This is a genomic window from Chitinophaga sp. XS-30 (assembly GCF_008086345.1).
Lineage (GTDB): Bacteria > Bacteroidota > Bacteroidia > Chitinophagales > Chitinophagaceae > Chitinophaga.
On record NZ_CP043006.1, the window covers coordinates 2,883,575 to 2,941,245 of the forward strand.

49 protein-coding genes and 2 tRNA genes (2 of these 51 running past the window's edge) are annotated in these 57,671 nt (G+C 50.8%); 32 read left to right on the forward strand and 19 right to left on the reverse strand.

Going from position 1 to position 57,671, the window contains the following annotated elements:
- Positions 1-54, forward strand: partial view of a YigZ family protein gene (locus FW415_RS11865; RefSeq protein ID WP_148385119.1) — the 3' end only. It extends 543 nt beyond the left edge of the window; only the last 54 of its 597 coding nucleotides appear in the window; its start codon lies off the left edge, out of view; the stop codon is at positions 52-54.
- Positions 55-179: 125 nt separating this feature from the next.
- On the opposite strand, the gene FW415_RS11870 is transcribed toward FW415_RS11865, so the two are convergent.
- Positions 180-1,412: a DUF6786 family protein gene (locus tag FW415_RS11870; RefSeq protein ID WP_148385121.1), complete on the reverse strand. Its 1,233-nt coding sequence runs from the start codon at positions 1,410-1,412 to the stop codon at positions 180-182.
- A 120-nt stretch (positions 1,413-1,532) separates the two neighbouring features.
- On the opposite strand from FW415_RS11870, the gene FW415_RS11875 reads away from it, so the two are divergent.
- Positions 1,533-1,605: transfer RNA gene (locus FW415_RS11875), tRNA-Gly, on the forward strand.
- A gap of 240 nt (positions 1,606-1,845) precedes the next feature.
- On the opposite strand, the gene FW415_RS11880 is transcribed toward FW415_RS11875, so the two are convergent.
- Positions 1,846-2,043, reverse strand: coding sequence for a hypothetical protein (locus FW415_RS11880; RefSeq protein WP_148385124.1), 198 nt, complete (start codon positions 2,041-2,043; stop codon positions 1,846-1,848).
- A gap of 105 nt (positions 2,044-2,148) precedes the next feature.
- Positions 2,149-3,198 carry a glycosyltransferase family 2 protein gene (locus tag FW415_RS11885; RefSeq protein WP_148385126.1) on the reverse strand — a complete coding sequence of 350 codons (1,050 nt, stop codon included), beginning with the start codon at positions 3,196-3,198 and terminating at the stop codon, positions 2,149-2,151.
- Between the two features lie 121 nt (positions 3,199-3,319).
- Here FW415_RS11885 and FW415_RS11890 point away from each other — a divergent pair, with 121 nt between their 5' ends.
- Together FW415_RS11890 and FW415_RS11895 are read left to right on the forward strand one after the other, a co-directional pair.
- Complete coding sequence (locus FW415_RS11890) at positions 3,320-4,462, forward strand: HAMP domain-containing sensor histidine kinase (RefSeq protein WP_148385129.1); 1,143 nt, start codon at positions 3,320-3,322, stop codon at positions 4,460-4,462.
- A gap of 49 nt (positions 4,463-4,511) precedes the next feature.
- A tRNA-Leu gene (locus tag FW415_RS11895) sits at positions 4,512-4,595 on the forward strand.
- A 77-nt stretch (positions 4,596-4,672) separates the two neighbouring features.
- Here FW415_RS11895 and FW415_RS11900 read toward each other — a convergent pair.
- The 3 genes from FW415_RS11900 to FW415_RS11910 all read right to left on the reverse strand — a co-directional run bounded on the left by FW415_RS11900 (position 4,673) and on the right by FW415_RS11910 (position 7,953).
- A complete protein-coding gene (locus FW415_RS11900) occupies positions 4,673-4,873 on the reverse strand; it encodes a hypothetical protein (protein WP_148385131.1) in 201 nt (66 codons plus the stop codon).
- Positions 4,874-4,909: 36 nt separating this feature from the next.
- Positions 4,910-5,101 (reverse strand): hypothetical protein, encoded by a 192-nt coding sequence (locus tag FW415_RS11905; RefSeq protein ID WP_148385134.1) that lies wholly within the window; start codon positions 5,099-5,101, stop codon positions 4,910-4,912.
- A 401-nt stretch (positions 5,102-5,502) separates the two neighbouring features.
- Positions 5,503-7,953 (reverse strand): outer membrane beta-barrel family protein, encoded by a 2,451-nt coding sequence (locus tag FW415_RS11910; protein WP_168208784.1) that lies wholly within the window; start codon positions 7,951-7,953, stop codon positions 5,503-5,505.
- Between the two features lie 268 nt (positions 7,954-8,221).
- On the opposite strand from FW415_RS11910, the gene FW415_RS11915 reads away from it, so the two are divergent.
- Together FW415_RS11915 and FW415_RS11920 are read left to right on the forward strand one after the other, a co-directional pair.
- Positions 8,222-9,361 carry a sensor histidine kinase gene (locus FW415_RS11915; RefSeq protein ID WP_148385138.1) on the forward strand — a complete coding sequence of 380 codons (1,140 nt, stop codon included), beginning with the start codon at positions 8,222-8,224 and terminating at the stop codon, positions 9,359-9,361.
- Positions 9,358-10,095 (forward strand): LytTR family DNA-binding domain-containing protein, encoded by a 738-nt coding sequence (locus FW415_RS11920; RefSeq protein WP_148385141.1) that lies wholly within the window; start codon positions 9,358-9,360, stop codon positions 10,093-10,095. The genes FW415_RS11915 and FW415_RS11920 overlap by 4 nt, the downstream gene beginning before the upstream one ends.
- Before the next feature lie 95 nt (positions 10,096-10,190).
- Here the strand turns inward: FW415_RS11920 and FW415_RS11925 are convergent, their stop codons facing one another.
- The gene (locus FW415_RS11925; RefSeq protein ID WP_148385144.1) at positions 10,191-11,333 is read right to left on the reverse strand and encodes a FecR family protein; all 1,143 of its coding nucleotides are present in this window, start codon (positions 11,331-11,333) and stop codon (positions 10,191-10,193) included.
- 43 nt (positions 11,334-11,376) lie between these two features.
- The gene (locus tag FW415_RS11930; RefSeq protein WP_148385146.1) at positions 11,377-11,931 is read right to left on the reverse strand and encodes an RNA polymerase sigma-70 factor; all 555 of its coding nucleotides are present in this window, start codon (positions 11,929-11,931) and stop codon (positions 11,377-11,379) included.
- Positions 11,932-12,292: 361 nt separating this feature from the next.
- On the opposite strand from FW415_RS11930, the gene FW415_RS11935 reads away from it, so the two are divergent.
- The 5 genes from FW415_RS11935 to FW415_RS11955 all read left to right on the forward strand — a co-directional run bounded on the left by FW415_RS11935 (position 12,293) and on the right by FW415_RS11955 (position 21,006).
- Positions 12,293-15,706, forward strand: a complete 3,414-nt coding sequence (locus FW415_RS11935) for a SusC/RagA family TonB-linked outer membrane protein (RefSeq protein WP_210420869.1) — start codon at positions 12,293-12,295, stop codon at positions 15,704-15,706.
- Positions 15,707-15,816: 110 nt separating this feature from the next.
- Positions 15,817-17,283 (forward strand): RagB/SusD family nutrient uptake outer membrane protein, encoded by a 1,467-nt coding sequence (locus tag FW415_RS11940; RefSeq protein ID WP_148385148.1) that lies wholly within the window; start codon positions 15,817-15,819, stop codon positions 17,281-17,283.
- Between the two features lie 26 nt (positions 17,284-17,309).
- Entirely contained in the window at positions 17,310-18,167 is an 858-nt protein-coding gene (locus tag FW415_RS11945; protein ID WP_148385150.1) for a DUF4843 domain-containing protein, read from the forward strand.
- Positions 18,168-18,264: 97 nt separating this feature from the next.
- A complete protein-coding gene (locus tag FW415_RS11950) occupies positions 18,265-19,821 on the forward strand; it encodes a PKD-like family lipoprotein (protein ID WP_148385152.1) in 1,557 nt (518 codons plus the stop codon).
- 30 nt (positions 19,822-19,851) lie between these two features.
- The gene (locus FW415_RS11955) at positions 19,852-21,006 is read left to right on the forward strand and encodes a TlpA disulfide reductase family protein (protein ID WP_148385155.1); all 1,155 of its coding nucleotides are present in this window, start codon (positions 19,852-19,854) and stop codon (positions 21,004-21,006) included.
- Positions 21,007-21,166: 160 nt separating this feature from the next.
- On the opposite strand, the gene FW415_RS11960 is transcribed toward FW415_RS11955, so the two are convergent.
- Both FW415_RS11960 and FW415_RS25760 read right to left on the reverse strand, forming a co-directional pair.
- Positions 21,167-21,553: a helix-turn-helix domain-containing protein gene (locus FW415_RS11960; RefSeq protein WP_148385157.1), complete on the reverse strand. Its 387-nt coding sequence runs from the start codon at positions 21,551-21,553 to the stop codon at positions 21,167-21,169.
- Positions 21,554-21,568: 15 nt separating this feature from the next.
- On the reverse strand, positions 21,569-21,778 hold the full coding sequence (locus tag FW415_RS25760; RefSeq protein ID WP_148385159.1) for a type II toxin-antitoxin system HicA family toxin: 210 nt from the start codon (positions 21,776-21,778) through the stop codon (positions 21,569-21,571).
- A 237-nt stretch (positions 21,779-22,015) separates the two neighbouring features.
- Here FW415_RS25760 and FW415_RS25535 point away from each other — a divergent pair, with 237 nt between their 5' ends.
- The 5 genes from FW415_RS25535 (at position 22,016) to FW415_RS11985 (ending at position 26,979) form a co-directional block, all read left to right on the forward strand.
- On the forward strand, positions 22,016-22,147 hold the full coding sequence (locus FW415_RS25535; protein ID WP_256378910.1) for a hypothetical protein: 132 nt from the start codon (positions 22,016-22,018) through the stop codon (positions 22,145-22,147).
- Between the two features lie 1,164 nt (positions 22,148-23,311).
- A complete protein-coding gene (locus FW415_RS11970) occupies positions 23,312-24,643 on the forward strand; it encodes a DUF2130 domain-containing protein (RefSeq protein WP_148385162.1) in 1,332 nt (443 codons plus the stop codon).
- A 50-nt stretch (positions 24,644-24,693) separates the two neighbouring features.
- Positions 24,694-25,320: an HAD family phosphatase gene (locus tag FW415_RS11975; protein WP_210420870.1), complete on the forward strand. Its 627-nt coding sequence runs from the start codon at positions 24,694-24,696 to the stop codon at positions 25,318-25,320.
- A gap of 370 nt (positions 25,321-25,690) precedes the next feature.
- Entirely contained in the window at positions 25,691-26,329 is a 639-nt protein-coding gene (locus FW415_RS11980; protein WP_168208785.1) for a DUF4136 domain-containing protein, read from the forward strand.
- A 26-nt stretch (positions 26,330-26,355) separates the two neighbouring features.
- Positions 26,356-26,979 (forward strand): outer membrane beta-barrel protein, encoded by a 624-nt coding sequence (locus FW415_RS11985; RefSeq protein ID WP_148385167.1) that lies wholly within the window; start codon positions 26,356-26,358, stop codon positions 26,977-26,979.
- Between the two features lie 63 nt (positions 26,980-27,042).
- Here FW415_RS11985 and FW415_RS11990 read toward each other — a convergent pair whose 3' ends face one another.
- On the reverse strand, positions 27,043-28,017 hold the full coding sequence (locus tag FW415_RS11990; protein ID WP_246859036.1) for an FAD:protein FMN transferase: 975 nt from the start codon (positions 28,015-28,017) through the stop codon (positions 27,043-27,045).
- Between the two features lie 45 nt (positions 28,018-28,062).
- Positions 28,063-29,241 carry an acyl-CoA dehydrogenase family protein gene (locus FW415_RS11995; RefSeq protein ID WP_148385171.1) on the reverse strand — a complete coding sequence of 393 codons (1,179 nt, stop codon included), beginning with the start codon at positions 29,239-29,241 and terminating at the stop codon, positions 28,063-28,065.
- Between the two features lie 93 nt (positions 29,242-29,334).
- On the opposite strand from FW415_RS11995, the gene FW415_RS12000 reads away from it, so the two are divergent.
- Positions 29,335-29,760, forward strand: a complete 426-nt coding sequence (locus tag FW415_RS12000; RefSeq protein WP_148385173.1) for a YciI family protein — start codon at positions 29,335-29,337, stop codon at positions 29,758-29,760.
- A 9-nt stretch (positions 29,761-29,769) separates the two neighbouring features.
- On the opposite strand, the gene pyrF is transcribed toward FW415_RS12000, so the two are convergent.
- On the reverse strand, positions 29,770-30,576 hold the full coding sequence (gene pyrF, locus FW415_RS12005) for an orotidine-5'-phosphate decarboxylase (protein ID WP_148385175.1): 807 nt from the start codon (positions 30,574-30,576) through the stop codon (positions 29,770-29,772).
- Positions 30,577-30,693: 117 nt separating this feature from the next.
- On the opposite strand from pyrF, the gene FW415_RS12010 reads away from it, so the two are divergent.
- Entirely contained in the window at positions 30,694-31,563 is an 870-nt protein-coding gene (locus FW415_RS12010) for a sugar phosphate isomerase/epimerase (protein ID WP_148385177.1), read from the forward strand.
- A gap of 49 nt (positions 31,564-31,612) precedes the next feature.
- Entirely contained in the window at positions 31,613-32,980 is a 1,368-nt protein-coding gene (locus tag FW415_RS12015; RefSeq protein WP_148385180.1) for a Gfo/Idh/MocA family protein, read from the forward strand.
- Positions 32,981-33,019: 39 nt separating this feature from the next.
- Here FW415_RS12015 and FW415_RS12020 read toward each other — a convergent pair whose 3' ends face one another.
- Positions 33,020-33,769 (reverse strand): DeoR/GlpR family DNA-binding transcription regulator, encoded by a 750-nt coding sequence (locus FW415_RS12020; protein WP_148385182.1) that lies wholly within the window; start codon positions 33,767-33,769, stop codon positions 33,020-33,022.
- Positions 33,770-34,259: 490 nt separating this feature from the next.
- Here FW415_RS12020 and FW415_RS12025 point away from each other — a divergent pair, with 490 nt between their 5' ends.
- Genes FW415_RS12025 through FW415_RS12045 form a run of 5 tightly spaced genes read left to right on the forward strand, consistent with a single transcriptional unit; the run spans position 34,260 to position 42,987 of the window.
- Positions 34,260-37,505 (forward strand): TonB-dependent receptor, encoded by a 3,246-nt coding sequence (locus FW415_RS12025; RefSeq protein WP_246859015.1) that lies wholly within the window; start codon positions 34,260-34,262, stop codon positions 37,503-37,505.
- Positions 37,506-37,515: 10 nt separating this feature from the next.
- Positions 37,516-39,255 carry a RagB/SusD family nutrient uptake outer membrane protein gene (locus FW415_RS12030; protein ID WP_148385184.1) on the forward strand — a complete coding sequence of 580 codons (1,740 nt, stop codon included), beginning with the start codon at positions 37,516-37,518 and terminating at the stop codon, positions 39,253-39,255.
- Positions 39,256-39,266: 11 nt separating this feature from the next.
- A complete protein-coding gene (locus FW415_RS12035) occupies positions 39,267-40,484 on the forward strand; it encodes a YdcF family protein (protein ID WP_148385186.1) in 1,218 nt (405 codons plus the stop codon).
- Positions 40,485-40,530: 46 nt separating this feature from the next.
- Positions 40,531-42,117: an endonuclease/exonuclease/phosphatase family protein gene (locus FW415_RS12040; RefSeq protein WP_168208787.1), complete on the forward strand. Its 1,587-nt coding sequence runs from the start codon at positions 40,531-40,533 to the stop codon at positions 42,115-42,117.
- A 54-nt stretch (positions 42,118-42,171) separates the two neighbouring features.
- The gene (locus FW415_RS12045) at positions 42,172-42,987 is read left to right on the forward strand and encodes an N-acetylmuramic acid 6-phosphate etherase (protein WP_148385190.1); all 816 of its coding nucleotides are present in this window, start codon (positions 42,172-42,174) and stop codon (positions 42,985-42,987) included.
- On the opposite strand, the gene FW415_RS25765 is transcribed toward FW415_RS12045, so the two are convergent.
- The gene (locus FW415_RS25765; protein WP_371417049.1) at positions 42,939-43,451 is read right to left on the reverse strand and encodes a hypothetical protein; all 513 of its coding nucleotides are present in this window, start codon (positions 43,449-43,451) and stop codon (positions 42,939-42,941) included. The genes FW415_RS12045 and FW415_RS25765 overlap by 49 nt on opposite strands.
- Before the next feature lie 246 nt (positions 43,452-43,697).
- Between FW415_RS25765 and FW415_RS25770 the strand changes: the two genes are divergently transcribed.
- Together FW415_RS25770 and FW415_RS12055 are read left to right on the forward strand one after the other, a co-directional pair.
- A complete protein-coding gene (locus FW415_RS25770) occupies positions 43,698-44,924 on the forward strand; it encodes a hypothetical protein (protein ID WP_371417051.1) in 1,227 nt (408 codons plus the stop codon).
- A gap of 99 nt (positions 44,925-45,023) precedes the next feature.
- The gene (locus FW415_RS12055; protein WP_148385195.1) at positions 45,024-45,905 is read left to right on the forward strand and encodes an N-acetylglucosamine kinase; all 882 of its coding nucleotides are present in this window, start codon (positions 45,024-45,026) and stop codon (positions 45,903-45,905) included.
- Here the strand turns inward: FW415_RS12055 and FW415_RS12060 are convergent.
- Positions 45,814-46,473 carry an FMN-binding negative transcriptional regulator gene (locus FW415_RS12060; protein ID WP_148385197.1) on the reverse strand — a complete coding sequence of 220 codons (660 nt, stop codon included), beginning with the start codon at positions 46,471-46,473 and terminating at the stop codon, positions 45,814-45,816. The genes FW415_RS12055 and FW415_RS12060 overlap by 92 nt on opposite strands.
- 105 nt (positions 46,474-46,578) lie before the next feature.
- On the reverse strand, positions 46,579-47,676 hold the full coding sequence (locus FW415_RS12065; protein WP_148385199.1) for an Mrp/NBP35 family ATP-binding protein: 1,098 nt from the start codon (positions 47,674-47,676) through the stop codon (positions 46,579-46,581).
- Positions 47,677-47,785: 109 nt separating this feature from the next.
- Here FW415_RS12065 and FW415_RS12070 point away from each other — a divergent pair, with 109 nt between their 5' ends.
- Complete coding sequence (locus FW415_RS12070; RefSeq protein WP_246859016.1) at positions 47,786-48,424, forward strand: carboxypeptidase-like regulatory domain-containing protein; 639 nt, start codon at positions 47,786-47,788, stop codon at positions 48,422-48,424.
- 31 nt (positions 48,425-48,455) lie between these two features.
- A complete protein-coding gene (locus FW415_RS12075) occupies positions 48,456-49,340 on the forward strand; it encodes a 3-hydroxyacyl-CoA dehydrogenase family protein (RefSeq protein WP_148385203.1) in 885 nt (294 codons plus the stop codon).
- On the opposite strand, the gene FW415_RS12080 is transcribed toward FW415_RS12075, so the two are convergent.
- A complete protein-coding gene (locus FW415_RS12080) occupies positions 49,337-50,302 on the reverse strand; it encodes a GlxA family transcriptional regulator (protein ID WP_148385206.1) in 966 nt (321 codons plus the stop codon). The two genes, FW415_RS12075 and FW415_RS12080, sit on opposite strands and share 4 nt — an antisense overlap.
- 186 nt (positions 50,303-50,488) lie before the next feature.
- Positions 50,489-50,698 carry a hypothetical protein gene (locus FW415_RS12085; protein ID WP_148385208.1) on the reverse strand — a complete coding sequence of 70 codons (210 nt, stop codon included), beginning with the start codon at positions 50,696-50,698 and terminating at the stop codon, positions 50,489-50,491.
- A gap of 255 nt (positions 50,699-50,953) precedes the next feature.
- On the opposite strand from FW415_RS12085, the gene FW415_RS12090 reads away from it, so the two are divergent.
- From FW415_RS12090 to FW415_RS12105, 4 genes are all read left to right on the forward strand, one after another.
- Complete coding sequence (locus FW415_RS12090) at positions 50,954-52,171, forward strand: ROK family protein (protein WP_148385210.1); 1,218 nt, start codon at positions 50,954-50,956, stop codon at positions 52,169-52,171.
- Between the two features lie 231 nt (positions 52,172-52,402).
- Positions 52,403-55,522 carry a SusC/RagA family TonB-linked outer membrane protein gene (locus FW415_RS12095; RefSeq protein ID WP_148385213.1) on the forward strand — a complete coding sequence of 1,040 codons (3,120 nt, stop codon included), beginning with the start codon at positions 52,403-52,405 and terminating at the stop codon, positions 55,520-55,522.
- A gap of 19 nt (positions 55,523-55,541) precedes the next feature.
- Positions 55,542-57,449, forward strand: coding sequence for a SusD/RagB family nutrient-binding outer membrane lipoprotein (locus FW415_RS12100; RefSeq protein WP_148385216.1), 1,908 nt, complete (start codon positions 55,542-55,544; stop codon positions 57,447-57,449).
- Positions 57,450-57,555: 106 nt separating this feature from the next.
- Positions 57,556-57,671: the beginning of an aldo/keto reductase gene (locus FW415_RS12105; protein ID WP_148385219.1), read on the forward strand. 775 nt of this gene lie beyond the right edge of the window; only the first 116 of its 891 coding nucleotides appear in the window; it begins with the start codon at positions 57,556-57,558; the stop codon falls past the right edge of the window.

A 57,671-nucleotide genomic window follows, 5' to 3' on the forward strand; every position in this document is an offset into this window, starting at 1 on the left:
CTTTGCCTGCTGCGGCTGAAAGATATCTATAACCTGGAGATCAGGGCATTATAGCCCCGCAGGGCCTTTTACCTCGGCGGCGCCTCGGGAATTGAGCAACAATGCTGTCGTTGGCCTGCAGGGCCTTTTTTGATCCCGGCGGCGCCTCGGGAGTTGAACAACAATGGCCCTCCTTGGCCCTACAAGGCCTTTTTGATCTCGGCCAGCGATACCCCGAACAGCTGTTGCACCACAGGGGCCAGCCGTTTTTCCTCTCCTTGCAGGTGAATGGTGCGGTGATAATGTTCCAGCCGCCCTCCGGGCTTTAGTCCAGCCGCCGGTGAGGAGCTTTCCAGTTCAAAGAACTGGCCCAGCTGCGGCAGGCCTTCGCCGGGAATGCCATCGTTATAGGCGTTGATCACATCGCCGCCAAAAGGCGGGGAAAGGGTGTCCCACGATGAATTTACATACAGGTTCCTGCCCAGCGGCAAGGTAAACTGCACAATGGTGAGCAGCCGGTTGGCCGCGTCATAACTGCCCAGGTAGTTGTAACAGGCGTTCGGCTGCAGTCCTATCTTGCTGCGGTATTTCGCATCAGCCTTGAAATAAGCGATCTTCTCACCCGTTTTCAGCCGTTCCGGCGGAATGGCCCCGAAATAATTGGTGTTCACTTTTCCCTTGTTGCGTATCGGTATAACGACCGTGTTCTGTCCCGATGCCGCGAACATGCCCAGTATCCAGACGGAAGGCATGCCGTATGCCGTGTCCCATTTTTGCGTGCCGGCATTGCTGATGGTGTTGGCGGAATGAAAGGCCACCGCCTGAACGCTTCTGTGCAGGTCCGTCCCGATGTAATTGCGGACATCCCTCCGCGCGATGAGCGTTATGGTACGGTTGACCTTTATATGGAATGTATTGCCCTTGTAATTGGTGAGCTGCATGGTCCGCTCAAAGGAAACCGTGTGTGGGGACCGGCCTGCCACGGTGAAAGGTTCCGTATCGATGGGAGCGGGCACCTGCCAGTGTGCGAAGTCAAACGTATCTCCCGGTTCGAAATAAAAGCTGTTGCGGCTGCCTTCCGGTCCCAGCCAGAAGCGGTCTTCCCCTCCATAGGCGTTCATATGGGGTTGCAGTTCGCCGCTTTCGATCAGGGCATGGTTCACCCAGCCGAGACTGCGGCCGGTATCCCCGGCAGCAGTGCTGGTCATCACCCGGCCCTGCCAGGCCGGCACAATGGCTATAGCGGCATTGCTGGTGCTGTCTTTCAGTATGATCGTTTCCACATGTCTTTTAAGGAATGCAACATCCGCACCGAAGTGTTCCGCGCTCCTGATAGCAGGCTGGTTTGCGGATGATCCTTTATTTTCCTGCTGTTGCCGGCCGGGTCCACAGGCTGCCAACAGCAGTGCGCCATAGAGAAGGTATTGCTTCATGATATGGTGTAATATGTCTGGCTGAATGAATGTACAATGATAAAGTTTTACGGCAGTATTTGAAATTTTATTTGCTGATTTCAAACTCTTTCCTATTTTTGCAATCCCAAAACGGCAAATGCGGAAGTAGCTCATTTGGTAGAGCACGACCTTGCCAAGGTCGGGGTGGCCGGTTCGAGCCCGGTCTTCCGCTCAGAAAAGTAAAAAAGGTGTGTCAGCAGATGGCGCACCTTTTTTTGTTGCTGTGTGCCGTTACCTGTAAGGCAATTTATCGGATCAAGTTAAATTCTTGAGGGATTTTAGAATCAAGCATAAAGCGGATCAACTACTTCAGTGGTAAGGTTTTTTCAGGACGGGGCAATCCCTATTGCTTTCCGGAATAAAAAAAGCCGCACCTTCAAGGTGCGGCACTATATACCAAGTAATATTAATATTATTTATACTTCGGCTCGTACAGGCTGCTTTCAGGCACAGCTACTTTCGGCGCCCCTTTATAACGATGCTCATAAAGTTTGTAGCAACCGCCCAATACAAATGCCAGAATACAGGCAAGTTTTATGTAAAACAGGAAACGGGAGGAAGACACCCAATCACGGGTAAAATCATTCTTATTTTCAACTGTATGCTCCATATGTATTTTTTTCGCAACGCAAACTTACAAAGTAAATCCGCAAAGTCCAAATATTCCGGCCGTGTTTTAGGGAGTGTCCTGGGTGGATATTTACGTTGAAAGGGCTTAGTTCCGCTGTTTTTTCCATTGCGTCAGTGAGCTGAACGTCCGTTTGTTCAGGAAATAGTAACGCCAGATCATAATGCCCCGGAAAACGCCTTTGAGGTCGTATAGTTTTTTGCGGGGAAAAGTATCGTTGTAGCTCTTTTCTTTCGTTCTGCGCCAGCGGTAATAATCCCGGTAAGCGCGGAAGATCGCGGCCATGTCCCGGGGCTTGCCGGAGACGAGGCTTTTGAATGCCGCCAGCAGGTCCAGCACATGCCGTTGGGACAGGATGATCCATTGTTCATCGAAATGCAGGTTCTTGCATAACATGATCAGGTTGTTCCGGAAATTGAGGTACAGCTTGCGGGGATTACCCTGCGGCAGGCTGCCCCCGCCAACGTGATAGACAACGGATCCCGGGCAATAGGTAATGCGGTACCCCGCGCGTTGCAGGCGCCAGCAAAGGTCTACTTCCTCCATATGAGCGAAGAAATACGGATCAAATCCGCCTACTTCAAAAAAACGGTCGGAACGGATGAACAGGGCCGCACCGGTGGCCCAGAAAATGTCCTGCTCCGTATCGTACTGACCCTTGTCCTTTTCGATCGTATAAAGTATCCTGCCGCGGCAGAAGGTGTACCCCAGGATATCCATCCATCCCCCGGCCGCACCGGCATATTCAAAGCTGTCCCGCTCGCTGAAAGCCCTGAGTTTGGGTTGGCAGGCCGCGATGGACGGGTCTTCCATCATTTTGCTGATCACCGGGTTGATCCAGTCCGGTTCCACTTCCACATCCTGGTTCAGCAACACAAAGATATCGGCCTTTACATGCTCCAGCGCTTCATTGTACCCACCGGCAAAGCCGCTGTTGCTGCTGTTGCGGATGATCTTTACGGCCGGGAAGTGCGTTTCCACAAAAGCAACGCTGTCGTCCGTAGAAGCATTGTCGGCCACATAGATATCCAGACTGCCATCATACACGGAAGCGCAAACGGAAGGAAGGAAGCTTTCGAGGAAAGCCCTGCCGTTCCAGTTCAATATAACAACCGCTACCGAAGGCAATTTTGACAAAAGAGTTTCGTTTTAGTCCGTGACGAATTTTAGCGTTGCAAATATGCAACAAAGCCTCCGAATATTACTAATTTAGTTGATAGTTAACAGTCAGGTTGATTGTAGCTTTATTATCAGGCAGATGTTTAGACAATATATAGGCTGGAAATTTTCCCTTGTGGCTGTGGCCGTAGTTATTATTGTAACTACCATATGGTTTGTGAACAACTTGTCCGAAAAGATCCAGCAGGAAGAAACGAAAAAGGTAGCCACCTGGGTGGAAGCCAACCAGGAGCTGCTGAAAGCTTCGCCGGATGCAAACCTTAACCTGGCTGTGGAGATCATCCGCACGAATACCACCATCCCCATTATCCTCACCGATGATCATGGCAACATCATCGACCATCGTAACCTGGATTCAGCCGCCGTTGCGGATAATAACTATTATCTGCAAAACGAGCTGGAAGATTTCAGGAAGCAGCACCCGCCCTTCATTATGGCGGTGGATGCCAAGACCAATTACTACATCTATTACGGGGATTCGCTGATCCTGAGACAGGTGAGGTATTATCCGTATATACAATTGCTGGTGGTGGCGCTATTCATCGGGGTCGTGCTGTTTGCACTGTCCTCCACCAACCGGGCCACCCAGAACCTGGTTTGGGTGGGGATGGCCAAGGAAACGGCGCACCAGTTGGGAACGCCTTTGTCATCTATGGAAGCCTGGCTGGAAATATTGAAAGAGCGGGAGGAGATCGTGCCGATGGTAACGGAAATGGCCAAGGATGTAGACCGTTTGAAGCTGATCACCGACCGTTTTTCGAAGATCGGCAGTGTGCCCAGCCTGGAGGAACGGAATATCGTGGAGCAGGTGGCCACTATGGTGGCGTACATCCGGAAACGGGCGCCGCAGAAAGTGCAGTTCCGGCTGGAATCGGAGGAGCAGGATGTGGCAGCCATGATCTCGCCGCCATTGTTCGACTGGGTGGTGGAAAACCTGCTGAAAAATGCCCTGGATGCCATGGAAGGGACGGGGGAGATCACGGTACAGATTGAAAATCACCCCACCCATATCACCATTGATGTGACGGATACCGGCAAAGGTATTCCCAAAGCGTACCACGACAAGATCTTCCATCCCGGTTTCAGCACCAAGAAGAGAGGGTGGGGGCTGGGGCTCTCCCTGGCCAAGCGGATCATCCGGGATTATCATAAGGGACGGCTGTCCGTAAAATGGTCGGAAGTCAACAAAGGCACGACGTTCCGGATATGGCTCCGGAAATAAAATTTGCTTATTCTTAAAAAGAATTTATTTTTGCACTCCTTAATCACCCGCGGAGGTGGCGAAATTGGTAGACGCGCTACTTTGAGGTGGTAGTGCCTGAAAGGGCTTGGGAGTTCGAATCTCCTCTTCCGCACACACTGAAATTGAAGGAGTTATTTCTTAGAGAAATAGCTCCTTTGTGTTTTAGGGATGCTTAATTAGTTGAAAATTTCAATCCTCCACGATCTCCACTTTCGGTTTGTCACTGCTTTTAGCATGGCTCTTTCCCCACGCATATCCTCCACCGCCGCTGATTATTGCTATCGCTACGAGTTCCAGAATACGCAATGCAATTTCCTCCTTCCCGAGATAAACGCAATACAACAATACCCCGGAAACAATAAGCAGAACAACGGTCAGGAAAATTGCCAATAAAATCCTGTTGTGAAGGCCGTATTTTGGCGCACTCTAAATGTATTCGCCTTGTTGTTTCAAGCCTTCTTTCGATAGCTCGTAGTTTTGCAGCAGATCAATCTTTCGGATTTCGTTTTCCTGCTGACGAAGCTTTAACTCCTCTCTTTGCAGGTCCAGGAAATCCTTTATTGATTGCTCACTTAAATTAGCGGGTTGATTATTTCGTTGCGGGGAATTTTGGGCCATACTTGAATCCGGGTTTTAAAACAACCCGAACATGCCCGCCAACTTCATTACTTCCCAAGCGGGGAGGTATGAATTTAGCGGATACTATCGATGCTCTTTCTCGCTCAAACAGCTTCACAAATGCTCCAGGCGAGAATATCATCTCATTGTGGGATTTTAGCCGCATGTGCATAGTTCATAGATTTACGGGTGTAATTTATGAAAATTTGTAACAAAAGCTAAAAAGGGGATTTAAAAACCGGTTGTCTATTTTAGATTGACATTACGAATAACAAACATCAAACAGACCAGTACTTCACAGATCAGATTTACGAGGCTACGACACCGCGTGGCGGAATTATTGTCTTACAGGTATTGGAAAAAATGCACTGCAATTTAAGGGATTTTTGCCATTCATATATTCAATGCACAATCCGCTCCCTCTCCTCCCGCAAACCGCTACGCTCGCCTCTCCCTTTCCCGCCACCGGTACCAAAAGAACGGGTATAGGTAATTTTAAAGATAGGAAACCTGGTAGATTCCGCACTGAACGGCACACGGCTTCTTAAATCAAAAACCTCTTCGGTCACCGTACCGAAATAACTGGTGATACGCATGGTGCGGAATATATCCTGCACGGTCAGCTGAAGCACTCCCATATTTTTATCCAATACTTTTTTAATGCCGCCGTTTATGGCGCCAAACCCGTCTACTTTCTTTGATCCGTTATACATCTGCGAATTGTACCAGCCGGATACTTCCAGGGAAAAGCTTTTCGGGAGCATGAAGGTCTCACTAAAATTAACCGAGTATGCGAAGTAGCTTTTTTCAGCGGGTTGAGGCGTATGCTCCAGCCTGAATTTTCGCCAGGCGCCGGAAAAATCATAATGCATGCTCCACCAGTTGCCGATCTTGAACGGAAGGTTTGTTTGTACAGCAAGATTGTTTTGATACCGGACGTTTTGCGGCGACAGCACCAGCAGATCACCGGCGGCATTCGATACCATCTGGGTGCGTGCAATGGGATAGTCATCCCGACTGAATAAAACAGCAAACGAATACCCCGCATAATTGTAACCCAGCTTCAGGTTATTGGTGATCGTTGGCCTTAGCAGGCTGTTGCCTGTTTCCACCGATGTAGGATCGGTATATACCACAAACGAAGCAAGATCGTTATAGGATGGGCGACTGATGCGTTTGGTGTACGACAGTTGCAATGCCGACCGTTCTTTCATTTTCCAGGAAACAAAAAGCGTTGGAAAAAGTTTCCCCAGCTTCCGTTCGGTCACCAGCTGTTTGGTATCAGGTTCATCTATCCGGGTATGCGAGTATTCATACCTGGCACCTACGTTTACGCTCAGGGAAGGTTTCAATTGCATGGAGAGCGATACATAACCTGCCGCTATGCTTTCTTTCATCATGATATTATTCACTGTGGTCGGCCTGCTGACCCAATCGCCGTTAACCAGGCTTTCAACACCGGATAAACTCACATTCCGGGTGTAAGTGCCCTTAAGGCCCGATTCCAGTTTCAGCAAAGGACTCAACTGCCTTGTATAATCGAATTTGGCAACGCCTATCTTTATTGTCGAATTGGAAGAGGCCCTTTGATAGGGAGAAAACAGGGTATCATTAGTTCCCGGCCTGTTGCCGTTCTCATCGCCAAAAACGCTGTACGCATTGGTGGGCTTTTTATTCTCATAGAGGAGATAATCCATGTCGAAGTTGATCTGTTCCTTGTCGTTTATCTTCTTTTCAATATACACCGAGTTGAGCAGGTTGTTCCAATTGCCTGATCCGTTGATATCAGCGTCCAGCACATACTGTTTATCTGGTTCCACACTATATTCCGCATGGTTTGTGATGTTTTCGGCCGTATGATTGTTATTGAACGTAAGGCTGCCCCCTGCTGTTAATTTGGGAGTAAAACGGGTATCAAAACCCAGGGTAGCATGATGACTATTGCGGATGGGTTTTATTTCGCTTGAAAAAGCAGACGAAGTTTGCCCGCCCAATACCGGTACGTAATCTGTGGCAGTAGCAAACCAGTCCACAAAGGTCCTGTCGTGCGAATAAGCATAAGCTGCATACAAGGTGGAATTGCCAATGCCTCGGGCAATGTTAAAGCTGGCCGTTTCTTTTTCTCCCCATCCGTAACCGCCGGTTAGGGAAAAAGAACCCTGGTTCCTGTTCTTCTTTAAAACGATGTTGATCAGGCCGGCGCTTCCTTCTGCGTCATACCGCGCAGGCGGTGTTGTCATCAGTTCAATTTTTTCGATATCGTTTGCACTCATACCGTTTAACATTGTAATTACCTGGTCAACGGATACGCGCATCATCTTGCCATTGATCATAACCATGACGCCATTTTTTCCGTTCAGCACAATATTGTTATCCCGGCGATCGATAAACACTCCGGGAGACCGCTCCAGTAATTCAAGTGCGGAGCTGCCTTTGGATAACACACTGCTTTCCACATTTACCACGGTCCCGTACACCTGCTGTTGAAACAATGGTTTTTCCGCCCGTATTACTACTTCTTTCAATTCCCTGGATACCTCCTTCATTACCAGTACACCTAAATCCATGCTTTTTTCGGCGGCGCTCAGCTGAAAGCCGGAAGAATGCGAGGTTTCATATCCGATACCGCTAAAGCGAAGTAAATAGCCACCCGGCCGCACGTTCCCGATGAAGTAAGTGCCATTTTCATTTGTCACCACGGCTTTTACGAGGGTGGAATCGGCTCCGTCCAGCAACAGTACATTTACATAAGGGGCAGGCTGACCGTCTGATCGGACGAGTTTTCCGGCTACCTGGCCAAAAGCAGGGTGAAAAAAGCAGCAGCATAGCAAACTATAGCGTAAAGCCCTCATACTATTGTTTTTCCTGTGATCAAAAATGCCGGTACAGCGCAGCATACCATGCAAAGCAATCAACACCCGGCTATGTATAAAAATCTTACTGACCACCGGTATCACATAATTGATGAAACGCAGCATTGCAGGGTATAGCCGGGAAATACATGATTTGCTCCCGTTTATATACATAAGTTGGTCGATGGTCAATTATTTGAGCCGTTCAGGGAGGCGTCCGTTTTAATAATAGGGAATCAATGTATCTTTAAGAGAAGGGACTTTTCATATGTCACTGGGAAAAACAGGCCAGCATTGGCTGATAAAATATAAACTTCACCATTTACCTTTCTGGTGCCTGTATCACTATCTGTGGGCTGTGATCGCAGTGGGAAATCCATTAAAGGCCGCCAGCGCCATGCTTTTGTTGCCGTATGCGATCAAATTTGCCGGGTATGTGCTCTTCCAGGCCATAGCGGTTTATTTCAACCTGTACTACCTGATTCCCCGGTTTCTTGAAAAAGGGAGATTTGCCCTGTATATCGCTTATCTGCTCATTACCATACTTTGTGCCGCTTCCCTTATTGTAGGAGGGTACTACCTGAGTGCCCTGATCACCGGCAAAAGCTTCGAAGCCATCTACGGCCCGGGCATTTACTGCCTCTATTATTTTTATAGTGTGGCTTTGCCCTCTACTTTAGCCAGTATGACCCTGGCGATGAGTATAAAGCTGACGAAAAACTGGATACAGACAAAGAGAAGACAACAAATGCTGGAAAAGGAAAAACTGGAAACAGAACTGAATTTTTTGAAGAACCAGTTCAACCCGCATTTCCTGTTCAATACCATCAATTCCATATTTTTCCTGATCCATAAAAACCCGGATAAAGCCTCTGTTTCACTGGCCAAGTTCTCGGAACTTTTGCGGTATCAATTGTATGAATGTAATGACAGGCAAATACCGCTAAGCAGGGAGGTCATTTACCTCGAAAATTCGATTGAACTGGAAAGGCTGCGCTTGAATAACAGTATTAAAGTTGATTTTCAGGTGAGCGATACACCGGCAGATCATTTGGGCATTGCCCCTTTTATATTGATGACCTTTGTGGAGAACGCGTTTAAACATGTTTCAAAACATCCTGGTCAGCCCAACTGGATCACCATTAAACTGGATATCTATCAGGAACAACTGGACTTTTTTGTGGAGAACAGTACTTCATACGATACCTATACACCCATGACCGCGAGCAACGGTATCGGTTTGAAAAATGTACAAAGGCGCCTGGACCTAGTCTATCCGGAAAAATATGAACTGGATATACAACGCCGGCAATACAGTTATGCTGTCAGATTGCGGTTGCAGCTTTCCGAACTGGCTGTAGTCCCGATGAACACCCGGCTATCTCAACCTGAAAATATTTATACATGATCAACTGTGCAATAATAGACGATGAGCCTTTAGCCAGGGATGGCATGGCCGGCTATGTACGTGATATCAGCTTTTTAACGCTTGCAGCTACCTGTGAAAGCGCGGTTGAATATAGTACGCTGCCGCCGCAGCAGACCGTTGACCTGATCTTCCTCGATATCCAGATGCCGAAGATAAATGGGCTTAACTTTCTGAAAACGATGCAGCATCCGCCTATGGTCATTGTTGTCACCGCCTACCCTGAATATGCCCTGGAGGGATTTCAGTTGAATGTGCTGGATTATTTACTGAAGCCGGTTACGTTTGACAGGTTCTTTCAATCTGCCACCAAAGCCAGGGACTACTACCATTTGCTGAAGAAAAACCATACTTCAGATGTTTCCCCCGCGGGCGGGACAGCGGATTACTTCTTTGTAAAATGCGGTACGAAGTATGAAAAGGTTTATTTCGATGATGTTTTGTATGTAGAAGGAATGCAAAATTATATTACCATTCATACCAGAAGAGGTAAATATATAACGATGCATTATCTGAAAACGCTGGAGGAAAACTATTTAAATAATCAGTTATTCATCCGGGTGCACAAGTCCTACATTGTATCCGTGAACAAGATAGAAAGCATCCAGGGCAATGAGATCGTTATCGGCACACACCGCATCCCCGTCAGCCGCAGTTACCGGGAGCAGGTGATGCAGCAGGTAGTCATGAATAAGCTCTGGGATAAATCGAAATAAGTACTCCTCCTGGTTAGCTTATCCTTTTTTAGCAGGCGGCGGCAGCGCCTGAAGCCATGTTCCTGGCACGATTTACAGCGGATGGCTTCAGGGGACTATCTGAAATGCAGCACATTATCCTTATCCACATAAGAATCAATGCCGGCAATGAGCTTCAAATCGTCCTGGAAAGCGGAAATAGGTTGGTTCCGGTCCAGCACGCCCACAAATTTTTTATCGCTGATAGCCGGATCATCGATGATCACCTGCATGCCAAACCAGCGCGGCACTACCTTCGCAATTTCCTTCAGCGGCATTTCATCGAAAAAGAACAGTCCTTTTTGCCAGCCCAATACAACCTTCGCATCAAAAGTTCGTTGCTGAATGGCTTGTCCGTCCTGGTAAATCGCTTGCCTGCCCGGAGCCAGCGTACTTTCCCCGGAAAGCGACCGCATGTTGACAGCGCCTTCAATGAGCGCTACTTTTGCCGTTCCGGGATCATAAGTATTGACATTGAATTCGGTACCAAGCACCTGTACCGTGCTGTTGGGCAAATGAACAATAAAGGGCTTGGCTGGATCTTTGGCCACCTTCAGGTATGCTTCCCCGTTTATACTTACCTCGCGGGTAGCATCTGGAAAAGCCAGCGGGAATTTCAGCTCGGTGGCGGAATTCATCCATACCTCCGTTCCATCGGCCAGACTGATCTTGTAATCCAGCCCTACCGGAACAGTCAGGATATTGATGACGGAAGCGTCTGCATCGCTGGAGGAATAAGTCAGGCGTTTATTGGTATTGTTGAGTTGCGTGGCACCGGTCTGGATGTTTCCCTGTTGCCGCGAAAGGTTGACCACGCTGCCATCGGCCAACCGCAATTCTACACCGGGTTTGGCAGTGGCGGCCATATTCGTTGCCGTATCCTGTTTCCGTAGATTGTTCCACAGCAGCGCTGAGCCGGCAAGCACACCGATTGCGATAGCGGCAGCCACCCAACGGCGGCGCCCGAAAGGCAAACGCCGGATCCTGGCCGGTTCTTTGAAAGACGCCGTAAGGTCGTCCCAGTAACCCGGCTCGTCCACATAGCTGAAACGACCGGCTACGTCACCGGCAGGCAACTGTTGCATGAACTGTTCGTAGGCGATGGCAACTTCCGGTACATGCTGTACCATTTGTTCCCATTCCTCCGATTCCTGTTCACTCAGTGTATTACTCACTTTGCCGAGCAGTAAATATTCCTGATGCGCTGTTAAGTTTTTCATACTATCTATACAAGACCCATTTTTATGGTTCCTTCACTAGTCCCTATCTCAAATTTTCAATATTCTTTTTTAAAACCGTTCTCAACTCCCTCAATGCCCGGTCCATATGACTGCTTACCGTGGATTTGCTGATGCCCAGCTGTTCGGCGATCTGCGCATGGGGCAAATGTTCAATGTAATGCAATTGAAATACTTTGCCGGCCATTGGCGGCAGTTGCCGGATGGCCCTGTCCATTTCCTGTTTCAACTCGGCCTGTTCCAGGTGATGAAGTGTGGTGGTGGCTGAATTTTGGGGCAGCAGCTGCGTTTTCTCAGCCAGGGAGGCCTGATGGCGGTTGTGTTTCAGCGACCGGTTGCGGACCGCATATAACATATAATGTTCCAGAGAGCGTTCAATGTGCTCGTACCGCCGGTTTGTCCAGAAATCAATAAAGAACTCCTGTACAATATCCTTGGCGGCCTCAGCGTCCTGTGTGATCGCATAGGCCAGGACATACAAGCGTTTGCGCGCATGATGGAACAGGTGGTCAAACGCAGCCAGATCATGCTGTTGAAGCTGCGTTAATAATATGGTATAGGCCGTATGATCAGTTGCCATATAAATTCCTGTAATTATCTCCCCGGGAAGGCCCTAAACAACACCAAATATATCTAAAAACCGGAAACTGTGCACTTTAGCCTCCCGGACATGGCCTGTAGACGCCGGTGCCGGCCGGAATTTTCCGTCTATTTTGATAAAATTTTAAAAAATCCGGATTTGGACTAGTGAGGCGGTTACCGTTTCGGGTCTTGTATAGTTGTAATCAACCAAAAATCAGCATGACCAATCACATTAAAACGCACAATATGTGTTGCCGCAACGTGCCGTAAAATCACCGTTAAAAAACCCCTCCGCCAGTCAAGCAAGAAGGGGCTTTGTTCGAAACATCATTGTCTAATATTTCAAACTGCTGCAATTTATGCAAAAAAGAGGTATTATCTATACCCCGCCGTACCCGGCATTCCGTCACCGAAACTGGAACTTTATTATGAGAGTGACCGCTTTAGTATGTACAGGGATCCTGCTGTCAGCCCAATTGCTGCTGGCTGCCCCTGTTTTTTCACAAGATCATGAGCAGAAAGTTATTTCACTCAACTATGTGCAGGCGCCGATCAAAGAGATCTTTAGCGCTATCGAGAAAAAGGCCGATGTGATCATTATGTACATGGCCACAGAGGACCTCAAAAAGGAGAAAGCAAGCATTTCCACCAGCGGCAAAAGGGTGGCCGAAGTGCTGGATGAGCTGTTAAAGCCCCGGGGCATCAGGTGGGCCGTGCGCGGAAACATCATCCGGCTTTACCCGGAAAAAGCGGAGGGCGATGACGCCGCTGTTTCCTCCGCCAGGGATACTACTATCTCCGTTACCGGCAAAGTGACCGATGCGGCGGGTTCCCCCATACCCGGCGCTACTGTGCTGGTAAAGGGAACCCGGTTGGGTGCCAAAACGGATGAGAACGGCAATTTTTCGCTGTCCGGTGTGCCGCCCAATTCCGTTTTACAGCTTACTTCTGTGGGTTACGAGCCCATGGAAGTGCGCGCAAAAGCGGGTCTGCAGCTTTCCGTCAGGATGCAGCCTGCCGTTTTGACGATGAAAGACCAGGTGGTGACGGGGATATACCAGCGTAAAAAGGAAAGCTTTACCGGTTCTTCCGCCACCTTTACGGTCGAGGAACTGAAAATGGTGGGTAACCAGAACCCTTTGCAGGCATTGAAAACGCTTGATCCCTCTTTTGCGATCATCGAAAACAATACCTTTGGTTCGGACCCCAACCGCTTGCCGGATATCGAGATCAGGGGAAAGAGCAGTGTGATCGGTTTGACGGAACAGTATGGTACCGATCCCAATCAGCCGTTATTTATCCTGGATGGTTTTGAAACTACCCTGGCGGTCATCAGTGATTTCAGTATGGACCGTATCGAAAGCATTACTTTGCTGAAAGATGCCGCCGCAACGGCCATCTACGGCTCAAAAGCCGCCAACGGCGTGGTGGTGGTAGAAACCAAACGCCCTGCTGCCGGCCGTCTGCGCCTTAATTATAACCTCAACACCACCTTCAGTTTTGCGGACCTGTCTGACTACAACCTGATGAATGCAGAAGAGAAACTGGAGTTTGAGCGCCTGTCGGGTTTCCTGGGGTCTATTGATGCGAATGGCAATTTCGTTACCGATGTAGGGGACGCAAAATACAATCAAAGGCTGGCAGAGGTCAGGCGTGGTGTGAACAGCTACTGGATGAACGAGCCCTTGCGTTTTGCCGCTACCCACCGGCATACTTTGTTTGCCGAAGGCGGAGATGCCAACCTGCGTTACGGTGCATCGCTGAGTTATGGCGAGAACCAGGGTGTCATGAACGAATCCGGGCGAAAACTGACTAACGGGAATATCCGCCTTATCTACCGCAAAGGACGCATTGCTGTCACCAACTCGCTCAGCATCGATATTGTGAATGCGACCCGGGAAAGCGTGCCGTTCTCGGATTTTTCCAGGGCCAATCCCTATTTTCGGAAATACAATGCTGAAGGGGGGATTGACAAAGTGCTGGAGTCGTTTTCGTATGCCAACATTGCTACCGGGCAGCCCGTGACCACCGAGACATACTACAATCCGCTGTATGATCTGCACAATAAGAATGTGAACAGGTCCGAATCGCAGGGGTTCACCAACAACTTCGAGATCGAATGGCGGATGCTGGATGAACTGAGGGCGCGCGCCCGTGTCGGCATTAACCGCATCGCTATCCGCAATGAAGTATTCAGATCGCCTTTCAACACGGAATTCGCCGGTGTCGACCCGCTGCGGCAGGGGACCTTCTACGAATCGAACGACCGTCAGATGAACTATGACGGCGACCTTAGCCTCACCTACGGAAAGTTGCTGGCAGAAAAACATATGCTGAATGTAGTGGCGGGCATGCGCCTCAACCAGATCGCCTCAACAGGCAGCGGATATGAAGTGCGCGGGTTTGTAGGCGAGGATTTCCCCAATGCTGCATTTGCTTTCGGTTATTCGGACAGCAGGCGTGCCAGCTACCAGGAGTCCATCCGCCGCAGCGCCAGCTTCTTCCTGAATACGGGATATGCTTTTGATCAGCGTTTCCTGCTGGATGCCACCCTGCGCTCGGACGGAGCTTCCGTATTCGGGTCCAACAGGCAATTCACGACCATCTGGTCAACCGGACTGGCATGGAACATTCACAATGAAGCGTTTTTCAAAGATGCTTCGTACGACTGGCTGAACAGCTTGCGCATAAGAGCCTCCATCGGGAACCCGGGCAACCAGAACTTTTCCGATTATGTATCGGCGAGAGTGTACCGTTACAACAATGAGAACCGTAACCCCTTCGGGCCAAGTGTGATCGTATCCAACCACGGCAATCCTTTGCTGAAATGGCAAAAGACGCTGGACCGGAATATCGGGCTGGACTTCCAGACGGCGAAAAACCGCCTGCGGATCAACGCGGACTATTTTGTAAAAACAACCGATCCGTTGCTGGTGTTCGTTTCGGTGCCTTCCTCCTCGGGCGCCACCAGTATTACGGATAACCTGGGCGGCCAGGAGCAGACGGGGTTCACGTTTACCGCCTCCTATACGGCAATCCAGCGCAAGGCATTTACCTGGATGTTCAATGTGAACGGCCGCAGGCTCCGTTCCAGGTACACGAACTTCGGCAACGCCCTTTCCAACTTCAATGAAAATAATAAAGGGGTAAATATGACCCGTTACTATGATGGGGCAAGCCCCTCCGACCTCTGGGCCGTCCGCTCCATGGGCATCGACCCGGCCACCGGCAGGGAAGTGTTCCTGACCAAAGAAGGCAACCATACGTTCGTGCACAATTACAACGATGAAGTGGTGGTAGGCAACAGTGATCCTGACCTGGAGGGCATCCTGGGCACTTTCCTCTCCTACAAGGGCTTTACGGCGAATGTAGCCCTTCGTTACCGGTTCGGCGGGCAGATATTCATGCAGACGCTGTACGATAAAGTGGAGAATATCCCTTATCAGAATATAGGGCTGAACCAGGACAGAAGGGCCCTCTCCGAACGCTGGCAGCAACCGGGCGATAATGCCAAATTCAAAGCCATTGCTGAAACAAGATCAACACCCATGTCCTCACGCTTTGTAGAGGACAACAACATCCTGTCAGGGGAATCCATTTCCATAGGATATGAAACGTCTGCTGCCCGGTGGCTGAAAGCAATAAGGGCCTCCTCGGTAACATTCCGGGCCTATATGAACGATATTTTCAGGGTATCTACCGTCATGAACGAACGCGGGATCGATTATCCTTTTGCCCGGTCAGTTTCCTTATCCATGGGAGTACGGTTTTAATCAATAACAGCCAAAATTCAATATATGAAACCGAGCATGATACATTTTACCGCACAGGGTCATGTTAATGTGAGGTTCCATCTGACCCGTAAAAAATAAAATATTAACAGATGAAAATCAAGATAGTTTCCATTTGCATGATGCTGACATTCCTGCTGGGGGCATGCAGCAAATGGATAGACGTAAAACCGAGCGACAGGCTTGCAGAAGATCAGCTGTTCACTACCAGGCAGGGTTACCTGACAGCGTTGAACGGTGTGTATGCTGAACTTACCCATGCAGCCATTTACGGTGAACAGATGACCGTATCGGGCCTTGATGTGCTGGCCCAGTATTATTATATGACGGCTTCAACACACCGGTTTTATGACTTCGCCACTTTTGCCTATGCATCGGACAGAACGAAGCCGGTATTCGATAACATGTGGAAAAAAGCGTATGAACTGATCGTTAACTGCAATGTTGTCATCGACAAGTGCGGCGAAGGCGGCAACCCTCTTTTACCGGCGCCTTATTTCGGTTTGGTGAAAGGCGAAGCGCTTGCACTCCGGGCGATGCTGCATTTGGATATGCTGCGGCTGTTTGGCCCCATCTGGTCAGAAGCGGATAAGGACCTGCCCTGTATTCCCTATAATACTTCCTCCAAACCTGAATCCTCCGATCTGCTTGGTTCCGCGGAGATCATGCAGCACATCATCGATGATCTGACAGCGGCGGTTGATTTGCTGGAAGATGCAGATCCGGTTATCACGGAAGGCGTTCGTCATGCAGCCAATCCCAACGGCGCCAACGACCTGTACTTCCGGCAGTACCGCCTGAACTATTACGCCGCAAAAGCCTTATTGGCCAGGGCTTATCTCTGGATGCAGGATAAGGAAAGCGCCCTGCGGGAAGCACAGGAAATACTCGCAGCTGTGCTTGACCCCGGCAAACCGGTCTTCAAAATAGGCGTAGCGAACCCCGCCGCCATACCGGCGGACTTTGACCATATGATCGTATCGGAAGTGATGTTCTCTTTGTACACCATCAACCGGCAGAACATCTATACCACTTTCTTCTCACCGGATATTCAGCGGGAAGTCCGGTTGAGCTTTAATAACAATGACGATAACCAGTCACGGAAAAATGGGATGTATGATGATCAGAACGATTACCGCCTCAAAGCATGGATGACCCAAAACAATACCAATGGCTCCTTTCTCACCCATGTGAAGTTTGATGTGACCACCAACGCACCCGGCCCCAATATGATGCCGCTGATAAGGCTGGGCGAGGTGATTTTAATTGCCGCGGAATGCAGCAATACGCTGGATGAAGGAACGGCCTACCTGAATATGCTGCGGACCGGACGGAACTGTGTAAGCCTGGCCCCCTCGTCAGCAGACCAGCTCAAAGATTACATCACCCGTGAGTTCAGGAAAGAGGTAATTGGCGAAGGGCAGATGTTCTTTTACTATAAGCGGAATAGCATGGACAGGGTGCCTAATCACGCCAGCCTTGCCGGAACAAAACAAATGCTCCCGGGCAACTATGTGGTACCGCTGCCCGTCAGTGAAATTGCGGTAAGAGGTAATTGATCTTAATCATTTTAAATAGTTACACCATGAAAAGAATGATATATGGCTTGCTGCTGGCGCTGGTATTGCCGCTGGCATCCTGCAAAAAGGAAATGATGGGATATGAAGGGATGGAAGGTGTTTATTTTGCGGTGCAGAGCGGGCCTTCTTACGCGCTTCCTTCATCGTGGCCTTACCGCCCCTATACGAACATCGAGTTTGTAAAATATACAGCTGACGTACAGGAACTGACAGTCAATATAAAAGTGATGATCACCGGTCCTGTCAGGGACTATGACCGGCCATTCAAAGTGGCTGTCAATCCTGATTCCACCACCGCCGAATCCGGTGTGCACTATCAGCCGGTCGGTGAAACATTTACGATCCCGGCCAATGAGATTGCCGGCTATATACCGGTTACAGTAAAACGTACGCCTGATATGGCGTTCGGAAACAAAAAGATAGGTCTCCGGTTGATCGCCAACGAACATTTTGGCCTTGCCTTCCCCGATTGGAAAGCTATTCCCGGACTGGGCGAAAGCAGCCTCGGTACCGATACCGCCTTCGATGCTACCCTGCATGTGATCAATGTAAACGACCTGATGGTGCAGCCCGCCGTCTGGCGCGGTTCGGTTGTAGCGGCAACCAACAGGGAAACCGGCTCATGGGGCGCGTTTACCCGCAAGAAGATGGAATTGATGTTCCAGCTGTTTAACCTCACCTATGAGGATTTCAGCTCCGAAACCACAATGACGCTGGTACTGTCCAATCTGATCACAACAGAGCTGGCGCGTTATCTCGTTGATCAGTTCAATGCCGGAACACCCGTAAAGGAGGATGACGGAAGGCTGATGTGGGCGGGTAATGTTCCCTGGACCTCCATCATCGGCGTACCGTATGAATGACTTTTAACAGCCGGTTAATTAACATGATAAAGCCGGCAACTGAGCCAGATGACACCCGTTATCAAAAGCTCCATCAGATCCGTAAAATTATGAACAGATGAAAAGATCCATAATAATCATTCTTGCAGCTTATATAACTCTCCTGTCCGCCTGTTACAAAGACACCGGGAATTATGATTACAAGGAAATCAATGAAGTTAGAATAACCGGTATGGCATCCAGCTATGCGGCAACCTTCGCTTTGGATGTACTGCATATTGAGCCGCAGATAGAGACAACCCAAGAAATGACCGATCCCTCCCGTTTGTCGTACTACTGGATACTGTACAAGGGCACTACCGCGGTGGATACGCTGGGCCACTCGCCCGTACTCGATTACCCCGTGAATGTGAGTCCGGATAACTATACGCTCTTTCTCCGGATCGTGGACAATGTTACCGGTATAGCCTGGAAATCCGGTACTACGCTGACGGTGGGGACGGCCTATTCAACCGGTATCATGCTTATGGGAACAGGTGAGAACGGTAATGCTGAAGTAGATATGATAACAATGGTGGGCGATACCGTGGTGGTGCGCGGCATTCTCTCCGGCAGCGGATTGCCCGCATTGCAGGACCCTGTGACCATATTGCACAACGGCAACAAGGATACGTCCTCCAACTACGGCCGGTTATGGGTAATGACAAAGAGCGGATCGTACTATATCGACCGCAAGACCATGCAGGGCAATACGTCGAGAAACTTCGGAAGCATCGTTGTTACGACCGACAACCTGAACAAGGAAAGCCTTACCCCCATTCTGTACATTCCGCAGATCAGGGACAGGGCAGGCAACGTAGGAAATGCGTATGCCCGTGCCATTATGACGAGCGACGGCAATATCTTCCCCACACATAGCTGGCTCGTAGGCGGTGATTTCTACACGAATCCGGTTAACCGGGAGCAGACCAATTTCGGCAAGCTCATCAAAACAGCGCCCTTCCTGTTTTATGCCATTGGAAACATGAATGCCATGATGTGGTATGATACCGAAGGCCAGCGCTTTATGAATTACGCCACATTCGGCACCGGTACTTTTTCCACAGTGCCTACGGACAATGCAGCGGACGCTTTCCCCTGGAACCAGTCAGCCACAGGCCGCACCCTTGTGTACGGAGAGAATACGCGCAATACAGATGGAGGTGCCACCAACGGTAACTCTTTTGCCATCATGAAAGACAACAGCAACCAATATTTTATATATAAATTCTACGCCAGCGGCGCCACGCCGATCAAGCGGGATGCTTATACCGTGAACGCCATCGCCACCGATTTTGACAAAGCCGATTTTTATGCATTCTCATCCCGGCGTTCTGTGGTATTTTATTCCGTAGGCAACAGGCTGTACGCATACGACTACAACAAGGGCTTTGAAAAACTTTATCAATTTTCGGATCTGGGGTCGGACGAAATAACGATGCTCAAGTTCGATACGCAGATAGATTTCTCCTCCAATACCTTGTACATCGGCACTTATAACGCATCCACAAAAGGAAGGCTGCGCCGGTTTACGGTAGGTACGGACCCTAATACTGTAACGATTTCCCCGGTGGAGAATGCAGACTGGGATGGTCTGATCAAAATCAGGAGCATGAGTTGGAGAGCCGTTAATTAGGGTAATTCCATATAAACAAAACAAGAAAAAATGTATAAAACAGTAAAGACCGTCATTACAGGAAGTTTGATGACCTTGGCGTCCCTTTCCCTTTCCGCGCAAACCGCGTTTCAGGTAAAAGGGATGCTGAAAGACACCTCCCGGAACGGAGACAAGATTACGCTCGCTTATTTTAATGGCGTTAAAAAAGTGTACACCGGAGCTGTCATAAATGGAAACGCATTTACGATCGACGGGACCATAACAGACCCGGCCAGGGCAACGCTCTCCATCAGTACAACAAAAGAGATGCGGAAGATCAATCCCTGGGTAATGTCTGAAAAATGCGAGTTCTTTATTGAAGGAGGAACAGTGACGGTAGAAGGGATGCCGCTTCCCCAGGCGGTGATCACGGCCCCGGGGCAGTCACAGAAGGACCTCCTGGCGTTGAAGGCGAAACTGAAACCGTTCCATGAAATGGAAACGGCGTCGAATGATGCCATGCTGCAGGCGATCATCGCCCGGGACACAGTAGCCCGGGATAAGCACCGTGCAACCAATGACCGCAGCAAGCAACAGATCGATAGCGTTGAAGTGGCTTTCATGGTGGCGAATCCTTCCTCACATGTGTCGCTGGACCTGCTTCAGGAAAGGGTTAATGCAAAATCACTTGCAGAAGAAAAGGAAAAGCTGGCCGCATGGTACGGTAACCTCGCCGGCCCTTTGAAGAAAACAGTGGTGGGCAAACAATTGTCCGAACAGATTGAAACGGCTTTTAAATTAGGACCGGGCAAACCCGCTGAAGATTTTGCACTGAATGACACACTGGGCAAACCGGTTCATTTATCTTCTTTCCGGGGAAAATATGTACTGCTTGATTTCTGGGCATCCTGGTGCATACCCTGCCGCTATGAAAATAAGACGGTCGTAAAAGCGTACGAACGTTTTAAGGATAAGAATTTTACCGTCCTTAGCGTGTCCCTGGAAAAGCCGGGCGACCGTAAGGCCTGGGTGGAAGCTATTCAAAAAGATGGGCTTACCTGGACGCAGGTGGCGACGCTGACCAGTGAAGAGAGCAGTGAAGTGAGAAAACGCTATGGCATTCGAAGCATCCCGATGAATTTCCTGATCGACCCGCAGGGAGAGATCGTGGCGGTTCATTTACGAGGAGAGGCCCTGGCGCAGAAATTGGAAGAGGTGCTGTAAAAGCGCTGAAACATAATCCGCTTTGGCTGGAAGTATGTCATCAAATCCCGGAAGTCTGCTGCTTCCGGGATTTGATCGTTTGGCCCTGATTGTTTTCTGTCAAAGAACCGGGGGGCTTTTACGGCTGTGTTTGAAAACAGGAACATGGCTCCGGACGGTTTCAGATCAGTTCCAGGTAGGTGAGTTCCTGCCCCAGTGCTTTAATTCCTGTAAGTATCCTGTTCACCTGTTTGTCAGAGGGATTTTTGATCCCGTTCGCATACTGGGATAAAAGCGACTGGCTGATCCCTATCCGTTCAGCCAATGCCGATGAGTTGATGACTTTGTAATATTCAAAGAACTGCGCGAGATCCAGCCTTATGATCAGTTCTTTTTCCACTGCGGGCTTCATGTGTTTTATATCCAGCCAGGTGTTGAGCGCGTCCAGGATATTTTTTCGCAGTTGCGGCATATCGGCTCCGGTGGTAACTACAGGAACTTTGTCATCCGCGGCGAATGCGGAGTATCCTGTATCTGTTTTTTCGACGATGAAGGTGTACCTTTTCATGACATTTGTTTTAGGTCAGTCAAACGAATTGTTGCTCAAACCTGCCAGTTTCAATATTTTACATGCAAGGCCTTTTCCGATATCGTCACTTCCATGGTCCGGAAAAACGATCTCGATCCCAGGGCGGCCAGGATGAACCAGGATAATATGGCTTCCTTTTCCCTGCCGGAGCATAATCCATCCGGCTTTAAACAGCGTTCTCTTCAGTTCGGAACATTCAGCCATCCTTTCAGCTTTTACAAAGGTAATTAATTTATTACTGTATCACCAAAAAAAAGTAACTATTTTATTACTTTTTATGATTTGCTTTCTCACACTGCCTCCGGCATAGCGCGCTGTCGTACAACATTTTCGCTATAACCGGAAAATCCTTTCGGATTTCCGGCCCGGAAGAAAAAGGACCTGCCAGGAATGGCAAGTCCGGAAGCACAACTAGAAAATGCTATTATTATAATTAAAACAATGGTTCGTTATCACGGCCCAGTGGTGGTATTTGAAGGAGTGCCGATCCCTGCCGCCAGGGATGACGATTTTCATCCGGACATTTCCTTTAATGTCATCGGCATTCCCGCCGATCCTTACCGCCAGGGATGACAGTTTTTCATAAGTATAGGGATGAACAGGTTCGACTAAAGACCCGCCATGAATAGCAAGTCCGAATGTTCGTCAATCAAAATCTCGCATATGCTCCTGTATCTTATTGCTTGTTTCCAGACTTCACACATCATATTAGACAGGGACCTGCCATGAATAACAAGTCCGGGCGTTCGCTAGTCAAAGTTGCATATACGCTGCCTGTTTGTATTCCAAAACCATACACTTTATATCTTGTAAGACCTGCCCATGAGTGGCAAGCCTGATGTTCGCCAGCCGGAATGTCTCGTGCGCTGCCTGTTTTTATTCAAGCCATCCACCCACATCAGATAAGACCCACCCATGATTGGCAAATCTGATGTTCGCCAGCCGGAATTTCTCGTGCGCTGCCTGTTTTTATTCAAGCCATCCACCCACATCAGACAAGACCCACCCATGAGTGGCAAGCCTGATGTTCGCCAGCCGGAATTTCCCTCACACTGCCTGTTTTTTTTCAAATCATCCACGCCATATATAAGACCCGCCATGAATAGCAAGTCCGTGTTTTTCAAGGGTTCATTTACGTTATATACCCATTAATCTTTTCATTTTGGTTAACAGGAACCCGCCATGAATGGCAAGTCCGTTAAAAAGTTGTAAACGTTTGCAACACCCAAAATCCGGAGTCGAAATCTTTAAATGGACCTGCCAGGAATGGCTGGTCCTTTCAGAAAAGCTATTACCTGTCCAACTGTATCAACCATCAGCTGATCCAGCCGAACGGGCTGCGGCAAAACCGGGTGGAAACTAATCCCATTCAGAACCAATCCGGACTAAACCGCGAACAACTTTCCTGTTTGCTATGAGTGACCTACGCTCATTTTGATTGGAACAAAATTATTCCACGCTTGCCGTAACTCCTGAGAATAAGGGTGATAGTATCTCGGCTTTTATGTATAATTTCTCCGTTTCCCGGATATTATATCGATATGGATAATAAATTGTGCTTTTATATTTCCAATCCCGCTGTGGACGGGCGCACCGTTTCCCCGAAATCCTGCCGATCCGCTAAAAGCTATACCAACAGAATGTTTCACCTACCCTGAAAAATCTCATACCTTTACATTCACCAGCGTACATACATTGCGCAATGCAGGTAGAAATTAGCTGGCTAAATCATTCATTATGGCAACTTCGATCACTTGTCCAAATTGTAAACACCCGTTCGTAATGGAAGAAGCTTTTGCTGCAGACATTGAAAAGGAAATGCGCGGCAAAATGGAAACGGAATGGCGGAAAAGAATGGAATCCCTCCAGGCGGAAAAGCACGAAATGGCACAGCTCCGGCAGCAAGTGGCCGCAGAACGGCAGCAGGTACTGCAGGACCGGCAGCGCCAGGAAGAGGAGCTTAACATCCGCCTCCAGGCGGAAAAGATAAAACTGCAGGAAAGCCTCATGGAGAACATCCGGAAAGACGTTTCGGCAGACTTTGAGAATAAACTGCGCATGCTGCAGGAAGCGCAGCAGGAAAGCGAAGAAAAGCTCCGCACCGCCCGCCAGAAAGAGCTGGATTTTCTCCGGAAAGCCCAGGAACTGGCCAACCGGGAGCAGGAACTGGAAATAGACCTGCAAAAACGGATGCTGGAGGAGCGCTCCCGCCTGATGGAACAGATCCGCAAGGAAGAACTGGAACGCACCAACGTAAAGGAAACCGAATACCAGCTGCGCCAGAAAGAACTGGAAAAACAACTGGAAGACCAGCGTAGGCTGGTGGAGGAAATGCGCCGCAAAGCGGAACAGGGCTCCATGCAGCTGCAGGGTGAAGTGCAGGAACTGGCGCTCGAAGAAATGCTGCGCAGCACTTTCCCCTTCGATGCCGTGTCCGAAGTCGGCAAAGGGGTCAGGGGAGCGGATTGCATTCAGACCGTACGCAACCAGTTCGGGCAGGAATGCGGCAAGATCATTTATGAAAGCAAGCGCACGAAAGACTTTTCGCGCGAATGGATAGAAAAACTGAAAGCCGATATGCGCGGCCAGGGCGCTGATGTAGCCATCCTTGTTACCCAGGCCATGCCCCGCGATATGGAGCGCTTTGGCGAACGGGACGGTGTTTGGGTGTGTACCTTCTCGGACGTAAAAAGCCTCGCCTACGTTTTACGGGATGCCATCATGAAAGTGTACCACTCCGCCAGAAGCCAGGAAAACAAAGGCGACAAAATGCACCTGCTGTATCATTACCTGACCAGCGGCGAATTCGCTGAGCAATGGAGCGCCATCCGCGAAGGCTTCCGTTCCATGAAAACCTCCATACAACGCGAACGCGAAGCCATGGAAAAACTCTGGAAAGCCCGGGAAAAACAACTGGAGAAAGTCCTGCTCAACGCAGCGCACATCAAAGGCTCCATCGAAGGCATCGCCGGAAGCGACTCTGTGGACCTCCAACTGCTCGATGATGCGGCGGAAGCATTGCTGGCGCCGCCCAATGGCACCCGTAAACCCGAACAGGACAACATTTAAAAAAATATTCATATAAATCCTTGTTTGGTTTAATAAGCCGATATACTTTTATGCATATGAAAGACCGCACCTATCAATCCATTATTTTCGATCTGGGAGCTGTATTGGTCGACTGGAATCCGCGTTATCTCTATAGTAAAGTATTCGCCACGCCGGAAGAAACCGATCATTTCCTGGAAAATATCTGTACATCGGACTGGAATGAAGAGCAGGACGCCGGCCGGAGCCTTGCCGAAGGAACGGAACTGCTCGTGGAAAAATATCCCGATTTTGAAGCCCAGATAAGGGCATTCTACGGCCGTTGGAGAGAAATGCTCGGAGGCCCCATCCAGGAAACCGTGGAACTCCTGCAACAATTGAAAGCATCAGGGAAATATAAACTCTACGCACTCACCAACTGGTCCAACGAAACTTTTCCCATCGCCCTCATGGAATATGAATGGCTGCAATGGTTCGATGGCATTGTTGTATCCGGCAAGGAAAAACTCCGCAAACCATTCCCGGATTTTTATCAGCTGCTGCTGGATCGTTATATGATCGATAAAACCAATGCTATATTTATTGATGATAATATCAGGAACGTTAAAGCTGCCGAAGAAATGGGCATCGAAACCATTCATTTTCAGACTTCCGCACAATTGGGAGAAGAACTGCAGCAACGCGGAATATTGAACTGAGACCGCACTAGCAATCATATTCAGATTCGAGAATATATACTTAAAAATCCCCATGCAAACCGCCGCTACGGGCGGTTTTGCTTTTAACATTTCTTTAGGTTGATTTTAACTTTTCTGCTGTAAACCGGCAGTAACATTCCTGTGTCTATAGCGTTGAATATTAGAAGGGTCGGATGTGATGAAAGATGGTGTGAAAATTGAGAGAGATAGAGAAAGAAATGGTCCGGTGCAGTGGAAATGTGAAAAAGCGGACCCGTGGATGTGAACGAGATGGCGGATGTGAAGTTGAGATCAATCGATGATGCTGGTCCGTGCGAACGGACCGCATCGCCGGCCACGTTATTGCCCCGTATATAAAAATCAAATGCATATGAAAAGGACAGGATTGTTGTTAAGTACCATCGCCATTGGCGCACTGCTTTTCTCCGCTTGCAGAAAAGAGCCGCTCAATGACATGACAGAGGAGGAATCCCGCATCTATGTAACGAATTATGATGAAGAAGCGGATTTTACCGCCTACGGCACCTTCAGTATTGTGGATTCCGTTGCAGTGATCAGTAATAATGACGCCACCAGGGAATTGACAGATTATGATGTTAAACTGCTGGCTGCCATCAGATCGAACCTTACCGCCAGGGGATACGCAGAAGTGGATAAGGATGCGGACCCTGACCTGGCAGTGAACGTTGCACGTATCAATACTTCCAGCACTTCGGTATATTATCCCGGTTACTGGGCAGGATGGCCCGGCTATTGGGACCCCGGATACTGGGGCTTTCCCGGATGGGGGTATTACTTCCCGCCGTATTATTCCGTTTTCCGGTATAACGAGCGTTCGGTAGCGATTGATATGGTGGACCTGAAATCACCGCCAAAGGAAGAGGACAAGCTGACCGCGGTATGGAATGCCATGCTGCGCGGCACCGGCGTCTGGAACAGCGCAAATATCGATACGATGATACAGGCCGTATTCGATCAGAGCGCTTACCTGACAACTTCAGCAAACTGATTGGTCAAAGCTAAAAACACAAGAAGATGAAAAGCATTAAATTGATAATATTGATAATGGCCGGCACATTGGCGATGCATACCGCTTTCGCGCAAAGCCGCCCGCCTTTGTCTTTCCAGTTGAATTATTCCATCACACAACCCTTTGGCTCGCTGAGCGATGACTATGCGGATAATACCAGTTTCCGGGGATGGAATTTCGGTTTCCAGTATGCGTTGAACGACCGTTTGAGTCTTGGCGCGAGGGTAGGGTTTGCCGATTTTTATGAGCGTTTGCCCCGGGCAGTGTACCCTGGTAAAGGAGAAGATATCTCCGCCGTGCAAACCCGCACGTTGCAAACCATCCCCATCATGGCCGCCGCGCAATACACCTTCGCAGGCCCGGACGCTAAAGTGATGCCTTATGCCGGCCTTGCAGTAGGTATGGCGAATATGAACTATGAGAAGTTCTGGGGTGAATTTGTGGAGAAACATAACAAATGGGCATTCCAGGTAAGCCCGGAACTGGGGTTGAATGTACCGTTCGGAAAATATTCCCCGGTGATGTTCAATGCCAATGTGCAATATAATTATGCCGCGTACAAGTACGCCGAGATCAGCAACTTTAACACATTACAGGCGAATATTGGATTGAGGTTCCATATCCGGTAAACCATTAAAAACGGAACATGTGAGTATGGCAGGGCCGGCGTAAAGCCGGCCCTTTGTTGTGGCTTATGGCGCCGCAAAGAAATTCGGAGAATGCCGTTCCGTGATCCTGCCTTCCGCATCCTTGAAAATATAATAAGCTTCCAGTTTGAGCTTGGGATGCTGCTGCACGAATTGTAAACCCTTTTCCACACCCAGGAGGATCAGCGCATTATCATATGCATCAGCCGTAATGGCATCCGGTGCGGTGACCGTAACGGTGATGATGTTGTTATGCAGCGCTTCACCTGTTTTCGGATCGATGGTATGCGCGAAGCGGGTGCCGCCGTCGTCAAAGAACCGGCGGTAGTTTCCGCTGGTGGCCACAGCACGGTCCCGCAGCTGAAGGATAGCCTGTACCGGCTCTTCCACGTTCCCTGCAGCAGGTGGGCGTTCTATGCCCACGCTCCACGGCAGCCCCCGGGCATTCACGCCCGAAGCCACCAGTTCTCCCCCCACATCTACCAGAAAATCCCTGATGCCGCGCGACTGCAGAAAGCGGCCGAGCACATCGGAAGTGAAGCCCTGTGCGATCCCGTTGCAATCAATTTCAACACCATCCTTCTTTTTGATGAGATACTTTGCGCGAATGATCAGGTTTTGATATCCCACTACCCGCAAAGTGCGCCGGATAGCTTCAGCCGAAGGACGCCCGTTCTTATGGGGCGTCACCCCGAATCCCCACAGGTCCACCAGCGGCTTTACCGTGATATCGAACGATCCGTCCGTAAGTTTACTGACTTCCTGCGCTTTTTTTACAACAGCGCGCATATGATCGTCCATCACCACTTTTGGACCTTTATTGAACCGGTTGATCAGGGAACCGGAATGGTATAGCGACAAAGAGCGGTCGATATCCTGGAAGATGTCCCGTATATCTTCATGCAGCATTGCTGTATCATGACCGGTTGCGATGAATTTGATGATATAATAAGTGCCCTGGGCCTGCCCCTGCAAAGTAACAGGTTCCTGTGCAGCGGCGCCGGTGGCAATGCATATCATCAAACATAATAAAAGGCCTTTCATGCGCACAAAATAACAAATCCATCAGGAAAATGCATTGAGGCCGGTGATATCCATGCCGGTGATCAGCAGGTGTACCTCATGCGTGCCTTCATAAGTGACCACACTTTCCAGGTTCATCATATGCCGCATGATGGGATACTCCCCGGAAATGCCCATGGCGCCGAGTATCTGCCGGGCTTCCCTGGAAATGTTCAGGGCTGTGTCGCAGGCGTTGCGTTTGGCCATGGATATCTGTTCAGCTGTGGCTTTGCCTTCATTGCGCAGCACGCCGAGCCGCCAGTTCATCAACTGTGCTTTGGTGATCTCGGTGATCATTTCCGCCAGTTTTTTCTGTATCAGCTGAAATCCCCCGATGGGCCTGTCGAACTGCACACGTTCCTGCGCATAGCGCAGTGCGGTATCATAGCAGTCCATGGCCGCACCGATAGCGCCCCATGCGATGCCGTAACGGGCGGAGGAGAGGCAGGAGAGGGGCGCTTTCAGTCCCCTGGCGCCTGGCAGGATATTGCTTTTCGGGATACGTACATTATCCAGTACCAATTCACCGGTGGCGCTGGCCCGGAGGCTCCATTTGTTTTTGGTCTCCGGTGTGGAAAAACCCTCCATCCCCCGTTCTACGATAACGCCGCGGATCTTGCCTTCCGGGTCTTTCGCCCATACCAGCGCAATATCCGCGAACGGGGCATTGGATATCCACATCTTGGCGCCGTTGAGGATAATATCCTCGCCATCCTCTTCGTAGTAGGTAAGGAGACCGGCCGGGTTGGAGCCGAAATCAGGTTCGGTAAGCCCGAAGCAGCCCATCAGTTCACCTGTGGCCAGTCTGGGCAGAAACCGCTGTCGCTGAACATCGCTGCCAAATGTGTAGATGGGATGCATGACGAGGGAGCCCTGCACGGATGCCGTGGAACGGATGCCGCTGTCCCCGCGCTCCAGTTCCTGCATCATAAGGCCGTAGGCAATGTAATCCAGCCCCCCGCCGCCTGCTTCCGCAGGAATGGTGGGACCGAAGCAGCCCAGTGCGCCCAGTCCGGGTAGAATATGCGAAGGGAAGACCGCACGCTGACAATGGTCGTCAATGATCGGCGAAATTTCCGCTTTCACCCATTGCCGTACCGAATCCCGGACCATTTTGTGCTCGTTGGTCAACAGATCATCTATCAGATAATAATCGGGCGATTGAAACAGGTCCTGGTGCATGGGAAGATTTTTTGACAAGTGCAGGAATATCAGCACCTAATTTACGGAATTAGCGTAAAGTTGCTACCTTCGGGCCAGCAAATCTGCAGTTATATGGCCAAACTGTTGCCCGTATTGTTACTGGCGGTGTTCCTGACATTTGTGATCGCCAGCTTTTCTTCCAAAACACTTCGCAACGCCGCGCCCGGCGCTAAAACAGATTCCGTTCCGGCAGTGGAGATCAAGCAATACTGGATGGTGTTCCTGAAAAAAGGCCCCAATCATGGACAGGATACGGCGGCGGAAGCGATCATTCAGAAAAAACACCTGCGCAATATCAACCGCCTGGCATCAGAAGGTAAAATGGTACTGGCCGGGCCTTTTGGTGGGGATGGCGACCTGCGGGGCATTTTTATCATGGATTGTGAAGACAGCCTGGAAGTGGTTGAACTGGTCAAAAGCGATACCGCTATTGCCACCGGGCGGCTGGACTTCGAGATAGAACCCTGGTGGACGGCAAAGAACTGCCTGTTCCAGTAATCACCCACATCATTCTCCCAGATAACCTGCCATTTCCTGCTGATATTGGAGGGCTGCACGACGTGCATCATCGGCAAAATTCTCATCATTCCCCGCATAGATCACGGCACGGCTGGCGTTAACGAGCAGCCCGACATCCTTGTTCCTGCCTTTCATGGTGATCTCTTTCAGACTGCCGCCCTGTGCGCCAACACCCGGTACCAGAAAGAAGTGGTCCGGCACCAGCTTGCGGATAGCGGCTACGGAATCTGCCTGTGTTGCGCCTATCACGAACATCATATTTTCAGGCGAACCCCATGCGGCCGTTGTTTTCAGCACTTTTTCATACAGATATCCATCATCCGTACGCAGCATCTGGAAATCCTGCGCCCCGGCATTGGAGGTCAGCCCCAGTACGATCGCCCATTTCTGTGAAAATGCGAGGAACGGTTCCACACTGTCCCGGCCCATGTACGGCGCAACGGTCACTGAATCGAAGCCATAGGTCTCGAAGAAAGTTTTGGCGTAATAAGTGGAAGTGTTGCCGATGTCGCCGCGTTTGGCATCGGCGATAGTAAAGATATCTTCAGGAATGTAATCCACAGTGCGCTGCAGGCTTTCCCAGCCCCTGATCCCCTGGCATTCGTAAAAAGCAGTGTTGATCTTGTAAGCCACACAAAGATCTTTGGTCGCATCAATGATCGCTTTGTTAAAAGCAAAGATCGGATCGGGATAGGATAAGAGATGTTTGGGGATCTTGTGCATATCCGTATCCAGCCCGATGCAGAGGTAAGACTTCCGCTCCCTGATGAGCCGCACCAATTCCTGTCTGTTCATATAGTGATTATCAATTCAAGGGCGAATTTCCGGCATTTTTGCCAAAACCTGATTTTGATTTTCCAATTTAAGTGCTTAATTTTTACCCGTCCATAGTTATCGAAAAACAGCATTCCAATGAAAAAATACATGATTTTCCTGCTATTCCTCGTTATGCAATCCTCTTTCTTGCAATCGAATGCACAGCAAAAGACGATGCCCGAACTTGGCGTAGCCACCTCTTTTGATAATGACAGCCTGCTGCATGCCGCCGGCTATAGTTATATTGAAGAGTCCGCCCGCAAGCTGCTGGCGCCTTCCGTGAATGAAGCAACGTACCGGCAGCAGCTGAAGAAGTTAAAACGTATGCAGCTTTCCGTACCGTCCTGCAACCTGTTTCTGCCGGGCACTATCCGGTTGACAGGGCCCGAGGCGGATGAAAAAGTGATCCTGGGATTTGTGGATTCGCTGATGCAACGGGCAAAAGAAGCGGGTGTGCAGATCATCGTATTCGGCAGCTCAGGCTCCCGGAGATTACTGGAAGGGCAGGACCCGGTGCAGGCAAAGAAGGAACTGATCGCCATCTCCCGCAAAATGGCGGTTGTGGCGCAGCGGTATGGCCGCATCATTGCGATAGAGAACCTGAACAGCAAGGAGGATAATTTCATCAACCGGCTCTCCATCGTTACGGAGATCGTGGAAGCGGTGGACCATCCGAATTTCAGGATCACAGCGGATATCTATCATATGAAGATGGAAAATGAAGACCCTTCCGCCATCCTGAAAGCGGCGCCGTACCTGGTGCATTGCCATATCGCAGAGAAAGAAGGCCGCGCTGCACCGGGCAAGTCGAACGAAGATTTTCTGCCTTATTTTGCCGCGCTGAAACAGGCAGGATATAAGGGACGCATAACCATCGAATGCCGCTGGGAAAGTTTGAAGGATGAATGCAGGCCGGCGTATGAATACCTGCAGCAACAGCTGGCCGCAGCTTATGCGATAAAATAGCCAGTGCAGTGACAGATGAAATCATTCAAAAACAAAAAATACGTTGAAAATGACTGACAAAAAGAACCGCCGTGAATTCCTGAAATTATCCATGATGGGAGGCGCGGGTGTAGCACTCAGTGCAATGGGGATGCCTGCCAGCAGCTACGGCCGCATCATCGGGGCAAACGACCGGGTGAACGTTGGGGTCGTGGGCTTCTCGGATCGCTTCAGACAGGCGCTGATGCCCTGTTTCCTTAATCACAAGAACAAGCTGAACTTTGATATTGTTGCGGTATCTGATATCTGGAACCGCCGCCGCGACGAAGGGCAGAAAATACTCTCGGAGAAATTGGGCCATAAAGTACAGGCCTGTATGAACAATGATGAGCTGTACCGGATCAAAGACCTGGATGCAGTGATCATTGCCACAGCGGATTTTCAGCATGCCTTCCACACCATAGAGGCGGTGAAGAACAAAAAAGATGTGTATTGCGAAAAGCCTTTCGCGGAAACGATGGAGGATGCCCGCAACGCGCTTAAAGCCGTGAAGGAATCGAAGCGTGTGTTCCAGGTGGGTACCCAGCGCCGCAGCGGCGGCACTTACCACCAGGCCGCAAAATTCATCCAGGATGGCAAATTCGGCCCTATTACCATGGTGGAAATGACCTGGAATGTCAACCAGCCGGGGCGCTGGCGCAGGCCTGACCTGGTGCGGAGCATCAGGGAGTCTGATGTGGACTGGAAACGTTACCTCTGCAGCCGTCCGGATGATAACTGGGACCCGCGCAAGTACCTGGAATATCGCCTCTTCTGGCCGTACTCTTCCGGTATCTTCGGCCAGTGGATGACACACCAGATCGATACGGTACACTGGTTCACCGGCCTGAAACATCCCCGCAGCGCAGTGGCCAACGGCGGCATTTACCAGTGGAAAGACGGCCGCACCAATGCGGACACGCTCACCGCCGTATTCGATTACGGTCCCTCCAACGATCCGTCCACCGGCTTCCAGGTCGTGTACAGCTCCCGCTTCCACAACTCCGCAGGCGGCACAAAAGAACTGTACTACTCCAACGGCGGAATGATAGATATGAGCACCAACAAGATCACACCCACCGGTGGCCTGAAAGAGAGAGAAGCAGCAGAGATGGGTATGAAACCCAACCTGCTTCCGAGCATGGACCTTTCCGCCGAGGCGGCAAAAGTAGAAACAAGCGCCAATACCGGTGGTGACAGCACTACGGATGCGCATGTACGTAACTGGATGGAATGCGTGCGCAAGCAGGATGTGCATACCAATGCACCGATCGAAGCGGCTTATTCCCATTCCATCGCGCTCATCATGGGCACTGCTGCATACCGCTCCGGTATGAAAGCAACCTTTGACGAAGCAAGGCAGGATGTGATGGTGGGAGGCAAGGTGTTCACGCTGTAAGCAAATTTTTACCTCTTGTTGAGGAACCGGGCCTGACCTTTACAATACGGTCAGGCCCTCTTTATTATAGGCAGCCATCATCGGATGAACGGGAGCCAGTTCCGTAACGAGATAATCCACCTGGCTGACATCGCATATCTTAAGCCTGCGGCTGCTGTTCAGCTTTTCACTGATGCAGAGCACGGCGGTTTTCCGGGCGGAGCGGACAATAGCCTTTTTCACCTGAACGATTTCCCAATCCACATCCGTTAACCCTTCTTCCGAAGAAAAGCCGTTTGCGCCAAGCAGGCAGAGGTCCGCCTTGATCTCCGACAACTGGTTGATCACACTTGAGCCGGTATGCAGGTTGGCATTCTTGCAAAGTTTGCCGCCGATGGTGATCACCTCCAGGTTGCTTTTTTCCGACAGCGTAATAGCCACCTGGGGGCTGATGGTAAAGAAAGTTACCGTCAGGTGATCGGGGATGGCTTTGGCGACTTCCAGCATAGTAGTGCCGCCTTCCGTCAATACCACCATGTCTTTTTTGATCAGCGACAATGTTTTCTCCGCGATCACCTGCTTGGAATCCTGTGCATATATGGTGCTGTCCTTCATGAACGGAGTGGCAAGGGATTTACTGATAGCCCCGCCATGTACCTTGATAATATAGCCTTCTTCCACCAGCTCTTTCAGATCACGGCGCACGGTATCTTCCGAAACATCCAGCAGTATGCTGAGATCATTGGATAAAACCTTGTTGTGCAGGTTGATCTCCCGCATGATCAGCTTATGGCGTTCTTCTTTGATCATCTTTTCTCTTTTAGGAACAGGCCCTGAAATTAATCTAAATAATCGTCCCGGTTTGCGGTTATTTGCGTTTTTATATCCAAACCTGAATAAAACCGCAACTGAATATTATCTCAAAGTTAACATATGGTTATCGAATTTTAAAATCAATACTATAATGCTATATAACGAGTTATTATATCCAATAATAGATAATAAAATAGATGTCCTGAAACAAATTTTACTATTTACAATTTTGTACCATATGTTTATTTGCAAATTTTTCTCGCAAAAAAGTGCAGATAAAATTTCTTTTTGCGTTTTTATGCTTTTATATTTGTTTTCAAATAGGATTAAAAACGCAAATCTTGACGACAACCAGGCTATAAACCAAGGCATACGTAATGAACTGTTCACGATCAACCAGACCAGCCATTTTCCAATCACAACAGGCATTCTTTAAAATAAGTCAGAGACATCCTTATTTATTCAGAAAATTAAACTAACCGGGAATATGCAAAAGAGATTTCTCGTATCTATGACCGCTTCGGCCGCAAGGCTGTGTTTTATCGCAGGCGCCGTTTGCCTGCAGCTATGCTACTCCGTCTATACGGCGGCGGGCAGCCCTGTTGTTGCACCTTCGGCCATGCAAGCCGCAGAGATCATTATCCGCGGACAAGTGACCGACAGCGACAATGGGGGCCCGTTGCCCGGCGCCCAGATCCGGCTCAAAGGCAACCCCAAAACAGGAACGGCCGCCGATGGGGACGGCCGCTTTACACTTGCTGTCCCGGATAATACCGGTACGCTTATCATCAGTTTCATGGGATATACTACGCAGGAAGTAGAGATCGCCGGGCGGAAGGAGATCAGCATACAATTGAAGCCGGACGCCCAGACCCTGCAGGACGTTGTTGTAGTGGGATACGGCACCCAGTCAAAGACCAAAGTGACCGGCTCCGTGGCGCAGGTGGGAGAGGAGGTCTTCAAGAACAGGCCCATCGTAAACATCGCACAGGGCCTCCAGGGCGCTATTCCCAATCTGAACATCACCTTCGGGGACGGGCAGCTGAACCGGGGCGGCTCCTTCAACATCCGGGGCTTTACCTCTATCAATGGCGGCGCCCCCCTGATCCTGATCGACGGTACGCCCGGTCAGATCAATCTCATTAACCCGGAAGATGTGGAAAGCGTAACCGTGCTGAAAGATGCTGCATCCGCAGCTATTTATGGCGCCCGTGCTGCCTTCGGCGTAATATTGGTGACAACGAAGAAAGGCAGGGAAGGCAAACCGCTCGTCCGTTACACCAATAACTTCGGTTTCGGCAAGCCTATCGGTATTCCCGGCGTGATCAATGACCCGCTGGAAGCCGCCAGGGTGCAGAATGAAGCATACCGTGGTTATGCCGGTACAGACGCGGCCGGCATGCCTGCCATCATCGAGTACCTGGAACAGCGGCGCGATGATCCCTCTCTGCCTGAACTGGGCGTGGACGCCAGCGGCAACTTTATCCGTGGTGCGAACACGGACTGGTACGATGAGTTCTATAACGATAAAGCGCCCTTCTCCAAAAACTATATCAGCATTTCCAATGCAAAGAATAATACTTCGTATTATCTCTCCCTGGGGTATGAAAAACAGAACGGCATTTTCGCGCATGCCACAGACACCTACGAACGCATCAGCTCCCGGCTGAAAGTGGATACGCGTGTGTGGGACTGGCTGCAGGTGTTTGACAATATTGAGTTTAACCAGGGTTTGTACGATGCGCCCAACAAATTCGTCAGTGATGGCGGCTACAATGTGTACCGTTATCTTTCACTCTATGCCAATCCCTACGAAGCTATCAAGACCGCCAACGGGAATTATACGATCGCCGGCATGTCCGTATTCGGCCAGTTGAACGATGCCGGGCGCACAAAGAATAAAGACCAGGTTTTCAAGAACACGATCGGTTTCCGCACGAATTTCCTCAACAACCGGTTGCGGCTGAATGGCGATTACACTTACTTCCTGACACAGACCCGCGATGACGTGCAATATTTCAGGATGAAATATGAGAACCGCCCCAACAGCATCGTGAACTTCACCAACCCGGATTATTATTCTTCCGGCGCTGCGGACAGGGCGCACCATATCATCAATCTTTATGCGGAGTATGAAGAGCGTTTGGGGAAGCATCATATAAAAGGCCTGGCGGGATTTAACCGTGAGCTGAATCAGTTGAGCGCATTCATTGCCCGGAGGGACGAGAACATTACTTCCAGCCTGGGCTCCATCAATCTCACGAACGGCATTACCACATTATCCGCTGATAAATCGGAATGGGCGCTGCAGGGTATTTTCGGCCGGTTGAATTATGATTTTGACAATAAATACCTGCTGGAGTTCAATGGCCGGTACGATGGCACATCCCGCTTCGCGCAGAACGACCGTTTCGGGTTTTTCCCTTCTGTTTCCGCGGGATGGGTGCTCTCCAATGAACCTTTCTTCCAGCCGTTGAAACGAAGCATCAACAGCTTCAAGCTGCGGGCTTCCTACGGCTCGCTGGGTAATCAGCTGGTAGGCAATTACGCGTACATCAGTACCATGTCGCCCTATACAGCGTCTGATCTGCTGGACCTGAACGGTCAGTTGCCGCTGGCTGTGCGTGCGCCCAACCTGGTGCCTTTCAACCTCACCTGGGAAACGGCCAGCACATTGAATATGGGTTTTGACATGGCTTTGCTGAAGAACAGGCTGAATGTCGGGTTCGACTGGTACGACCGGCAGACGAAGAACATGCTCACCAAAGGCAGAACATTACCTGCGGTGCTGGGCACGGCCGAGCCAAGAGAAAATGCGGCAGACCTGTCTACCAAAGGATGGGAACTGTCCCTGAAATGGAACGACGAGCTGCAGCTGGCCGGTAAACCGTTTGCCTATCATTTCTCCGTAGTGCTGTCAGACAGCCGATCCTTCATCACGCGCTTTAACAACCCTGCCAGATTGCTGACCGATTTTTATGAAGGGATGGAAGTTGGGGAAATATGGGGATATACCACCCTGGGCTTTTTCAAGACAGATGATGAGTCTGCCGGGCATGCAGACCAGTCCAGGCTGCACCTGTTCCCCGGCCTGCCGAAAGCGGGGGACATCAAGTTTGAAGATACGAATGGGGACAAGGTGATCAGCTTCGGCAAAAATACGGTAGACGATCCCGGAGACCTCCGCAAGATCGGGAACACCACGCCCCGTTATGCATATGGCGTAAACATGGGCTTTAACTGGTACAACTTCTCGCTCGATGTGTTCCTGCAGGGGATCGGCAAACGCGATTTCTGGCCGGGCACGGAAGCAGCAGTGTTCTGGGGCTTCTACAACCGCTGGAACCAGCCGGTGTACGATCATATCTATAACAATTACTGGACACCCGAAAATCCGGATGCCTATTTCCCGCGCCTGCGTGCTTACGAAGCGCTGACCACCGACCGGTCGCTGGGCGCCGTGCAGACACGCTACCTGCAGAATGCAGCCTACCTGCGCCTCAAGAACCTGAGCGTTGGCTATAACATTCCGCAAGCTATTTCCACCAGGGCAAAGATCGCGCTGGCCAGGGTATTCTTTTCCGGGCAAAACCTGTTCGAATGGACCCGCCTGTCCAAAGCATTCGATCCTGAAGGGCTGAATGACGAAGTGGATGCGTCACGCTCCAACGGCGCCGGCTTCGTATATCCGCTGCAACGTACGTTCACATTTGGTGTTGAGATCAACTTTTAAAATTGTAGTTATGCGTATAAGATCATTTTTCTTGCTGCTGTTGACGGGATGCTTTTCTATTGCCTGTCAAAAGGATTTTCTCGAGCGTTATCCGCAAAGCGAGATCAGCCCGCAGCAGTTTTTCAATACGGAGAAAGACCTGGAACTGTACACCAACAGCTTCTATGCCGGCCTGCCGGGAGAGGGTGTTTTTACCGCGGATTTCTCCAGCGATAATGTAGACGTGTCCGCTATTAACGAAGTGGTAACAGGGAGAAGGAGGGTGTTCACGGATGCAGCTTCCGCCGGCTGGACCTGGACGGCGTTGTATAATATCAATTACTTCCTGGAGTATTATGACAAGCCTGCAATTCCGGCCGAAGCACGGAATCACTATGCCGGTGTGGCCCGGTTTTTCCGCGCATGGTTTTATTTCGACAAGCTGAAACGATTCGGGGATGTGCCCTGGTACAGCAAATCGCTGAACGCAGGCAGTCCGGAGCTTTACAAAGCGCGGGACCCCCGCAGTCTCATCGTGGATTCCATCGTTGCAGACCTTGATTTTGCGGCGGCCCATCTTCGTGTGGCGAAAACACCGGCGCGTATCAATAAATGGACGGCCCTGTCGTTCAAATCCACCGTATGCCTTTTTGAAGGCACTTTCCGCAAGTACCATCCGGAGTTCCAGCTGCAGGGCTCGGCGGACGCCTTGTTGCAGGAAGCTGCCGATGCTGCCGGTGAAGTGATGACAGACGGGCCGTACAAGCTGACCACCGGCGACCCGAATACGGTGTACATGAACCTGTTCGCAGCCCAGACGCCCAATGCCGACGAATTCATCTTAAGCCGCCTTTACGGGCTGACCGTAAATAAAGCGCATCCCGCCAACCAGGTATTCACTTCTCCCACGCGCGGTAATCCCGGGATTACAAAATCGCTCATCGAATCTTACCTGATGACGGACGGCACGCCCTTCTCCGCTGTGCCGGGGTCAGCCACCATGCCCTTTTGGGAGGAAGTGGAGAACAGGGATCCCCGCCTGGCGCAAACCATACGCACCCCCGGTTATCGCCGTATAGGCGGTACCGTTAACCTGGTGCCGGACTATGCCAATGCTTTCACCGGCTACCAGAATATAAAGTTCGTATCCACGCCGGACCAGGATGCGGCTGCTTATACGCCCCTGCCCATCATCCGTTATGCCGAAGTGCTGCTGAATTATGCGGAAGCGATGGCTGAATTGAACCAGCTCACCCAGGAAGAAGCAGACCGCTCCGTCAATCTTTTACGGGCCAGGGTGAATATGCCTGCGCTTACGGTCAGCGGGCTGGTTGCAGATCCCTTCCTGCTGGCGCAATACCGGCATACTACAGATCCCGTGGTGCTGGAGGTGCGCCGTGAGCGCCGGATAGAGCTGGCCATGGAAGGATTCCGGTTTAACGACCTGATGCGATGGAAAGAAGGGCATCTGCTGGCCGAAGTTTTTTACGGCGCCTACTACCCGGCCAAAGGTACTTATGACCTGGATGGGAACGGAACGGATGATGTGGCCGTTGTGGATGTAAAACCTTCCCCCTCCGTGCCAGGCCTGCAATATTTTGTGCTGCAACCGGATAAGGCTTTGAGTGAAGGGGATAAGGGGAAGATCATCATACACGCCAATGTAGCAAAAACGTTCGATGAGGAGAAGGACTACCTGTACCCTCTTCCGTTAAGCGAACTGCAGTTGAATACGAAACTGGAGCAGAATAATAAATGGCCTGAACAATAAGAGAACGTAATATGATACATCTGGGATACCGGTCGTGGTTATTCGTTTTGGGATGCGCCCTGTCGCTGTCCGCCGCGGTTCCGAAGAGAGACCCTGCTGTGCTGCGCAGCAAGCTGTTCTATCTGCCTGTTCAACTGGACGCCCATGCCAGGTTGAGGAACGATGCGGTATTGCAGCAAATGGGCCATTCCTACCGCGAACGCGTGCAGCAAGCCCGCAGGGAGTGCAGGGATATGGCCTGCTATGCCACAGCATTGCGCCTGCGGGACGAAGAGATATTACGATCAGGTAACCGGCTGGTAGCGCTTTACATGCGGGGGAACGGTATGAAGAAAGTGGTACAGGCAGTCAGAACAGCCGGATATTACAGCAAAGGCACGCCGTTGGCCGATACGGCTTTGCTGCGCTTTGCGTGGGAGCGTACAGCAGCAGGCATGAACTACATCTTTGATACTTACCTCGCAGGCAAGCGGCCACGGTATCCTGTCATTGATTCTATTTCCTTCCGGGTTAATGACCCTTCATTCATCTCGCTCACGGAAAAAATGCTGGACCGGCAGTTGGCGGAAACGCCCGCACACCGGCCATATCATGCCTTGCCGGTGGAGCTGGCCATTGAGGTGCTGCTGATCAACGGCAGGGATGAAGCTGCCCGCTACGAGCCGCTGACGGCCGGGCAGAATGCCGGGGCTTACGCCCGCATCACCCGCACCGCCTGGGAAGAATACTCTTATACCGCGTTGCTGGTCCCCGGCTACGGGCCGGATAAACCGGGTGTGCGCATCGATCACCGGGCGATCGCCAGATGTAAAATGGCGGCAGAACGGTTCCGGCGGAAATTGGCGCCATTCATCATCGTATCCGGCGGGCATGTGTACCCGCACCGGACGCCATACAGCGAAGCTGTGGAGATGAAAAAATACCTGGTGCAGGAACTGGATATACCGGAATCGGCCATTATCATCGAACCGCATGCCCGGCACACCACCACGAACATGCGGAATGCCGGAAGGCTGATGTATCGTTTCAACATGCCGGTGAATAAACCGGCCCTGGTAGTAACGGACACTGCACAGATACTGATGATCGCAAACCTCGACAAACGCTGCATGAATGAACTGGGAATAGTGCCTTACCGGGATGTAAAAATACTGAATCAGCATGAGGCCGCTTTCTATCCTGCAGCGCATTGCTTTTACATCAATGTGCTGGATGTGGCAGACCCCTGATCAATATTGTGGAAGATTGGTTTTTTATCAACTTAAAATCTTTACCATGAAACAAACAATGCACCGATCGTTTATTTCGCTGGCAGTCCTCTGCAGCGCCAGCCTGCTGTTTTCCTGCCACAAAGTTAAAGAGCCGGAAGGTACGGTCCTGCCGGGAGCCTTGCGCAGCAATGTGCAAACAGCTTCGCTGGCGGAGGTGAAGGTGATGAATTACAACATCCACGCAGGCATCGGTATAGACGGTGTATATGACCTGCAGCGCATTGCGGATGTGATCAGCGATGCCGATGCGGATGTGGTATCGTTGAACGAAGTGCACAAGCACTACGAAGCTGCAACGAATTATGAGGACCAAGTAGCCTGGCTGGCGAATGAACTGGGCATGTATGCTGCATTTCAGAAAACCACCTGGAAGTCCGCCATCCCGGCATCCGGGAACAAGGAGCGGCAATTCGGACATGCCATCCTGAGCAAATACCCGATAGAAGTGCTCAATACAAGAATATACGACGCATACGGGAGCCACTACCATGGTCTGCTCGAAACACGCATCGTCATTAACGGGCATCCCATGCTGTTTTACGTGACACACCTGGCAACGGACCCCGCGCTTTTGACGGCGCAGCGGCAACAGCTGCGGGTGTGGATGGATGAGACCTATGGTACTAAAATACTGATGGGCGACCTGAATGCCATACCCACCAATGCGAACATACTGGCGATCAAGGAAACGATGGTAGATGCCTTTGAGAGCCAGCCCAATGCTTATACCTTCAAATCCAATAATCCCACTGTCCGTATCGATTATATCCTGGGTACCTCCAACATCACCTTCAGCAACAGCCAGGTGATATCCACCCAGGTTTCCGATCATTTCCCGATCGTAAGCCATGCATCAGTAGGCGCCTCGAAGCTGAAACTGATGCAATACAATATCAAACATGGCCAGGGGACGGACGGAGTGGTGGACCTGCAACGTATCGCGGATGTTATCCGGAATTCGAAGGCGCATGTGGTGGTGCTGAATGAAGTGGACAGGAATTATGATCCGCGCAGCAATTATGAGGATCAATTGGTGTGGCTGGCGGATGAGCTGGGGATGTATTACGAGTTCCAGAAAACCACCTGGAAGGCGCCTGTTCCGGCATCCGGCAACAAGGAACGCCAATTCGGGCATGGTATCCTGAGTAAATATCCTATCGGGAACGCCGCTACGCAGGGAAGGTGGATCTATACGGATTACACCACGCACTACATGGGTCTGCTGAAAGTACGGGTGAGTGTGAATGCGGACCCGCTGTATGTGTACATCACCAACCTGGGCAGCACCGCTGCGGAACGTTTGTCGCAGGCGCAGGAAGCCATGTCTTTTATCAACCCGCCCAACCATACCTGGAAAGTATTTGCGGGAACGTTCAGCGATGTGCCGGGCAGCGCACCAGTTGCTGCCGTGCTCACGAGCTTTACAGACGTTTTCGCCGGCCAGACGGCCTATACTTTCCCTGCAAACGCGCCCAATGTGCGGGTGGACTACATCTTTGTAAAAAGCCCTGTAGCTGCCGGCAACACTGCCGTTATTTCCTCGCAGGCATCTACCCACCTGCCCATTGTCTGTGATATTGAAATGCAGTAAAACCTCATGTTCCACGAATGAAAAATTGAGATCATAATAAACAAAACCATGAACATGTTAAAAGTAACGGAAGAGCCTTCCAGGTACAGGCATCTTGAGAAAATGACGATTGAGCAGATCACCGCCAACATTAACCGGGAAGACCAGTTGGTGGCCCTGGCGGTAGAAAAAGCGCTGCCGGACCTGAATGCACTGATCCAGGCCGTGGTGGACAAGCTGCGGCAGGGAGGAAGGTTGTTCTACCTGGGAGCCGGCAGTGGAGGCCGTTTATCAGTGCTGGATGTCATTGAAATGCCTACCACCTACGGTGTGCCGAAAGGATTGCTGAATGCTGTGCTGGCAGGCGGTGCAGACCGTCTTGTGGAAGCGCTGGAAGAAAAGGAGGATGATATGGAAGACGGATGGCGGCAATTGCAGGAACTGCAGATAGGCAATATCGATATCGTGATCGGTATTTCCGCAAGCGGCACTACTCCCTTTGTGCTGGCTGGTTTGAAAGAATGCCGGAAGCATGGCATAACCACGGGATGCATCGTCAGCAATCCCGGTTCGCCTATTGCGGCGGAAGTGGACTTTCCGGTGGAAGTGATCACGGGACCGGAGTTTATTTCCGGCAGCACCCGCATGAAATGCGGAACGGCGCAAAAGATGATCTTTGATATGATCAGTACCACCACCATGATACAGCTTGGCAGAGTGGAGGATAACCGCATGGTGAATGTGGCGCTGATCAATAACAAGATCATCGACAGAGCGGTAAAGATGCTGATGTCAAAAGCCGGCATACAGGATTACGAAGCGGCTAAAAAGTTGCTGATCGCTCAGGGCAGCGTCAAAAAAGCATTAGACCATCTTTCAGAAAGAATATAAACAATATGAAAATGCGCTTGATTACCGCGCTGGTATTGCTTTTCAGTGTACCAGGCTTTGCTCAGGAGGAATTTATGACCGGAACGGCGACGGTACATATCGATCCCGATACCAATGCGGTATATTCCGCCGCGCTGGCGGGTTATGGTGTACCACGGGAAGGGCGCTTCAGCCTTACCTGGCAATCTATGCAGCCGGTAACAGGCATTACTGCGCTCATGGCGGCGAATGGCAAGCTGTTTGCTGCCGGTGCGCAGGGAGATTGGATGGTGGGTATTCCCGCCGCGGATACTTTTCAGTGGAAAGCTGCCGGTAAAACGCCGGTGCTGAAAGCGCTCACTGCCATGAACGGAAAGTTCTACGCTGTGAATGCTGCTAATGAGATACTGGAAGGCAGGCTGCACAAGAACGCCGTAAAATGGAAAAGACGCGGCAGTCCGGGCACTGTAACGGCGCTCGCGCAACTGCACGGCAAATTATACGCATCAGCGGGCGATACGCTGCTGGAAGGCACGGTGGCCGGAGGGAAGATCGTATGGCGGTCATCCGGCGCAGCGCCCCGCTTCATCTGTATGACCAGCAACGGCCGTGAGATATACGGGGTGAACAGCGGTGACAGCCTGTGGACGGGCGTTCCCGGTCCGCATGGCGTAACATGGCGGCAGATCGGCCGGAAGAACGATGTAACATACAAGATCGCCGTCAGGCAGATGGCGGTGCTCGATCATACCTTGTATGCGGTGGATGACCGGAATGCGTTGCATAAAGGCGGTCACCGCACCATGAACGACCTGACCGCCCGCGCGCTGGCCATCAGCAGGCAGGATAAAACGGTCGTGATCGTGGGGATTGATGTATGCGGTTTCAATGCATCGCTCGGGGCAGCGGTGAAAGATGCCGTCTTCAAAAGCAGGAATATACCGCCATCCGCTATCCTGCTCAATGCGTCGCATACCCATTTTGCGCCTGTTACGCAAACCTGGATCACCTGGGGGGCGTTCTATCATTTCCCCGACAGCAATTATCTGAACAAGGTGGTGAAAGCAGGCATTACCCGCGCCATTGAAACGGCGCTTGACAATTTATCGCCTTCCCGTCTCTACTTTACAAGAGGGACAACGCAGATCGGGCATAACCGCAGAGCTTCGGTCAATGCCGCCAAACCGTACGATAATGTGCTGGATGTGTTGAAGATCACCGATACGGAAGACAAGCTGAAAAGTGTGCTGTTCCTCACCGGCTGCCACCCTGTATTCAGGAATGCAGGCGAAGAATCTTTCACCCTCAGCGCCAACTATCCGGCTGTAGCCCGAAAGCTGGTAGAGCAACGCACGGGAACGGACAATGCAATATTCATACAGGGCTGCGGCGGAGATATCAATCCCCGCAGCAGTGATCACCGGGAGACCGGAACGGAACTGGGGAAAGATGTGCTGCAGGGGCTGGATGCCGGTTTGCAGCGTATAGAAGGTAAGATCAGTTTTCATCTCGATACGGTGAATATTCCCGTGCACCCGTGGAGTTTAGACAGTGTAAGGCGGTTTAAAAAAGCGAATGAAGGAAAGGCCGGGGATATTGAAGCGGAAAAGAATGTGCGCTGGGCCGATCTGATGCTGCAGCGGTACAGGGATAATATCGTGGAAAATATACTGCCGGAATATGTGCAAACGCTCAATATCGGGAACTGGAAGTTCGTAGGCATATCACGCGAAGCGGTTACGGAGTACGGCAAAGGGATACGGGAGATATGGCCGGACCGCCTGGTATCCGTGGCCGGGTATTGCAATGATGTAGCCAGTTATCTGCCGGTGGCCTGGCATATCCGCACAGGGGTGTACGAGGGTTTTGGATCATTTTTCTGGTACGGGCAGCCGGGGCTTCCTCCGCTGGACGTTTATGACCGGGTCATTGATGCGATCAGGCGGAAAAACAGGTAGTCATGATGGAGCGGAACCATTCAAAACGCGACAGGCATAAACATCGTTATGGCGGCATGCCTGCAAAGAGGAAAGTCTTTTTTAGTTTAAAATTTACGCATGAAACTGATTGCAGACGGCGGGTCCACCAAAGCCAGCTGGTGCCTGATCTGCCCCGGGAAGGAGGAGTTATATTTCAATACGGAAGGGTACAATCCATATTATGTGGACAGCCAGTATATCCGGCAGTCGCTGCACAGGGCCTTGCCTGCGGAAGTGCCGCGCGAGGCGGTAACGGAGGTGCATTTTTATGGTGCGGGTTGCGAGCCGTCCACGGAAGCCGTTATTATCGCAGCGCTGGGCGCATTGTTCGGGAGTGCTGCGGTTTCAGCGGGTAGCGACCTGCTGGCAGCGGCCAGGGCACTACTGGGCAATGAGCCTGGTTTTGCGGCGATACTGGGAACAGGCACCAATACCTGTTTGTATGATGGTGCGCAGGTGACGCATTCCATTGATCCGTTAGGATACATGCTCGGAGATGAAGGCAGTGGCAGCTACATCGGGAAGAAATTGCTGATCGCCTATTGCAGGGAATACCTTCCGCTGCCGCTCCGGCGCGAATTCTTGTCCGTCTATGGGCTGACGAAGGAAAATATCATGGAACGGGTGTACAAAGGTCCCCTGGCGAACCGTTTTTGCGCAGGGTTTGCGAAGTTTGTGAAGCTGCATCTTGATGATGCGTTCGTATATCAGCTGGCGAAAGATGCTTTTCATGATTTCTTTCGTTCCCTGGTTTGCCATTACCCTGATTACGCCAGCTACACGCTGAATTGCACCGGTTCCGTTGCTTTTCATTTTGAGGATATGCTGAAGGAAACGGCTGCTTGTTATGGCATGCGTACAGGCAGGATCATACAGGACCCGATTCGGGGGTTGGCGCATTATTACCGGCAGCAGGATATTTTCGCTCCCTCCTCTTTTCCATCTCCGCCGCGATCCTGAAGGAGTGGTCATCCCCGCTTTCCTTGAGATGGTCCACCACGCTGAAGTAGTCGTGATCGTTCCTGTTCTGGCTGAGTTTGAAACGGGTATCTATCCTGTTGATACTGATCTCGAAACCGATGATCGCTTTGAGGTTGTTATGCAATTCCTTTTCCGGGATATCGCTCATTTTCACCGTGCTTTCGTAGTGGTCCATCAGTCCGTGAAGGGATGCGGTCAGCGCGGCTTCGTCCAGTACCTGCAGCTGGCCATACACATGTACAGCAATGTAATTCCAGGTCGGGATCTTTTCTTTTTCATACCAGGAGGAGGAAATATAGGCATGCGGGTCCATGAAAACAGCGAGGAAAGGCTGGCCGGATGTGAAAGTTGCGGCCTGGGGATTTTTTCTGGCGATATGGCCGCGCAGTACAAATGTGCCCGGCGTTTTCTCTTCCAGTTCAACAGGCAGGTGTGTGCCGACAGGTACGCCGTTTTCCGTACTGACCAGCAGGGCAAAGCCGTTCTGCCGGATGAACGCCGCAATGGTGTCCCAATCTGATTCCTGACTGTATTTCGGGGAATACATAACCGTATTTTATATGCTGATGTAAATTCGGGGAAGAAATACCTCCCGGCGCAGGGCGATACATGACCCCGGCGCCGGGAGCGTGAAAATTGAAAAGCAACAGGGCTATACCATGATCTCCACGATCTTCGTCGGTTCCATATTCGCGTTGCGCATGGAGATGCTGCGGGCAGTAGCGGCTGCAAAATCGCTGAATGCTTTACGGGTAACGGGATCATTGCCGGTCACGGCAGGAACGCCTTCGTCCCCGCCTTCACGGATGCTTTGTACCAGCGGTATCTGCCCGAGGAAAGGTATTTCCAGCTCCTCGGCCAGCCTTTTGCCGCCTTCCTTGCCAAAGATGTAATATTTGTTCTCCGGCAGTTCCGCAGGCGTGAAATAGGCCATGTTCTCCACCAGCCCGATCACCGGTACCCTGATCTGCGGGCTGTTGAACATGCTGATGCCTTTTTTGGCATCGGCCAGCGCAACGTCCTGCGGTGTGGTAACGATCACGGCGCCGGTCACCGGTACGGTCTGCACGAGCGTCAGGTGTATATCTCCCGTACCCGGCGGCATATCAATGATCAGGTAATCCAGTTCCTCCCAGTACACATCGCTGACAAATTGTTTGAGGGCGCTGCTGGCCATGGGGCCACGCCATACGATAGCCTGTTTCTCATCCACCAGCAGGCCGATGGACATGAATTTGATGCCGAATTTTTCCATCGGCTGTATCATCCCTTTTCCTTCCACATTCACCATCATCGGTCTTTCGCCGCGTACGCCGAACATGATGGGTACGGAAGGGCCGTAGATATCCGCGTCCATCAGTCCCACTTTAGCGCCATCCTGTGCGAGGGCCAGCGCGAGGTTCGCTGCTACGGTCGATTTGCCTACACCTCCCTTTCCGGAAGCGACCATAATAATATTTCTGACATTCGGCAGGAGGGATTTGCCATCCTTACGGTTGGAACTTACATTCGCGGTCATTTTCACTTCCACTTCAGCATCCTTGCTCACGAGATGAATGATCGCGTTCACACAGGCGTTTTTTATCATCTCTTTCAAGGGGCAGGCGGGAGTGGTCAGCACTACGGTGAATTGTACTTTATTGCCGTTGATCTCAATGTCTTTCACCATGTTCAACGTCACCAGATCCTTTCCCAGATCAGGTTCCTCCACATTTGACAGGGCCTCCAGGACCTTTTCTTTTGTGATCATAAATTAGTGTTAAAATTGTTTCCGATCTGCAAAGTTAACCTAAAATGAGGTTTAATTTGTCTGTTTTATATTGGTGTTTCCGAGAGGTAACATGTATCTTAGTACTTGCATGCATAAGAAACTGATCATACTATTTTCCCTGCTGATATTGCCTTTTCTTGTGAAAGCTCAGTTCCAGGCATTTAAAGACAGCATTATCCAGATCTCGGGCATCACCATGACGTCCGACAGCCTCCGTGCGATCCCGGCTGTCAGCGTCCTGGTCAAAGGGCAGGGCAGGGGCACCATCTCCAACAGCCAGGGTGTATTTTCCATTGTGGCATTCAAGGGAGATACGCTGACCTTCAGCGCGGTCGGTTTCCGGAAGAAAGATTACAAAATACCGCTGGAACTGGTGGGTAACCGCTTTTCCGTGATCCAGCTTATGTCTGAAGACACCATTTACCTCTCCGAAACGATCATCAAGCCTTACCCCACCCGCAAGGAATTTGAAAAGATGTTCGTCAGCATGGACATCCCGAACGATATGTACGAAATAGCCCGGAAGAACAATGACCAGGCACGGCTTCGGGCCCTGGCGCGCACCATTCCCGTGGACGCCGCCGGAGCATATAATGTGTACATGCAGAAACAGCAGCAATCCCTCTACTACGCTGGTCAGACGCCCCCGCAGAACATTTTCAACCCCCTGGCCTGGGCGCAGTTCATAGAATCGTGGAAGCGTGGTGATTTCAAGCGGAAGGATTAACTTTACGCCCATTCACCAAAATAGATCTCTTATGCAGAAAGTAGCTGTGATCGGCGCCGGCACTATGGGCAACGGTATCGCACACGTATTCGCGCAAAACGGTTTTACTGTTCACCTCATCGACGTATCCCAACCCGCGCTGGACAAAGCACTGGCCACCATCAGCCGGAATCTCGACCGCCAGCTGGCCAAATCAGCCATTACCGAAGTCATCAAACAACAAACGCTCTCCGGTCTGCAAACCTTTACCAGTCTCGCTGCAGGGGTGCAGAACGTTGACCTGGTTGTAGAAGCCGCTACCGAGCAAACGGAACTGAAACTCAAAATATTCCGCGAGCTGGACGAGCATACCGGTCCGGATGTGATCCTCGCTACCAATACTTCCTCCATCTCCATTACAAAGATCGCAGCAGCAACGAAGAAACCCGGTAAAGTGATCGGCATGCATTTCATGAACCCCGTACCGGTGATGAAACTCGTGGAGATCATCAACGGTTATGCTACGGAAAAAGCCGTAACAGCGCAGATAACGCATTTATCCGAACAGCTGGGCAAAGTGCCTTGTGTGGTGAATGATTATCCCGGTTTTATCGCCAACCGTATCCTGATGCCGATGATCAACGAAGCGGTATATGCATTATATGAAGGTGTGGCCGGCGTGAACGAGATCGATACGGTCATGAAACTGGGCATGGCCCATCCGATGGGACCTTTGCAGCTGGCGGATTTCATCGGGCTGGATGTGTGCCTCTCCATTCTGAAGGTGTTGCACGACGGCTTCGGTAACCAGAAATACGCGCCATGCCCGCTGCTGGTCAACATGGTCACCGCCGGATACCTTGGCGTGAAAAGCGGGGAAGGTTTTTACAAATACACGGCGGGAAGCAAGGAGCTGGTGGTGAGTGACCGGTTCTAGCCGGCGTATTTTTCCCGGTATTCTCTGGGAGACAGTCCTACGATCTTTCTGAACACCTGGCGGAAGGCCTTTGCGTCCTCATACCCCGCGTGCATCATTACACCGGTAATATTCTCCTGCCGTTGTTCCAGCAGTTTTTTGGCAGCCTCGATACGGATGCGCTGCAGGTATTCAATTGGGGTGATGCCTGTAGCGAGTTTGAAACGGCGGATAAAATTGCGCCTGCTCACCGGAAGGTCGCGGATAACCTCTTCTACGGTAATGCCTTCTTTGAAACGGCTCTCCATCCGTTGCTGGGCTTCGGATACCAGTTCATCGTGACAGGCCCGTTTCGGTTGCCAGTCCGCGAAATAGGACTGCTGATCACGGTCCATATCAATGGCGAATACCTTGGCCATTTTTATGGCGATATCCCGGTGACAGTATTTTTCCAGGATATGCAGCAATAAATGAAAAGTGGAAGTGGCGCCGCCGCTGGTATAAATGCCTCCATCGTCTGTAACAACGGCATGGGGATGTACATCTACCTGCGGGAATGCGGCGATGAGCTCATTGGCCACTGCCAGATGTGTAGTGGCTTTTTTACCGTTCAGCAGGCCCGTAGCGGCGAGCAACAGCACGCCGGAGCAAAAGGCGGCCACTTCGGCGCCGGATAGATGTTGCTGTTGCAGCCAGGGCAGAAATGCCGCATTCTCCTGCAGCGCCGCGGGCAGGGCCCCGCTCCGGAATGCCGGAATAAGAATGAGGTCGGCGCGCGGGGCTTCACTCAGGGGAAATACAGCAAGGTCTTCATGAAACATGGGCGTTTCCGCCGGATCACCCGCAGTAACCAGGTTGACCTGGAAAAAAGGTTGTCCTCCCGATTCCACATAATAGTTATTAACGGTCTGAAAAACGTCCAGAATAGCGGCTATACTGAGCGGCCGGTATTTTCGGGTGATAATAACGGATAACTGCTTCATAAACGGGAGATTGCCCTGCAAGATACTGCTTTTTTGGCCTGAATGCCCCTGAAGCGGATGATTTTGCCAGATGGTCAGGAAAGCGTTTCCGGGTATTCCAGGAGTGCAATGGCGACGCTGCTGCGGAGGGAAAACCCTGGACCGGAGATAACCCGTTGTAAAAAGCAAATGGGGGAGTGATCCCTTTTATTTCCCGTCGTTGTTTTTTTGCGGCGGTTTGCCGTCACCCGGCCCGCTGATAAACTCGTATCCGCAGAATGCGCAGTGGGTAAGCCCCGGCTGTTTTGCACTCCGCGCTCCGCAGGCGGGGCAGCCTTTTTCGGGCATGGGATGAGCCGGAGGGTCCAGCTTCAGCTTGTTGATGATGTGTTGCGGGTTGTTGCTTTCGTCCGTCATGTTGATCCTTATTTTTAGTCTATTGTTCCTGTTTATAAATATATGAAAATAATTTATTGTGTTGAATGCTTCCTTTCTTTCCGCCGGCATGATTTTTTTTGTTTTACCCTGATGCAATTTTAACTAATCTTGGTAAAGAAGCAGTACTTATTTAAGAATTATATAGAACTACTTAAATTTATTGCAGAACTTCTTTAATAATTTACAGAAGTTTCCTACATTCATGCAGCAATCATCTACTAAATCCGGAAAAATTTGTCGGACCGGCAAACACAATATAAAAGATCACTTATCAAGCATCTCTACTTCAACAAGGAATTGTCCTGTGCTGAATTGAGCCTGCTTACGGAGAAGAGTTTGCCGCATACATCAAAGGCGTTATTCGACCTGATAGAGAAGGGAGCGGTGAAGGAATCCGGTTTTGCAAATTCCACCGGAGGGCGGAGAGCGCAGGTGTATTCCATCAATCCGGATTATATGTATGTGGTGTCTGTGGCGATGGATCAGTATGTGACCCGGTTCAGCATCCTGGATATGCATAATCGCCCGGTAGGGGAGGAATATAAAATTTCGCTGAACCTTAATGCCAATGCGAATTCGCTGGTTGTGCTGGGAGAAGAGCTGAAGGATTTTATCAGCCGCTCGGGCCTGGCAAGGGATGCGATAGCAGGCATTGGCATCGGGATGCCGGGGTTTGTGGACACCACGAAGGGGATCAATCATTCCTTTCTCCAATGCGGCCGGGAAGGCATTACAGGGTACCTGGAAACATTGACCGGTTTTCGGGTGTTGATAGATAATGATTCCAGCCTGATAGCGCTGGCAGAATGCAGGCTCGGCGCTGCCCGTAACAGGCAGAATGCCATGGTGATCAATATCGGCTGGGGCATCGGGTTAGGCATGATACTGGAAGGGAGGCTGTTTCGCGGACAGAATGGATTTGCGGGAGAGTTCAGCCACATCCCTTTATTTACCAACAATAAAATATGTAATTGCGGCAAGATGGGTTGCCTGGAAACAGAGACCTCCTTGTCGGTTATAGCAGAAAAAGCCATCCAGGGCATAGCCAAAGGGAGAACAACAGTGCTGAAAGGCCTCTCTCTTGAAAATCTGGAGGAAGCAGTGAACAATATAATACGCGCTGGTGTACATGGGGACAAATATGCGGTAGAGCTGCTTTCCGAAGCAGCCTACCACATCGGCCGGGGGGTAGCGATACTCGTACATGTACTGAACCCGGGACTGGTAGTGTTGAGCGGAAGAGGGGCAATGGCGGGAAGACTGTGGATGGCCCCGATCCAGCAGGCTTTGAATGAGCATTGCATACCGAAGATCGCCGAGAATGTGGAGATCAGCGTATCATCGCTCGGTTATCAGGCGGAAAGGCTGGGCGCAGCCGCACTTGTTATGGAACATCTTGATCAGAAGATGATGAGCAGAAAAACAGACAAAAGAGATATTGAATTGATATAACGGAGAACCTTCCTGTACCACCGTGGATAAAAGCCGGTTCTCTATTATCTGATGAAGCAAAGCATGACCTGTAGTGGTCATATTATTATTTCACGTACAGCAAAATTTATCAACGTAAACGCAAAAAATCAGCAAAAGTAAACGTAAAACTTAAGGACCAAAATCAGCAAAAATGTGTGCTTTCTGCAAGGGAGGATACACGATTATTTTCCACTAACTAAATCAACGTCAATGAAAAGTTGCCTAAGCTTCGTGCTGATGGCCTTCCTGATGGCAATTTGTTGTCAGAATGTCTACGCGCAGGAGAAAAAATGGGTATCTGGCACCCTGAAAGATACTTCCGGAACACCGATAGTATTTGCCAGCATTCTTGAAAAAGGAACGACCAACCAGACCGCCTCCGACGCAAAAGGGGAATTCCGCATCCAGGTAGCGCCGGGCGCCATTCTTCAGATCAGAAGCATGGGATTTGCCACCCGTGAAGTGGAAACAGGTAGTGGCGCTTCATTGGACCTCGTACTGCAATACGCCTCTACCGGTCTGGATGAGGTGGTGGTTACCGCCCTGGGTATCAGCAGGCAGAAAAAATCACTCGGTTATGCCATGCAGGAAGTAAAGGGCAATACCCTTGTGGATGCGCGCGAGCCGAACCTTACCAATGCGCTGACAGGCGTTGTGGCAGGTTTGCAGATCATCCGCTCCAGCACCGGGCCGGCCGGTTCTTCCAAGATCAACCTCCGGGGCAATAACTCGCTCACCGGTAACAACCAGCCGCTGATCGTGGTGGATGGTATCCCGGTAGATAACTTTATCGGTGTTACAGATAAGAACAACGGCTTCTGGGACCCGTCGCTGGACATGGGTAACGGCCTGGCCGATCTGAACGCTAACGACATCGAGAACATTTCCGTGCTGAAAGGGCCGGCCGCCGCTGCATTGTACGGCAGCCGCGCAGGTAATGGCGTGATCATGATCACCACCAAGACCGGCAAAAAAACAAAAGGCCTGGGCATTACCGTTTCTCACACTATCGGTTTTGAATCCATCTTCACCAACCCGAAAACGCAGATGAGCTTCGCCCAGGGCAATAACGGCACATTTGAGCCGACTGCCGCTACGAGCTGGGGCCCGAAGATCACGGGGCAAACCGTGACCAACTGGGACGGCCAGAGCGAACAGCTGAAGGCGTATGACAATGTGGACAATTTCTACCGCACAGGGGTGAATAACAATACGAACCTGTCTTTCCAGCAACAGTTCAACAAAACATCCATCTACACCTCCCTGAACCATCTGCGGGATAAAAGCCTCATCCCCGGCACCGAACTGACCCGCACGAACCTGATGGCCAGAACGGTGAGCAATTTCGGGAACGATGACCGCTGGACGACGGATTTCAAAGTACAATATTCCAATGCGGAAGCACTGAACAGGCCAGCCGCCGGTGTGAATAACCGCAACTACTCTTCCCTGTTGTACAACATGCCGGTATCGATGGACGTTACGCAGTTCAAAGACCCGGTAGACCAGTATAACAACATGCGCTGGTTTGGTATCGGCAACCAGGTGAACCCCTACTGGGCAACCCAGTATCACCTGAACCAGGACGCGAGGGACCGTTTCATCATGAACGGTACCATCAAATACCGTTTCGCCAGCTGGCTGGATGCTGAAATAAAAGGCGGTGCGGATAAATATACCACCAGCCTGGAGAACAAAACCTATGCAGGCAGCCCCCTGGCCGCCAACGGCAGCTATCTGACCGGGAAGTACACCTTTACCGAACTGAACTACAGCACCCTGATCACCGCGAAGAAAGACAACCTTTTCGGTAAGCTCGGTGGTGCAGTGAGCGTGGGGGGCAACCTGATGCAGCAAAAATCATCCAGGCTTGTGAATAACGCCATTAACCTGGTAGTGCCTAATCTGTTCTCTGTAAAGAATGTTTCCGGCTCGCTGTCGCTAACGGATGAAATGACGGAACAGCGTATCAATTCCGTATATGGTACGTTCGGTCTTAACTGGGACGGCTTCCTGTTCCTGGATGCGACCATGAGGAATGACTGGGCGTCTACGCTGTCCGAGGCTAATCAATCTTATTTTTATCCTTCTGTTAGCTTGTCTTATGTCTTTACAGAATCCTTCGATGGCCTTCCTTCCTGGCTGAGCTTTGGCAAGGTGCGCGGTTCTTTTGCTGCTGTGGGCAATAGCTTGCCGCCTTATGAAATATATAACTACTATACCATAACGCCTGATCCGAACCAGAACCCGGTGGCGGCAAGACACAATACGCTGTTTGACCCGAATGTCAGAAGTGAGCTGGTGAAATCCATTGAAGTGGGTACAGAGTTGCGCTTTGTTAACAACAGGTTTGGTGTGGACTTCGCCTTTTACAAGAACAATGCTACCCGTCAGTTGATCGATCTGCCGATGGACCCGGGAAGCGGATACGAATTCCGCAAGATCAACGCCGGTGATATCGAGAACAAAGGCTTTGAGATCGCAGTGGATGCCAGGGTGATCGAAAGCCGTGGCGGTTTCAACTGGAACCTGGCCGCCAATTTCTCCCGCAACCGCAATATGATCAATGACATCCTGAGCAGCGAAGGCGTGAACCGCTATCAGCTGGGAGGTTTTGACGCGGTATCCATACTGGCGGCTACCGGTGCTTTGTACGGCGAGATCTACGGCAGCAAATTCCTGCGCGTGACGGATGACAAAAGCGAGCATTACGGTAAACTGCTGCTGAGCTCTTCCGGCCTGCCGCAGATGGGTGAGCAGAACGCACGCCTCGGCAACCAGCAGGCGAAAGCCCTGATAGGCATTACCAATACCTTCGGCTACAAGGACTTCACTCTTTCCTTCCTCGTGGACGGACGTTTTGGCGGAGACATGTTCTCCACCACGCATACGCTGATGCAAAGGAATGGTACCGCGGACATTACCGCTCCCGGTGGTGAAAGGCCGGATATGGTCGTGGATGGCGTGATCGATGCAGGTGGCGGCAACTACGTGCAGAACACCCAGACGATCACCACCCAGCAATACTGGAACGCTGCGGCCGGATTGAATAACCTTGGTATCACAGAACTGAATATCTACGATGCGTCCAACATCAGGTTGAGGAATGTACAGCTGAATTACAACTTCCCGCAGCGTTTGCTCGCAAAAACCGCGATCAAGAGTGCGAGGATCGGGCTTTCCTGCAACAACGTATGGCTCATTTCCAGCCATATGCGCGGCCTGGACCCGGAATCGGTGATGGCAATCGGAACGAACGCTACCGGCTTCGAAAATGGTGCGCCTCCAACTACCCGTACTTTTCTGGCCAACGTAAGTCTCAGTTTCTAATCTTAAACAGAAAATTGTCATGAAAAAATTAATCATAAAATCAGGCTGGCTGTTATCGGCGATCGTGATGATGGCTTCCTGTAAAAAGTTCGATGAGATCAATACCAATCCCAAGACCGCTACGGAGGACCAGGTACAGGTGGAGTATTTCATCAATAACGCGATCATCAGTGCGCAGATGGACCCGCATATTGCGGAACGTGCATTCGTGCTGTATTGGAAAACAGCATCAAGGCAGCATCTCAGCGGCGGCTTGTCCTCCGGTGCGGTAGACGATGGCTGGAGCACGGACTATTACCGTTATGTATCCACCTGGCTGAATCACATTTATACCGGCATTCAGCTGGCGGATAAAAAGATCGCCAGTGGCGACATCAAGGAGTACACCGGAAACCTGAAACAGGTGGCCCGCATCTGGCGCGCTTACCTGTTAAGCGAGTTGGCGGATAACTTCGGCCCCATCCCGATCCAGGCGTATGAAGGTGTCAATCCGGACTTCGTGGATGTAAAGACCGTGTATTATTTCATGCTGGACGAGTTGAAAGATGCAGGCGCCAAGCTGGATGAAGCTGTGGTGAATACCGAGGCGCTGCAGAAGCTGGACCCCGCCTACGGATACAACTACACGAAGTGGAAAAGGTTTGCAGCCTCGCTGAGAATGCGCCTGGCCATGCGCCTGTCTGAAGTAGACGCAGCGAAAGCAAAGGATGAGTTCGAAGCGGCAGCAGCGCTGCCGGTGATCACCGATATGGTAGATGCCTTCCAGGTGGCCGAGAAAGGCGGCTGGGATCCGCTGACCGGTGTGATGAGCCGCGAATGGAATGCCCAGATACTTTCTACAACAATGGAGAATATCTATACCGGTCTTGGTGGCGTAAAAACCGAAGATCAGCTGAATGCTTCTTACCATACATATATCCGCGATGCGGATTGGGCAGGGTTGAGGCTGACAGATCATTTCTCTACCATGACGAATGATCCGTATGCAGGTTTCTGGTTCGATGGTATTCCAAATACCCTGGACCCCCGCGCCCTCAAAACCTTCATCCTCCCCGGCGATTTCACCAACCCGGATTTCAGCAAATATCCCAGCTACAGCCAGGTGACCTGGGAACAGACCAAGCGGAACCTGGTGGATGGCAGCAACAATGTAGTGAAAGAGCTCGAAGCCAAATTCACCTGGAACGGCTCCAATGCCGGTGCATGGGGCACCAAAGGCGCGCGCAACCAATGGCGCGGGTATGCCGGTGCGGCACCCAGGCTGTCGCATGATTTCAGGACCAGCACGTCCAAACGCATCTTCTTCGCTCCCTGGGAAACCTATTTCCTGATGGCGGAAGCCGCCGTAAGAGGATGGACGGTGCCGATGTCCGGCAAAGCAGCGTATGAAGCAGGTATTACATCCAGCTTCGAATACTGGGGCGTCAGCAGCTTCCTCGGCGCTTACCTTGCTTCCACCGACTACAGCAAAACCGGTACTTCCGTTAGCTGGGACCATACCACAGAACCTCCTGCTACTTACAACATGAACTTCCGTGACGGTTATACCAATACTGCCGGAACAGTGGCCATCAAATACCCGGTCAACAACCTGTATATGAACGGTACGGTGAAGAATGACCTGTTGACAAAGATCATCACGCAGAAGTACATTGCGCAGGTGCCCTGGTTGCCGCTGGAAAGCTGGAACGATTTCCGCAGGCTGGGTCTTCCTTTCATGGAGAATCCCAATGTGGAAGAGCCGCTGGTAACATTGCCGGACCTCAATGCGTCCAATTACATGACCAGCAATGTGAAATTCTTTCCGCAACGTCTCGCTTATCCTTCTTCATTGAAAAATACCAACGCAGAAGGTTATCAGCAGGCGGTAGGGTTCCTTGGCGGGCCTGATGCCGTGCTGACGCCGCTCTGGTGGGCAAAACACTAGCCAGCTTTAGTATTTAAACGCTGACCACAAAGGCCAAAAGGGCTTCTTGTGGTCAGTTTTTTTATTTTAGTGGTGCAGTATTTGATGACATTAACCCAAAAACACCATGAATTACAATGCACTCGGCAATTCTTATCTGAAGATCAGTGAAGTATCGTTTGGCTGTATGTCCATAGACCGCGATGAAACCGCGGCCATACCGCTCATCCGCCGCGCGGTTGA

Excerpts from the sequence above, each read along its gene's own strand:
- FW415_RS11870 (WP_148385121.1), bottom strand. The coding sequence starts at position 1,412 with ATGAAGCAATACCTTCTCTATGGCGCACTGCTGTTGGCAGCCTGTGGA.
- FW415_RS11880 (WP_148385124.1), bottom strand. The coding sequence starts at position 2,043 with ATGGAGCATACAGTTGAAAATAAGAATGATTTTACCCGTGATTGGGTG.
- FW415_RS11890 (WP_148385129.1), top strand. The coding sequence starts at position 3,320 with ATGTTTAGACAATATATAGGCTGGAAATTTTCCCTTGTGGCTGTGGCC.
- FW415_RS11905 (WP_148385134.1), bottom strand. The coding sequence starts at position 5,101 with ATGGCCCAAAATTCCCCGCAACGAAATAATCAACCCGCTAATTTAAGT.
- FW415_RS11910 (WP_168208784.1), bottom strand. The coding sequence starts at position 7,953 with ATGAGGGCTTTACGCTATAGTTTGCTATGCTGCTGCTTTTTTCACCCT.
- FW415_RS11915 (WP_148385138.1), top strand. The coding sequence starts at position 8,222 with ATGTCACTGGGAAAAACAGGCCAGCATTGGCTGATAAAATATAAACTT.
- FW415_RS11920 (WP_148385141.1), top strand. The coding sequence starts at position 9,358 with ATGATCAACTGTGCAATAATAGACGATGAGCCTTTAGCCAGGGATGGC.
- FW415_RS11925 (WP_148385144.1), bottom strand. The coding sequence starts at position 11,333 with ATGAAAAACTTAACAGCGCATCAGGAATATTTACTGCTCGGCAAAGTG.
- FW415_RS11930 (WP_148385146.1), bottom strand. The coding sequence starts at position 11,931 with ATGGCAACTGATCATACGGCCTATACCATATTATTAACGCAGCTTCAA.
- FW415_RS11935 (WP_210420869.1), top strand. The coding sequence starts at position 12,293 with ATGCAAAAAAGAGGTATTATCTATACCCCGCCGTACCCGGCATTCCGT.
- FW415_RS11940 (WP_148385148.1), top strand. The coding sequence starts at position 15,817 with ATGAAAATCAAGATAGTTTCCATTTGCATGATGCTGACATTCCTGCTG.
- FW415_RS11945 (WP_148385150.1), top strand. The coding sequence starts at position 17,310 with ATGAAAAGAATGATATATGGCTTGCTGCTGGCGCTGGTATTGCCGCTG.
- FW415_RS11950 (WP_148385152.1), top strand. The coding sequence starts at position 18,265 with ATGAAAAGATCCATAATAATCATTCTTGCAGCTTATATAACTCTCCTG.
- FW415_RS11955 (WP_148385155.1), top strand. The coding sequence starts at position 19,852 with ATGTATAAAACAGTAAAGACCGTCATTACAGGAAGTTTGATGACCTTG.
- FW415_RS11960 (WP_148385157.1), bottom strand. The coding sequence starts at position 21,553 with ATGAAAAGGTACACCTTCATCGTCGAAAAAACAGATACAGGATACTCC.
- FW415_RS25760 (WP_148385159.1), bottom strand. The coding sequence starts at position 21,778 with ATGGCTGAATGTTCCGAACTGAAGAGAACGCTGTTTAAAGCCGGATGG.
- FW415_RS25535 (WP_256378910.1), top strand. The coding sequence starts at position 22,016 with ATGGTTCGTTATCACGGCCCAGTGGTGGTATTTGAAGGAGTGCCGATC.
- FW415_RS11970 (WP_148385162.1), top strand. The coding sequence starts at position 23,312 with ATGGCAACTTCGATCACTTGTCCAAATTGTAAACACCCGTTCGTAATG.
- FW415_RS11975 (WP_210420870.1), top strand. The coding sequence starts at position 24,694 with ATGCATATGAAAGACCGCACCTATCAATCCATTATTTTCGATCTGGGA.
- FW415_RS11980 (WP_168208785.1), top strand. The coding sequence starts at position 25,691 with ATGAAAAGGACAGGATTGTTGTTAAGTACCATCGCCATTGGCGCACTG.
- FW415_RS11985 (WP_148385167.1), top strand. The coding sequence starts at position 26,356 with ATGAAAAGCATTAAATTGATAATATTGATAATGGCCGGCACATTGGCG.
- FW415_RS11990 (WP_246859036.1), bottom strand. The coding sequence starts at position 28,017 with ATGATATGCATTGCCACCGGCGCCGCTGCACAGGAACCTGTTACTTTG.
- FW415_RS11995 (WP_148385171.1), bottom strand. The coding sequence starts at position 29,241 with ATGCACCAGGACCTGTTTCAATCGCCCGATTATTATCTGATAGATGAT.
- FW415_RS12000 (WP_148385173.1), top strand. The coding sequence starts at position 29,335 with ATGGCCAAACTGTTGCCCGTATTGTTACTGGCGGTGTTCCTGACATTT.
- pyrF (WP_148385175.1), bottom strand. The coding sequence starts at position 30,576 with ATGAACAGACAGGAATTGGTGCGGCTCATCAGGGAGCGGAAGTCTTAC.
- FW415_RS12010 (WP_148385177.1), top strand. The coding sequence starts at position 30,694 with ATGAAAAAATACATGATTTTCCTGCTATTCCTCGTTATGCAATCCTCT.
- FW415_RS12015 (WP_148385180.1), top strand. The coding sequence starts at position 31,613 with ATGACTGACAAAAAGAACCGCCGTGAATTCCTGAAATTATCCATGATG.
- FW415_RS12020 (WP_148385182.1), bottom strand. The coding sequence starts at position 33,769 with ATGATCAAAGAAGAACGCCATAAGCTGATCATGCGGGAGATCAACCTG.
- FW415_RS12025 (WP_246859015.1), top strand. The coding sequence starts at position 34,260 with ATGCAAAAGAGATTTCTCGTATCTATGACCGCTTCGGCCGCAAGGCTG.
- FW415_RS12030 (WP_148385184.1), top strand. The coding sequence starts at position 37,516 with ATGCGTATAAGATCATTTTTCTTGCTGCTGTTGACGGGATGCTTTTCT.
- FW415_RS12035 (WP_148385186.1), top strand. The coding sequence starts at position 39,267 with ATGATACATCTGGGATACCGGTCGTGGTTATTCGTTTTGGGATGCGCC.
- FW415_RS12040 (WP_168208787.1), top strand. The coding sequence starts at position 40,531 with ATGAAACAAACAATGCACCGATCGTTTATTTCGCTGGCAGTCCTCTGC.
- FW415_RS12045 (WP_148385190.1), top strand. The coding sequence starts at position 42,172 with ATGTTAAAAGTAACGGAAGAGCCTTCCAGGTACAGGCATCTTGAGAAA.
- FW415_RS25770 (WP_371417051.1), top strand. The coding sequence starts at position 43,698 with ATGGCGGTGCTCGATCATACCTTGTATGCGGTGGATGACCGGAATGCG.
- FW415_RS12055 (WP_148385195.1), top strand. The coding sequence starts at position 45,024 with ATGAAACTGATTGCAGACGGCGGGTCCACCAAAGCCAGCTGGTGCCTG.
- FW415_RS12060 (WP_148385197.1), bottom strand. The coding sequence starts at position 46,473 with ATGTATTCCCCGAAATACAGTCAGGAATCAGATTGGGACACCATTGCG.
- FW415_RS12065 (WP_148385199.1), bottom strand. The coding sequence starts at position 47,676 with ATGATCACAAAAGAAAAGGTCCTGGAGGCCCTGTCAAATGTGGAGGAA.
- FW415_RS12070 (WP_246859016.1), top strand. The coding sequence starts at position 47,786 with ATGCATAAGAAACTGATCATACTATTTTCCCTGCTGATATTGCCTTTT.
- FW415_RS12075 (WP_148385203.1), top strand. The coding sequence starts at position 48,456 with ATGCAGAAAGTAGCTGTGATCGGCGCCGGCACTATGGGCAACGGTATC.
- FW415_RS12080 (WP_148385206.1), bottom strand. The coding sequence starts at position 50,302 with ATGAAGCAGTTATCCGTTATTATCACCCGAAAATACCGGCCGCTCAGT.
- FW415_RS12085 (WP_148385208.1), bottom strand. The coding sequence starts at position 50,698 with ATGACGGACGAAAGCAACAACCCGCAACACATCATCAACAAGCTGAAG.
- FW415_RS12095 (WP_148385213.1), top strand. The coding sequence starts at position 52,403 with ATGAAAAGTTGCCTAAGCTTCGTGCTGATGGCCTTCCTGATGGCAATT.
- FW415_RS12100 (WP_148385216.1), top strand. The coding sequence starts at position 55,542 with ATGAAAAAATTAATCATAAAATCAGGCTGGCTGTTATCGGCGATCGTG.